Genomic DNA, 57388 nt, shown 5'->3' with positions numbered 1-57388 from the left:
CCTTGAGCAGGCCGGTCTTCTCCAGGTACTCGGTGACCACGAGCGAGCCGGGGCCGAGCGAGGGCTTGACCCACGGCTTGGCGGTGAGGCCGCGCGCGGCGGCCTTCTTGGCCACCAGGCCGGCGGCGAGCATCACGGCCGGGTTGGAGGTGTTGGTGCACGAGGTGATCGCGGCGATCACGACCGAGCCGTCGTTCAGGCGGAACGAGGCGCCGTCCTTCTCGACGAGCACGCCTTCGTCGGTGATGCGGTTGGCTTCGTTGCCGTTGGCCGTGCCACCGCCTTCGTTTTCGAGACGGGCGACGTCACCGTTGCGCGGCTTGCGGTTGGCGGTGAGCGGGCCGACGGCGTCGACGAAGCTCTGCTTCACGCCTTCGAGCAGCACGCGGTCCTGCGGGCGCTTCGGGCCGGCGAGCGACGGCTTGACCGTGGCGAGGTCGAGTTCGAGCACGGTGGTGAATTCCGGCTCGGGCGTGTTGGCGTCGTGCCACAGGCCCTGGGCCTTCGCGTAGGTTTCGACCAGGGCGATCTGGCCCTCGTCGCGGCCGGACAGGCGCAGGTAGTTCAGGGCTTCTTGGTCGATCGGGAAGATGCCGCAGGTGGCGCCGTATTCCGGGGCCATGTTGGCGATGGTCGCACGGTCGGCCAGCGGCAGGTTCTGCAGCCCGTTGCCGAAGAATTCCACGAACTTGCCCACGACGCCGAGCTTGCGCAGCATCTGGGTCACGGTGAGCACGAGGTCGGTGGCGGTCACGCCTTCGGGCAGCTTGCCGGTGAGGCGGAAGCCCACGACCTGCGGAATCAGCATCGACGAGGGCTGGCCGAGCATGGCCGCTTCAGCCTCGATGCCGCCCACGCCCCAGCCCAGTACGCCGATGCCGTTGATCATCGTGGTGTGCGAGTCGGTGCCGAACACGCTGTCCGGATAAGCGAAGGATTCGCCGTTTTCTTCGTTGACGAACACCACGCGGGCCAGGTTCTCGAGGTTCACCTGGTGCACGATGCCGGTGCGCGGCGGCACCACCTTGAAGTTGTTGAAGGCCTTCTGGCCCCAGCGCAGGAACGAGTAGCGCTCCTGGTTGCGCTCAAATTCGATCTCGACGTTCTGCTCGAGGGCCGATGCCGAGCCGAAGGCGTCGACCTGCACGGAGTGGTCGATGACCAGTTCGGCGGGCGCCAGCGGGTTGATGCGATTCGGGTCGCCGCCGAGCTTGGCGACGGCGTCGCGCATCGCGGCGAGGTCGACCACGCAAGGCACGCCGGTGAAATCCTGGAGGACCACGCGGGCGGGCATGAAGGAGATTTCGGTGTCCGGCTCCGCCTTGGCGTCCCACTTGGCGACGGCCTCGATTTCCTTCGAGGTGACGTTCACGCCGTCTTCCTGGCGAAGCAGGTTCTCCAGGAGGATCTTCATGGAGTAGGGCAGGCGCTGGATGTCGAACGTCTTGCCGAACTTGGCCAGGCTGGCGATGCTGTGGCGCTTGCCGTTGACTTCGATACTGTCTCGAACCGAGAACGAGTCTTTCATGCTGTACTCCTGGCGTGGCGTGCTTTAGCTGGGGAGGCCTGCGAACCCCGGACGGGGCTCGTCAAAGCGTCGATTATCGCGCAGTCGGGGGCCTGGAGGCGACTGCCGTGGGACCGGCGGGCGCTACAATGTCCGGCGCCGGGGCGCAGACCGTGCGATTCGGCGGCAAAAGGATGAAGGTGGCGGTGGATGGGCGCAAACGCATTTGATGGCACGCAGCGTTCGATGATTTCGATGGCCCTCTCGTCGGTGTCGCTGCGCGACCTCGCCCTGGTCCAGGCGGTGGCCCGCGAGGGCAGCTTCAACAGCGCCGCCCGGGCCATGTACATCAGTCCGTCGGGTCTCTCCCACCAGGTGCAGAAGGTGGAGCAGGCGCTCGGCATCCCACTGTTCGAGCGGGGCGGTCGTCGGGTCGTGGCCACGGCCAGCGGGCAGCGCCTGCTCGGTTACATCGACGCCGTGCTCGCCGCCGCCGAGCATCTCGAGCACGCGGCCAAGGCCGGCGACGTCGCCTTCGGCGGCGAGTTGCGCCTGGGCGTGCCGTCCACGTTGGGCCCGTACCTGCTTCCGCACGTCATCGAACCCTTTCCCCAGCGATTTCCCGGCACCCGCCTGACCATTTCCGAAGGCAAGCCGCGCGGACTGCTGCGCCGGCTGGGCGAGGGCGAACTCGACGCCGTGCTGGCGCCGCCCAGCACCGTGTCGACGGGACTGGACTCGGTCGCCCTGTTCTTCGAGCCTTACGAGCTATTGCTCCAGAAGGCGCACCCGCTGGCTGGCCGGCCGTCGATTTCGCTGGACGAGCTGGATGCCGCCGATGCCACGCTGATGGCGGAGAGCCACGGCAACGGGGTGTCCGACCTGGGCATGGCGGGCACCGCCCACCCGGAGCGCATCCAGGACCTCAGCATCGAAAGCCTCGCCACCCTCGTCGCCTTGCGCGGTGGCTATTCACTGGTGCCGATCCTCGCCCACGAGCGCCTGGGATCGATTCCCAACGTGGTGCTGGCGGCTGTCGACGGGGCGCGACCGGGTCGGCACATCGCGCTTTACTGGCGCAGCGCCACGCCCTGGCGCGACGACCTGCTGGGCTTCGCCGGGCTGCTGCGGCTGCTGGCGGGGACCATCCCGGGCCTGGACGCCGCGGCGGCGTGAATCGCCTCAGAGCCCGTTATCGAGCGTCGAGCCGGTCAGGAGGCCCCGCGCCAGCATCGCGCATTGCTTGCGGTAGAAGAGGATCTGCCACTGCCGTCCGCCGATCTGGTGCCACAGCACCGCCGAGCGCACGGCCGACAGCAGCGCGGCGCGCACTCGGTCGACGTTGGCCTTCTGCTGCAGGTGGGCCGGGTTGCCGGTGACCATCACCCGGGGCTTGAGCGTGGACAGCGTGGTGGCATAGAGCTCGGCCACGCGGGCCGCGACGTTGGGATGGTCGAGCCCGAAATGTTCCACCTGCCGCTGGCTGGACACGATGCCTTCGCGCAAGCGGTCGAGCAGGCCGCGATGGCGCGACAGCGAGCGTTCGAGGCGAAGCACGGTCACCGCCATGCGCATCACGGCGATATCGCGGGTGTTGTCCTCGAACTGGGCGACGAGCGTACGCAAGCCGCGACGTACGCCGCTCACGCCACCGTACACGGCGGCCACCGAGTCGGCATCGATGCGGAACACGCTGGCGAGGCTCGCCTCGTAGGCCACGTCGTCGCAGCGGCCTTCGGTGGCCATCTGCTGGGCAAGGGCGGCCCCCTGGAACACACCGGCGAGGGCGAGGACGCGTTCTTCGTTCATGCGTTGGGCTCAGACAAAACGTAAGGGTTCATGGTGTAAGCGTGCCGCCCGGCGGTCACGCCAGCCCCCCGTAAGGCGCGTCGGTCATGGCGATCACGGCGCCGCCCAGGCAGGCCTCGCCGTCGTAGAACACCACCGACTGGCCCGGCGTCACGGCGCGCTGGGGGGTATCGAAGACCACGTGCAGCCGATCGCCTCGGACCTCCACGCTGCAGGCCTGGTCGTCCTGCCGGTAGCGCGTCTTCGCCGTGCAGCGGAACGACTGACCCGGCGCCTCGCCCGCGACCCAGGTCGCTTCGGTGGCCTCAAGCCGGTGCGACTGCAGCCAACGGTTCTCGCCGCCCTGGGCGACGATGAGCGTGTTGGTGGGCACCTCTTTGCCCACGACGTACCAGGGCGCGTTCGACGCGCCCGCGCGACCACCGATGCCCAGCCCGTTGCGCTGTCCCAGGGTGTAATACATCACGCCCTGGTGCTCGCCGATGACCTTGCCTTCGGGATCGACCATCGCGCCCGCTTTCGCGGGCAGGTAGTGCGACAGGAACGTGCGGAAATCGCGCTCGCCGATGAAGCAGATGCCGGTGGAGTCTTTTTTCGCGTGAGTGGACAGACCGGCCTCCCGGGCCATCGTCCGCACCAGCGATTTTTCGATCTCGCCCACCGGAAACAACGTGGCGGCAAGCTGGCGCTGGCCCAGGGCGTGGAGGAAGTAGGTCTGGTCCTTGCCCGTATCCACCGCGCGCAGCAGGCGGTAGCGCCCGTCGCGCAGGTCGACGCGCGCGTAATGGCCCGTGGCGATCTTTTCCGCCCCGAGGGCCTGGGCGTGCTCGAGGAAGGTCTTGAATTTGATCTCGCGGTTGCAGAGGACGTCGGGGTTCGGCGTGCGTCCCGCCGCGTATTCGGCCAAGAAATAGGCGAACACGCCGTCCCAGTACTCGCTGGCGAAGTTCCGCGCATGGAACGGGATGCCGAGCCGGCCGCACACGGCCACGGCGTCCTTGCGGTCGTCGTCGGTGGTGCAGGGGCCTGAGCGGTCGTCTTCTTCCCAGTTCTGCATGAACATGCCTTCCACCTCGTGACCGGCCTGCTGGAGCAGGAGGGCGGCCACGGAGGAATCCACGCCGCCGGATACCCCGAGGATGACCTTCACGACCGCCCTCCCGGAAGCCGGCTGGAGACTGCGTCGAGCGGAAGCCGGCGGCCGTCGAGCCACGCGTCGAGCGTGTCGAGGATCAACGGGCTGCGCAGGCGCGGTCCCAGGTCGCGGATCTCGTCGCGGCGCAACCACAACGCCCGGCGGATGCCGGTATCCAGGGGGCGCGCGAGATCTTGCGACACGGAGGTGCCGCTGAAGGCGAAGCGCAGCACCTGTTCGCCGTGTTCGTGGCTCATCCACTGCCATACGCCGATGAAAGCGTCGAGGGCGACGGTGTGGCCGGTTTCCTCCAGCGCCTCGCGCACGGCCGCGGCCTGCAGCGTCTCGCCGGGATCGAGGTGGCCGGCGGGCTGGTTGTAGGCCAGTTCACCGGATACCTCCTCTTCCACCATGAGGAAGCGGTCGCCCTTCGCGACGACGCAGGCGACGGTCACGCGGGGGCACCAGACGGTTTCGGGCGGGGAGGCGGCGGGAGGCATCGTTCGGGCAGGGAAGTGGCTCTGGAAAACGGTCTATTGTGCCATCACCTGTGGTTATCCACCCCGGAGCCGGTCAGGAAACGGGTGTATATAATCGCATCGCGTACCCAAGGTTCTTCTTAAATGTCCCAGGAACACGAACACGATCGGGAAAGCGACCGCGGGCACGGGCTCGCCCTTGAGACGAGCCGTCCGGAAACCGCCCGTCCGCCGCTCTTCCAGGTCGTCCTGCTGAACGACGATTTCACCCCGATGGACTTCGTGATAGAGGTGTTGCGCAGCTTCTTCGGCATGGATCAGGAGAAAGCCGTCCAGGTGATGCTCCACGTCCATACCCGCGGAAAAGGCGTGTGCGGCGTCTTCACCCGGGAAGTGGCAGAAACCAAGGTGACTCAGGTCAACGAATACTCACGATCTCATCAGCACCCGCTGTTGTGCACTATGGAAAAGATGTAGCCAGCCCCCCATCTGGAGCACATGCGGCACTCACAAAGGGCTTGACCCAGCCGCCCACAGCTATCGGAGACGGTCCGTATGTTCAGCAAGGATCTCGAAGTCACCATCGGGCACTGCTACAAGCAGGCCCGCGAGCAGCGCCACGAATTCATGACCGTGGAGCATCTTCTGCTCGCCCTTACCGAAAACACGTCCGCCCTGGCCGCCCTGCGTGCCTGCGGCGTCGACCTGCCGCGCCTTGCGGCCGACCTGCAACGGATCATCGCCGAAACCGTTCCCGTCCTCCCCGCCGGTGACGAACGCGACACACAGCCCACCCTGGGCTTCCAGCGCGTTCTCCAGCGCGCGGTATACCATGTGCAGTCGTCCGGCCGTAAGGAAGTCACCGGGGCCAACGTGCTGGTGGCCATCTTCGGCGAAAAAGACTCCCACGCCGTGTATTTCCTGCACCAGCAGGAGATCACCCGCCTCGACGTGGTCAATTACATCTCCCACGGCATCGCCAAGATCGGCGACGAGGCGGCTGCGGCCGCACCTGCCAGCGAGCGTGACGGCGACGAGGGCGGCGAGGGCAAGGGCAACCCGCTCAACGAATACGCGGCCAACCTCAACGAACTTGCCATACAGGGCAAGATCGACCCGCTCATCGGGCGCAACGACGAAGTCGAGCGCACCATCCAGGTGCTCTGCCGTCGCCGCAAGAACAACCCGCTCTACGTCGGCGAGGCCGGCGTGGGCAAGACGGCGCTCGCCGAGGGCCTGGCCAAGCGCATCGTCGAAGGACAGGTGCCCGAGGTGCTCGAGGATTGCACCATCTGGTCGCTCGACCTCGGCGCCCTGGTGGCGGGCACCAAGTATCGCGGCGACTTCGAAAAGCGCCTGAAGGCGGTGATCGGCCAGCTCAAGAAGCAGCCCAACGCCATCCTGTTTATCGACGAGATCCACACCATCATCGGTGCCGGATCGGCGTCCGGCGGCACCATGGATGCCTCGAACCTCATCAAGCCCATGCTCGCCTCCGGTGAGTTGCGCTGCATCGGTTCGACCACGTTCCAGGAGTTCCGTGGCGTGTTCGAAAAGGACCGTGCCCTGGCTCGCCGTTTCCAGAAGATCGACGTCGTCGAGCCCACCGTGGCCGATTCCATCGAGATCCTCCGGGGGCTGAAGAGCCGCTTCGAGGAACACCACGCGGTGGAGTACACAGGCGAGGCGCTCCGTGCGGCGGTCGATCTCTCGGTCAAGCACATCCCCGACCGCCTGTTGCCGGACAAGGCCATCGACGTCATCGACGAGGCCGGCGCCCGCCAGCGGCTGCTGCCGGAAGACGAGCGCACCGGCAGGATCGACGTGCCGGAGATCGAGTTCATCGTGGCGAAGATGGCGCGTATCCCGCCCAAGCAGGTGTCGGCGTCCGATCGTGACGTGCTGCGTAACCTCGAGCGCAACCTCAAGATGGTGGTGTTCGGCCAGGACGATGCGATCGAGGCCCTGGCGTCGTCGATCAAGATGGCCCGCTCGGGCCTGGGCGATCCGTCCAAGCCGATCGGCAGCTTCCTCCTGGCCGGTCCGACTGGCGTGGGCAAGACCGAGGTGACCCGTCAGCTTGCGATGCAACTGGGCATCGAGATGGTCCGTTTCGACATGTCCGAATACATGGAGGCGCACTCGGTCTCCCGCCTCGTCGGTGCCCCTCCGGGGTACGTCGGTTTCGACCAGGGCGGCCTGCTCACCGAGCAAATCGTCAAGCACCCGCATTGCGTGCTCCTGCTCGACGAGATCGAGAAGGCGCACCCGGACGTCTACAACATCCTGCTCCAGGTCATGGATCGCGGTGTGCTGACGGATACCAACGGGCGCGAGGCGAACTTCAAGAACGTGGTCATCGTGATGACGACCAACGCGGGCGCCCAATTGGCCTCGCGGCGGGGCATCGGCTTCGTCAAGCAGAACCACGCGCCGGACGCGATGGAGACCATCCGCCGGCTGTTCACGCCGGAGTTCCGCAACCGCCTGGACGCGATCATCCAGTTCAATTCGCTGGATTTCGATCACATCCTGCGCGTGGTGGACAAGTTCCTCATCGAGCTGGAAGCCCAGCTGGCCGAGAAGAAGGTCAGCGTGGACGTGAGCCCGGAGGCCCGGCGCTGGTTGGCCGAGCACGGCTTCGACCCGCAGATGGGCGCCCGCCCGATGGCCCGCGTCATCCAGGACAAGGTGAAGCGGGCGCTGGCCGACGAGCTGCTCTTCGGCAAGCTGGCCGAGGGCGGCAAGGTGACCCTGTCGGTAGAGGGCGACGACCTGCACGTGGAGACCGAGTCGGCGGAGCCGGCGACGGCCGAGGCCTGACGCTCCGGGCGGGTCGTGATGCGAAGGCGCGCGTTCGGGCGCCTTCGCAGCCGGCCCCTCTCAAGGCAACAAAAAAGCCGCGGCACGTGCCGCGGCTTTTTTGTTGCCACGAAGCAGCTTGCGCTTACTTCATGCGATAGGTGATGCGCCCCTTCGTGAGGTCGTAAGGGGTCATTTCGACCTTCACCTTATCGCCCGTGAGGATGCGGATGTAATGCTTGCGCATGCGACCGGAGATGTGGGCAGTAATGACGTGCCCGTTCTCGAGCTGCACGCGGAACATGGTGTTGGGCAGGGTTTCCTGAACCGTGCCTTCCATTTCGATGACGTCGTCTTTTGCCATGTGTTCCGAGTCGGATGAGTGGCCGCCGTGGCCTCATAAGTCCCCTATTATGGCACAGCCCCCGACGCCGGGGCCACCCGGCGGCCTCAGGCGAAGTGTTCGTCGAGCTTCTTGCGGATTTCGCTCTCGACCATGCCTCTTACGGCCGACAGCATCATCCCGAGCTCGACGGCCACGTGCACGTCGGTGTCCGACACGGTAATGGCGCCTTTGACCCCTGAACCTGAAAAGGTGTACGCGTCGCCCTGCCAACCGCCCGTGGTGCCCAGCTTCTCGCTCATGCGGGTCGCCACCTTCTCGACCACCGCGCGTGCCTCGGGGAGTGATTTTCCGTGCGGACGGCGGATGTCGATCTTGGCCATGGAGCGGCGCACCTGCGAATGGGAGGATCGCGCAGTGTAGCAGCCACGTTGGGCGACGATCACGACATCTTTACATTTCAAACAGATACCGCGACCTGCTAAAGTCGCGTCGTCAAGGTTCCGGTTCCCCCATGCGCATCGAATTCGTCAGTTCGGCCCGAGGTGATTTCCACTGGTCACGACCCGTGCTCACCATCGGTCGGTCGGAGGAAAACGATCTCGTGGTCGCCGACGGCCAGGTGGCACCGCGGCACGTCCAGGTCCAGCACGATCGCCGAGGCCTGGTGCTTGAGGTCATGCCCGACGCGGGGCGGGTCTACGTCAACGCGCGACCGGTGCGCGAGCGGGCCCTCCTGAGGCCTGGCGACAGCCTGTCGCTCGGCGAATGCCGCATGTTGATCCGGGACGACACGGATATCGACGCCCGCGTCGGCGCCCCTCCCAACGAGGCGCGCTGCACGGCCGCGTTGCGTCCGGTGGCCGGTCCCTTGTCGGGGCGGGTCGTGCCCGTCGGTGACCGCCTCGAACTCGGTGCCACTCACGGCGCCCTCCCGCTTGAATTGCCGGGCAACGATGCCGCGCTGCTCGGCCTCGCCTGGGACCAGGGCGAACTCGTGCTCGACGCGTCGCGCGTGCCGGCGCGGCATGCCGTGCGGGTCAACGGCGTCACCGTGGTGCGCGCGGCGCTCCAGCCCGGCGACCAGATCGGCATCGCGAACCATCGCTTCGTGCTCGATGCGCCCGGCTGGGCCGCCGAGCCCGTGCTCGCGCCGCCGCCCGAGGAGTCGCTCGATACCGCGCCTCCCGAGGAGGGCGGCGCCCGCGGCGAAATCTGGTGGCTGATCGGTACGGCCGCGTTGCTGGCGATCGGCATCGCAGCCGTTCTGTTCGTGAGACTCTGAGAGACGGCGCGTGGCCTGACGCGGTAGGGCTCGACCGCGGACGCCGCGGCCCTGAGGGTTCGCGGACACGGTCCGCTCCCATCCGACCAAGGCACGCGGGCGATCCACCGTACTTACTGACGGGGCAGGCGCCGATCGCATCGGCGATCCGGCGGTGGCCGGCACCCTACGAGCGATGCGGTCATCTTCCACCATCAGCCCATCGTGCGAACGACGCCGCGCCATGATCCCGCCCGATGTTGCCCTCATGACGCGCGCATAATGAGGGCTTCTCCTTCATGAGGGTAGCGAGCGTGACCAGAGCCTGGAACTTCAGCGCGGGACCGGCCGCGTTGCCCGAAGCGGTCTTGCGCCGCGCGCAGCAGGAACTGCTGGAATGGAACGGCTCCGGCGCATCGGTGATGGAACTGTCCCATCGCGGCAAGCGCTTCATGGCCCTGGCGGCCGATGCGGAAGCCCGCCTGCGGCGCCTGCTCGACGTGCCCGATGGCTACACGGTGCTGTTTCTCCAGGGCGGCGCCACGCAGCACTTCGCGCAGATTCCGATGAACCTAGCCGGGCCCGAAGACCACGCCGACTACATCGTCACCGGGCACTGGGGTGAGAAGGCCGTTCGCGAAGCCGCGCCCTACCTCGATGCCCGGGTGGCCGCCACCTCGGTCGACACCGACTACCTCAGGCTACCGCCGCGTGACGCATGGGTGCTCTCGCCCGGCGCGGCCTACGTGCACTACACGCCCAACGAAACGATCCACGGCGTGGCATTCCGTGACATCCCCGACGTAGGCGACGTCCCCCTCGTGGCCGACATGTCGTCGAACATCCTCAGCGAACCGATCGATGTTTCCCGCTTCGGCCTCATCTACGCCGGCGCACAGAAGAACATCGGCCCGTCCGGCCTCGTGGTGATGATCATGCGTGACGACCTGCTCGCGCGGGCAGGGCGCCCCATGGCGAACATCTTCCGATATGCGGAACATGCGGCCAACGACTCCATGCTCAACACACCCAATACGTGGGGCTGGTACCTCGCCGGGCTGACCTTCGAATGGCTGGAGGGGCAGGGCGGCCTCGCCGCGATGGGCCAGACCAACGCCCGCAAGGCTGGCACGCTCTACGGCGCCATCGACGGCTCGGGCGGGTTCTACCGCAGCCCGGTCGACGTACCTGCGCGCTCGCGGATGAACGTGCCTTTTACCCTGCATGATCCCGCACTCGACGCGGCGTTCCTCGCCGAGTCGGAAGATGCGGGCTTCCTCGCGCTCAAGGGGCACAAGGCCGTGGGTGGCATGCGCGCCTCGCTCTATAACGCGGTGCCGCTCGATGCCGTCAACGAACTCGTGAAATTTATGCGGGACTTTGCGACGCGCCACGGTTAAAGTCGGGAGCTCGCCGCATTGCAGCATCGCGTGCGGCGATATTCCTTTCAACTGCAACCATTTAGCCGTCCACATAGCCCATGAGCAAGTCTCCCGCCGATAAGCAAGCCACGTTGTCGGAAGCGCGCCAGCGCATCGACAGCATCGACCAGCAACTGCAATCGCTCATCAGCGAACGCGCCCGGTGGGCGCAGCAGGTCGGACGGGCCAAGGGCCCGCTCAAGGCGGCGGTGGACTACTACCGACCCGAGCGCGAGGCCCAGGTGCTGCGTGGCGTGATCGACCGTAACGACGGCCCGCTGCCCAACACCGAACTCGTGCGGTTGTTCCGCGAGATCATGTCGTCGTGCCTGTCGCAGCAGCAGCCGTTGAAGATCGGCTTCCTCGGGCCCGAGGGCACCTTCAGCGAGCAGGCCGTGCGCAAGCACTTCGGCCACGCCGCCTATGGACTTCCGCTGGGCAGCATCGAAGAAGTGTTTCAGGAGGTCACGGCGGGCAACGCCGATTTCGGCGTGGTGCCGGTGGAGAACTCCGGGCAGGGCATGATCCAGATGACGCTGGACATGTTCCTCGTGTCCAAGGCCACCATCTGCGGCGAAGTGGAACTGCGCGTCCACCAGAACCTCATCTCGCTCAGTGGTGAGCTGAAAGACGTCAAACGCATCTATTCGCATCCGCAGTCGTTGCAGCAGTGCCAGGCATGGCTGCGGGTGAACCTGCCCGATGCCGAGCGTATTCCCGTATCCAGTAACGCCGAGGCCGCCCGCATGGCCCGCCTGGCGCCGGACGCTGCCGCTATCGCAGGCGAAACGGCCGCGCGCGTCTATGGGCTGACGATCGTGGCCGGCCCCATCGAAGACCGCTCGGACAACACCACGCGCTTCCTCGTCATCGGCCGTTCGATCTTCCCCGCCTCGGGCAACGATCGCACTTCGCTGCTCGTCACCGTCAAGGACAAGCCCGGCGCGCTGTACGACGTGCTCAGCCCGCTCGCCCAGCACGGCGTCAGCATGAACCGCATCGAGTCGCGCCCGGCGCACACCGGCAAGTGGCAGTACGCGTTCTTCATCGACATCTCCGGACACGTGGACGACGCGCCGGTGCAAGCCGCGCTAAACGCCATGAAGCCGGCCGCCGCCGACGTGCGCGTGCTGGGCTCGTACCCGGTGGCGCTTCCGTGACAGATACGTTCGACGCCGCCGCGTTCGCCAACCGGGCGACCTCGGCGTTACGCGCCTACGATCCCGGTCACGACCTGCCCACCTTGCGCGCCCGGTTTGGCGACGTGCTGTGCGAGCTGGGGTCCAACGAAAACCCGCTGGGTCCCAGCACGCTTGCCATACGCGCCGCCGCCCGCGTGCTCGATGACGTCTTCCGCTACCCCGATCCGCTAGGCGCGTCGCTCAAGCGACGCCTGTCCGACGAGTGGGGCGTGCCGGTCGCGGCCATTACCCTGGGCAACGGCTCGCACGAACTGCTGATGCTGCTGGCGCAATGCTTCGCCGATGCCGAGCATCCGGTGGTGTTCTCGCGCTACAGCTTCGCGGTCTATCCCATCGCGGCCGCCGCCGCGGGCTCGCCGGGCATCGCGGTGCCAGCCCTGCCGCTGGACCATCCCGACGCGCCGCTCGGGCACGACCTCGATGCCATGGCCAAAGCGGTCACCGCGCAGACGCGGCTGGTGTATCTGGCCAATCCCAACAACCCGACCGGTACGTGGTTCACCGATGCCGCGCTGGAACGTTTTCTCGACGCGGTGCCCTCGACTACGCTGGTGGTGGTCGACGAGGCCTACAACGAATACGTCGACGCACCGGGGTTGAGCACGGCGCTGCACCTGCTGTCCCGCCACCCGAACCTCATCGTGACCCGCACCTTTTCCAAGGCCCACGCCCTGGCGGGCCTGCGCGTCGGTTACATGCTGAGCCATCCGTCGGTGGCGAGTGTGTGCGAGCGGCTGCGCGAGTCGTTCAATGTCAACGGCGTCGGCCTGGCCGCGGCCGAAGCGGCGCTCGGCGACCACGAGCACCGCGCCCGCGTGCGCGAGACCAACCGCCGCGACCGCGAGTGGCTGGCGGACGAACTCGTCGCGCGAGGCATGCGTGTGTTTCCGTCACAGACCAACTTCCTTCTCGTCGATGTCGGCCGCGACGCCGCCGAACTCGAATCCCGTCTCTACGACAGCGGCGTCATCGTGCGCCCCATGGTCGGCTATGGCCTGCTGAGCACGATACGCATCAGCGTGGGTAGCCGCGCCGAACTTCAACGCCTGCTGGAGCGTCTCCCATGAACCGTCTGGACTGGACGAGCCGCGCGGGCGGCCCCCTGTGCGGCGACATCGTCGTGCCCGGTGACAAATCCGTTTCCCATCGCGCCCTGATGTTCGGCGCGCTCGCCGAAGGCACGTCGCATATCCGCGGGTTTCTCGAAGGGGAAGACACCCGGGCCACCGCCGCGATCCTCGGCCGGCTCGGCGTGCGTTTCGACACCCCCGCGCCGGGCGAGCGCATCGTGCACGGCGTGGGCCTGCATGGTCTGCGCGGCGCCGACGGTCCGCTCGATTGCGGCAACGCTGGCACTGGCATGCGCCTCCTGGCCGGCCTGCTGGCGGGACAGGCCTTCGATGCCACGCTGGTGGGCGACGAATCGCTGTCGCGCCGCCCCATGCGGCGTGTGACCGATCCCCTGGGTGAGATGGGTGCGCTGATCGACACGCACGACGGCCGGCCGCCGCTGCACATCCACGGCGGTCGGCGCCTCAAGGGCATCACGTACCGCCCGCCGGTGGCGAGCGCGCAAATCAAGTCCGCGCTGCTGCTGGCGGGTCTGTATGCCGACGGCACCACCGAGGTGATCGAGCCGCATCCCACGCGCGACTACACCGAGAGCATGCTGAAAGCCTTCGGGTGGCCGATCGAGTATGCCCCGGGACGTGCGCAGCTCGAAGGTGGTCACATGCTGCATGCGGTGGATGTCGACGTGCCGGCCGATTTCTCGTCCGCCGCGTTCTTCATCGTCGCGGCGTGCATCGTGCCGGGATCGCTGTTGCGCCTGAAGGCGGTGGGTCTGAATCCTCGTCGTACGGGCCTGCTGGCGGCGCTGGAGTTGATGGGCGCCGACATCGCGGTCGAAAACGAGCGTACCAGTGGGGGCGAAGAGATCGCCGATCTGGTCGTTCGCCATAGACCGCTGCACGGCGTGGCCCTGCCGCTCGATATCGTGCCCGACATGATCGACGAGTTTCCCGCCTTGTTCGTCGCCGCCGCGGCCGCCGACGGCATGACCACCATCCGTGGCGCGGCCGAGCTGCGCGTGAAGGAGTCCGACCGTATCGCCAGCATGGCCAACGGCCTGAAGGCCTGCGGGGTGAAGATCGACGAACTCCCCGACGGCGCGATGATCCAGGGCGGCCCGATCGGCGGCGGCCATGTCGACAGCCATGGCGATCACCGCATCGCAATGAGTTTCGCCATCGCAGGGCTCGTTGCGACCGCGCCGATCACCATTGACGATTGCGCCAACGTCGCGACCTCGTTCCCCGGCTTCATGGACCTGGCCAACGGCGTCGGCTTCCGTCTCGACACGGCGGATTGAATCCACGGCATCGTTGGTCCGGGCCAGCCTCCCGCAGGGTGTCCCACGTCTCCCTCTAGGCGCCGACCCTGCGGGTGACCCGGCGCAGCCGACCCGATCGCCCTGCCACGTCGCGATGGCGAGGGATTCGGCCGCATCGGCGACGTCGATCTTCGCCCCCCCCTGCACGGCTTGCGCAGGCCCCCCTTTCCGGACACCCTTTGCGGTCTACCGCCCACGGACGCCTCCATGGCCAAGCCCATTCCTCCCTTTGTCGTCGTCGTGCCCGCGCGCTTTGCCTCCACGCGCCTGCCCGGCAAGCCTTTGCTAAGGATCGGCGGCCAGTCGATGATCCGCCGCGTGGCTAACCGTGCGATGAGCGCCGGGGCGGCCCAGGTCGTGGTCGCGATCGACGATCCGCGGGTGGGGCAGGAGCTTCGCGGCTGCGGCGACATCCTCGTCTGCATGACGCGCGAGGATCACGCCTCGGGCACCGACCGGATCGCCGAAACCGTCAGCCATTACGGCTGGCCCGAAGACACCATCGTGGTGAATCTCCAGGGCGACGAACCGTTTGCTCCCGCCGCCGGCATCCGCGCCGTGGTGGCGACGCTGGCGGCGGACGACGCCCCGATGGCGACCCTCGCCACACCGATCACCGACGCCCACGAGCTTTTCGACCCGAACGCGGTAAAGGTCGTGCGAGCCGCCAACGGCCGAGCCCTTTACTTCACGCGGTCGCCGGCGCCATGGGCCCGGGATGCCTTCGCATGCGATCGCGACACGCTGCCCCCGGCGGTGCCGTTCCTTCGTCATATCGGCATCTATGCCTACCGCGCCGGGTTCCTCCGCCGCCTCGCGGCGCTTCCGCGCACGCCGCTGGAGCAGGCCGAGTCGCTCGAGCAGCTCCGCGCGCTGGAACACGGCTACGCCATCTCGGTCAGCGACACGCCCGAGGCGTTTCCGCCGGGCATCGATACGGCCGAGGACCTGGCACGGGCCGAGCGCTGGCTGGCTGGGCAGGGCGGCGTGTAGGCGTACGCCCACACGTAAAGCAGTTGACCCCCGAGGTGTATCTGGTGGCGGGTCCGAGTGCCATGGAGCGGGCAGACCCGTAACCTATCCACGTCGCCAGATTACCTCCACGGACGGCGACATCCCACGGAAGGCCGACGCCGGCATGGCTTGCCCCATGCCGGCGTTTTCATGTCGATGAGCCCGCCTCGCGCTAACATGGCGCGATGGAGCACACCGAGTCGCATCCGTTCGACGGCAAGTCCTTCGTTCGCCACCTCACCACCTCGCCCGGCGTTTACCGCTATTTCGACGCGGACGACGAGTTGCTGTACGTGGGCAAGGCGGCCAACCTCAAGAAGCGCGTCGGCAATTACTTCCTGAAACCGCCGATGGATCCGCGCATCGCGTCGATGGTGTCGCAGATCGCCCGCGCCGAGGTGACGCTGACCCGCACCGCCGGTGAGGCCCTGCTGCTCGAGTCACAGCTCATCAAGTCGCTCAAGCCGCGATACAACATCGTGCTTCGCGACGACAAGAGCTACCCCTACATCTATCTCTCCGGCGGCGAAGACTACCCCCGGCTGGCATTCCATCGCGGTGCCAAGAGCGGGCCGGGGCGTTACTTCGGGCCCTATCCCAGCACCTTCGCCGTGCGCGAAAGCCTTGGCCTGATGCAGAAGCTGTTCAAGGTGCGCCAGTGCGAGGACAGCTACTTCCGTAACCGCTCGCGCCCCTGCCTGCAACACCAGATCGGCCGGTGCAGCGCCCCTTGCGTGAAGCTCATCGAGGTGGACGACTACCGCAACGACGTACGCCACGCCGAGATGTTCCTCGAAGGCCGCAGCAGCGCGGTCATCGATGAACTCGCCGCGTCGATGGAGAAGGCCAGCGTCGAACTCAAGTTCGAGCGTGCGGCGGCTTTGCGCGACCAGGTCGCCGCGTTACGCAAGCTCCAGGCCCAGCACTTCGTTCAGGGTGCCAGTGCCGACATGGACGTGATCGCCTGTTGTCTCGAGGGTGGCATGGCTTGCGTCAGCGTGTTGTTCTTTCGCAATGGCGTCAGCCTGGGATCGCGCGATTTCTTCCCGACCCTGCCCACCAACGCCTCGGTCGGCGACGTGCTCTCGCAGTTCATCGCGCAGTATTACCTGGAGCGCCAGGTGCCGCGCGAGCTGGTGTTGAGCGACCCGGTCGAAGACGGCGACGTGCTGGCCGGGGTGCTGTCCGAACACGCCGGCTACGCCGTCTCGCTCAAGCCCAGCGTGCGCGGCGAGCGTGCCCGCTTCCTCGAGATGGCCCAGCGCAATGCCAGCGCGGCGTTGACCTCGCGCCTCGCCAGCCGTCACACCCTGCTGGCCCGCTTCGACGATCTCCAGAAGGTGCTCGAACTGGAGGCCATCCCCCGCCGTATCGAGTGCTTCGACATCAGCCACACCCGCGGCGAAGCCACGGTGGCCTCCTGCGTGGTGTTCGGCCCGGAGGGGCCTGAAAAATCCCACTACCGCCGCTTCAACATCGCCGGTATCACCCCGGGCGACGACTACGCCGCCATGCACCAGGCGCTCACCCGTCGTTTCAGGAAAGTGGTGGAGGGCGGCGCGAGGCCCGACATCCTGCTTATCGACGGCGGCAGCGGCCAGGTGGCCCAGGCCATGGACGTGCTGCGCGAACTCGGTGTGGAAGGCATACGCGTGGTCGGCGTGGCGAAAGGTCCCGGCCGCCGCGCGGGTGAAGAAACCCTGGTGCTGGCCGACAGCGGTCGCACGCTGCATCCCGGCACCTCGTCGCCGGCCCTGCACCTGGTGGCCGCCGTGCGTGACGAAGCGCACCGTTTCGCCATCAGCGGGCACCGCCGGCGGCGCGAGGCGGCCCGCGAACGCAGTACGCTCGAGGACGTCGCCGGTGTCGGCGCCCGGCGTCGCGCGGCCCTGCTCAAGGCGTTCGGCGGCCTGTCGGGGGTGGAGGCTGCGGGCGTCGAGGAACTCATGAGCGTCAAGGGTATTGATCGCGGCCTCGCCGAACGCATCTATGCCATGCTGCATCCCTGATCGATCGGATGCGTCCCCGCTGCATCCCGTAACCGGCTGACCCCATGCGAATCAACCTGCCCACCTGGCTCACACTCTTCCGCGTCTTGCTGCTGCCGGTGATGGTGATCGTCTACTACCTGCCGTTCCGCGGCGCCAACCTGACGGCGGCGCTCGTCTTCGTGCTGGCCGGCGTTACCGACTGGCTTGACGGTTACCTTGCCCGTCGGCTGGACATGACCTCGGCCTTCGGGGCGTTCCTCGATCCGGTCGCCGACAAGCTGATGGTCGCCATCACGCTGTTCCTGCTCGTGCAGTCCAACCCCGGCGGTTGGCCAGGCATCCTGCTGGCGGTGACGGCAGCGGTGATCGTTGGACGGGAGATCAGTGTCTCGGCCCTGCGGGAGTGGATGGCCGAAATCGGTGAGCGATCGAAAGTGAAGGTCGCCTTCCTGGGCAAGCTCAAAACGGCCATGCAGATGATCGCCCTGGTGGTACTCCTGCTGCAGCACGACGCCGAGACCCTGCGCTATTACCACATCGGCGAGGCACTCCTCGTGGTAGCGGGCATCCTGACCATCTGGTCGGGCCTCGACTATCTGCGTGCCGCCTGGCCGGCGCTGCGCGGCAGGGACGACGAAGTGAAAAAAACGGAAAAAAAACCGGTGCAAGGTGGTTGACACATTCGCCAACTTCCCTAGAATAGCTGGACCACTACGCGGGAATAGCTCAGTTGGTAGAGCACGACCTTGCCAAGGTCGGGGTCGCGAGTTCGAGTCTCGTTTCCCGCTCCAGATTCCACAAAGCCTCGGGTGACCCGAGGTTTTGTTTTTTAAGCGCTATCGGATACTCTCCGCGTGCGCAGCGATGGCCGGGTGGCAGAGTGGTCATGCAGCGGACTGCAAATCCGCGTACGCCGGTTCGATTCCGACCTCGGCCTCCATCGCTTCCAAGGCGCACCGCTTCCGCGATGCGCCTTTTTTTCTTTCCGTGCCCGGATGGCGAAACCGGTAGACGCAAGGGATTTAAAATCCCTCATCCGAAAGGGTATGTGGGTTCGAGTCCCACTCCGGGCACCATCTCTCCCAACGGATTTAGCGCGTCGCAACGACCGCCGTACATCAAACCCGTAAAAATCACCGTAAAAATAACCCCTTACTCCCATCGAAGGCGGTTATCGAGGGAGACGTGGTCGGGAAGTGCGCTTAAGGCCTCCAGGAATTGAGTCAGGCCCTTCTTTCGGGCCGAGTAGCACCGCGAAAAATCCAAGCCTTGTCGGCGTAATCGGTTGGACGCTGACCGGGCCCTGTCTGCCCATTTCCCATCCAACAGAGCAAAGTCGCAATACACGAGTGCGGCCATGGCATGCTGGAAGTCAGCGCCATCGTTACACGTAACTGCCTCAGATCCGTTCAGAAAAATGGGGCGAAGTAGTTCGGCCATTATCAGGCGCGTCCGGGAGGCCGGGCGATCTACGCCCGCGTTTCTGGCCTGTCGCACGAAGTCGGCGGAGGCTCGTTGACGCCGTATGGTCGCAGCGACCTCCTCACATGACTCGTCGAAAGCCACTGCAACCTCTTCTCGCGCCGTGTCCCAGACGTGCTGAAACAAGCCATGGCCGCCGCTGGATTGTTGCTCGAGGATGGCACGCGCCATTTTTCCGTTCTCGGGCGGCTTGCTTACCGCCGGGAGGGGTCCGTAGCTCGGGTCAAGGAGAATATTCGCCAAGTCGATGCAGTAAATGGCGGGAAGCGCGCGAAAAATGAAGCGATCAATTTGAGCCGCGTGCCGTCTGTCAGATGCTCTGCATACCTCTGCCATGTTGGTGTCGCTGATACATATCACCCCATCCGTCCTGTGGATATGGGTGACCAGCGCACTGCCCAGCTCGTCGTTCTGAGAGAACTCGCTCATAGCCCAGTGATCGAGATAGATCGCAGGTCGGCTAAATACTTGGCTTACGATCCGCACACCTTCGCCGAAATCGAGTAGGTGAATCCCCACAGGATAGACTCCCTAGTTATGATCTTCGGGGGTACGCACGGTTGGAACTCCGAAGTCGTAGACGTCCATCATCTGCTGTGCCTTGTGTCCACTAGCCTGCTGCTTCTCTCCTCGGGTGCCCTTCGTGTTTGTGATGCCCTTGCGCTTCAGGTCATGCGGGCCGAAGCGCTGCTCGGCGGCCAGGACGCCCTCGGCAATCGCGAGCTTCATCAGCCTTTGAAAGGCGCTGTCGAAGCTGCTCTTCGCGAGCGGACCCCCGGTCTGGTTCACGAAAACCACACGGTCCTTGGCATGCATGGGCACCGGCATGCGCCGCGCGCCGACGATTTCGTCGCGCCTGGCCTTGGCCGCGTCCCATGCGGCGCGGAGCCGCCGCGTCCACTCCACGATGTTGTCGCGCGAGCCCTTGCGCCGGTTCGTCATGATTCCGTTGGGCAGCTCGGCGTCGTCGGCGAGGGTGATCACCTCGATGCCCCGCAAGCGGCACAGATACATGAGCTCGACGGCCGGCCACAGGTAGGGTGCCACGGCGCCCTCGCGGTGCGCCGTGTAGGCGCCCCGGGCCTTGGCAAACTCCAGCAGGCTGGCAAGCGCGCGGTCGTCGGGGAGGCGACGCTGCTTCCGTTCGGTCGCCTGCTCCAGGCCGGCGCAGGGGTTGATTTCGCAGTAACCGCGGTTCTTGGCCCACCGGAACATACGCCGGAGGTAGCGGAGTAGGGCGTTCGCCTTCGTCGGCGTGCCCTGGCCGGCGATCTTGTCGATGATCTTCTGCATAAGCGGCGTGGTCATGCCGCGCACCGCGAGTGTGCCGAGCTTGCCGGCCGCCGTGGGGAAGGTGCTGGCGATGCGTCGGCACTTCTCGTACCCGGCCTGGGTCGCTGGCGCGAGGCTCCGGAATTTCTCGCTGCCGGCGAACTGCTCCATTACGTAGTCCAGCGACCGGCGGTCGACGCCGGCCAGCTGCTCCATGACACGGTGCAGGTCGGACATAAGCGCGGCGGCGTCGGCCACCTTCCGGCGAGACGCCTTCGCTCCCGGCAGGATCGTGTACCAGACCCGGTCACGCCGATCCCAGTAGCAGCCCTTCGGCAGCTTCGCCTGGTCGATGTGGTCCGGAATGGTGGCGTCCGGCCGCCGGGGGCGTCCTCGGGGCATTTACACAATATCCGCTGAGTAGGTTCGGTCGTTGGCAGCCGAGGATACCCCCAGCGCCTTGTTGATCGCCTCGAGCGTCGTCCACGGTCCATCGGCGCCGTCGGCGAGCGGGATACCCTGGTTGCTGGCCCAGCGCTTCAGCGCCGCCGGCTGGGTCAGCCCAGATAGACGCCGGAGCTCTGCCGCATCGATGATGTGATGATTCACGGTTAGCCCCCGGCTAGCGCTGAGTTGCCGACGCTTGGCGAACGCGGCAGTATCGCAACAACCACACACGGAGGAGTAATGGAATGCCTGCAGAATCTTTTAGGCTGATCTCGGTGGACGAAGTCGATGTTCTTTACAAGGGTGGCTACTATCGATTGGTTGCTTCCGGCGAACTGAACGAAGAAGACATGACGGTCGAGCTTGCCAACGCGAAGCTGCTCGATGATCAGAACAACATTTTCAAGCAGCTTCCGCGCCAACGGTTGGAGGCTGTGTCGAATGAGCTTGGTAGTCAGCACGATTGGCTGAAAAAAAGAGTAATGGAGCTTTTCTGAAAGCATCGAGGAGCCTACGACAGCCACGCCTCTTACTCCTCGGTTGCGGTGAGAGCCGCCCGCAGTAAATAGATGGTCATATCCATCGACTCCTCCAGTGCGTGGCGTAGCCATTCTTGGTGGACGAGATCCGTTCGATCGACGGTGGTCCCGTACTTGGCCAAGCCGACCTGCTCGCGCTGGCGGAACATGGCAATCAGCTGGGTAAGGGTGGCGCTGTCAGCTGGCGGCACCACCGCACGGTTCAGCACCTCGCGCGCTGCTGCCATGTCGGCCTGATGTGACGGGCTGGCTTTTCGCGAGACATCGCGCCGATGCAACTCGGATGCACAGCGGTTCATCGGCTCGCCGTCGATCTCATTGAACACGGCACGTGCGCACAGCCAGGACTCCGGGAAGAAGCGAAGCATGCTCATACCAGACCCTCTTTGACCGCGCGGTCGAAGTCGCTCTTGCGGAAGCGCACATAGGGAAGTCCTAGATCATCGGCAAGCCGGATGGCAGCCAAGGCAGCCATTTGCCACGACCTGCCCATGGCGGAGCACATTCAGCCGGTAATCGCCATGGACTCGACACTTGCCACGGAGCGACAGAGCTCGCCTGCGCGATACCGCGGCGTCGAAGGGGGGGCGGGCCGATTCACTTTGCGCTGGCCGGAGGCGCTGAGGAAATAGCTCATGCGGCGATCTTCTAGCCCCATCTTCTCATGGGTTACGACGCCCTCAAGGCACGAAGCCTTGGCGTCTGACCACCCCGCAGCTATCGTGTGGGGCAGAAATCCTCTTGCTTCGGCCGCGTGCGATCCCGCTTTGGGGGCAGGGCACTTAAGTTGCTGACAGGTCCTGCCGATGAGCTACGGACCATTCGGAGGACATCGCAATGAACGGATCGATGAGAAGCGCCGCGCTCATAGTATTGCTGTGCTGCGCAGTAGCGGGTTGCGCGAGTCAGCCAAAAGGCAATGTCGTTTCGTCAGGCCGAGGGATTGTGGTCCAGGAGACGAAGCCAGCGGGGTATCCGACCACTCGGATCGAAAAAGATAGCCTGGGAAACTGCACGCGGATCGAGGAAGATTTTGTCCCCGGAGTGACGATCCAGGGCAATAGGACCTGGAATATGGTCTCCAAGATCATGAGTCTCGGCGTCAATTGTCCTAGCTCATGATATTGTGAGTACGCTTTGCAGTATCGCTACGGGAGGCCTTGTGCCCCACGGTTCGTAGTGAATCATTCGAGTCCCACTCCGCCCAGTCCCTTCAACGGGCTGACACTCGTCACCTCGCGCTCGCTCAGTCCGTCTCACCATTCGGGCATGTTGTCGTACGGCTGGGCGACTTGTGCCGCGACAGCACCTGGATGATCTGCGTAAGCACGCCAGCCGTCGCTACGAAGCATTGACGCACGGCATTGGACGATGAGACCAGGCACCACAGATGGCCTTTGTGGGTATGAGAGACGATAAATCTCCCTGGTTAGCCCAGCTTTCGATTGAGTACGCGGTGATGAGCGACGCGGCGCTCGAGGGAGACTTCGACGAAGCGCGCTTTCGGGCATCTCTCATAAGCAAAATTGCCGAAAATGCGAGGATGGCCGACATCGCCTCCATGTGTCATCTCGTAGAGGCGCTGCTCGGGCCGTCAGGAACTAGGCCCAGCGAGCGCTATGTCCATGCGGTGCTCGCCCTCGGGGAAGCGATCTATCCGGATCGCAGGAGAACGTGATCCCTCACACGCCGCAATATCGGTGTTACGAACCGATTCGACCTGTGGCACACCTTATCGGGTAGATACGATGGGATCGAAACCCGATTGATCCACGACCATGCGGGCCCTGTGATAGTGGTGCTTGGTTATCATGGGACACCGGGGAAAACGAAGCGCAACGATGATTTGCTGGCGCTTTCGCGACCGCATTTGATAATCGACGAAAGTGGCATCACACGACCAAGTCGCGTTTCTGGAGCCGTCCATGTCCAATCCCTCGTTATCGCATCACTCCGTTGCAGTCGTTGCCGACGAAGCGCCAGCCAGGCTCGCCCCGAGCAACTACCCTGAGCCCTTCGCGTCCATGATGGAAGGGCGGATCAAGCGACCGCTGGGAGATCTTTTCGGTCTGCAAGGGTTCGGCGTGAATCACGTGACGTTACCGCCGGGTGCGATCTCTGCGTTGCACTATCGCCATTCGGTGCAGGACGAGTTCGTTTTCGTGTTGACCGGCGAGCTGACGCTCGTACATGACGCAGGCGAAACCCTGCTGAGGGCAGGACATGGCGCCGGCTTTCCGAGTGGCGGCACGGCACACCACCTGGTCAATCGGTCGGATGCCGACGCGACCTATCTCGAAGTCGGTGATCGCCGACCCGGGGATAGCGTGTCGTATCCAAACGACGATCTCCAGGCGGTGCGATCGGCGTCCGGATGGCTGTTCGAGCACAAGGACGGTCAGCCTTATTGACACATCGACACGCCTTCACGGATCGAACGGCGTCCCCATAGGCGGGGCGGCGGCCCGTTGCACTCATCCCGCCTGGATCGCGGGCGCCTTGTTGAAGGGGGGGATGCGCCTCAATGAATCCCTCGTGTTCAATGGCGGAGTGAACCCGTGATGGCAGCCATCCGATGCCCCACGCCCCATCCTTTTTTGTCACTCGCAAAAGCCAGGCGCTAACTCAACCTGTGCAGACCAGTGTCATGGTCAACCGCCTTATCGTGGCCCGTTTCACCGTGTCGATGGTGCCCGTCGCCTCTATGCGGTAATCGGGGCAGTCGAGGTCTTCCTCGGGATTGCCCTTGATGGCGCACGTTGCCCGCATGTGGAAGGCTTTCTCGCCCGAGCGATCGACAGAGACGTCCCTGCAACGGTCAAGGGTGCGCGACATGACCAGATCGCTTCGCTGCAAAAAGGTCACTAAGCCCGCGTCCGATGTCATGTCAGGCTTATTCGCCTCCGTGGCATGGATGGACGAGATCAGAAAGATCGATACGAGTAAGACACCCGTCTGCCGCTTCATTTGCCGCCTCCCTGGTTGGTGAATCTACGTCATGTCTTTTACCCGAGGGTAGAGGCATGCTCGGGGAAGAACTCTGACGGGATGCAGGCGCAGGTACTTGCGTGTCTAGAGTCCGCTTCCGTACTCGATACGCGCGTCCAACGGATTGGCCCAGGCGGTTACCAACCTCATGGGCTCCTCCGCGCCGTCACCGGCCCCGTTGGCGCCGCCCGTCCGGCGGGCGGACATCATGAGTTCTTTCAAGTGGCTCACAGGCCTTGCCATAAAACGTCACGTCCCGATCGACCATACGCACGCGTTCGCAAGAAAGGGCGAATCGCGTCGAAAGATGACGCATTTTCGGCTATGAGAAAAATCTGAGCCTTTAAAGTCAATGGCTTAGGCTTGGCATGGCCCATGCTGTGGTCAGGGCAACGCCGCTCTCCGGGGGGAGGATTCGCTATGTCATTGCACGCGTCCGGAACGTATTCGGCACGACTACCGTCGTGCCCCAAGGGCTCGGCTGAAGTCGTACCCGTGCTGGAGGGTAAGGATCCGTGGGGTGTCCTCGCCGGTCGGTTGTCGCCCTCCGGACGGCACCATGCGATGTCGCACGAAGCGTTTCATCTGCTTCTGGCCTTGCGATCCTCGGATCTAGAGCGCGTCCGTGGGAGCGCTGCCGAGCTGCGGCGGCTGTCCGGCGATCGGGGGCTCCCCCAGACCTACGGGGCAGTCGAGGCGCTTGAGCAGGCGTTGGCATCCGCCCATGGATCCGCCGCGCCGGAGGTCCAGCACGCGTGCGTCCTGTTGATCCGGACGATGGTCCGCGACGGTCTCGTCAATAACGCCGTGGCGCCGGGCGTTCGTCGTCGCGACTGACGCATAAGGCCTCGGCCGCGCCAGCGAACGTTTTAATCACTCTCATGGCCGACAGCGGATGCTGGCCTGACAACCAGGGGGCTCATCATGCGATTTTCGGTCCGCGCAAAAATCTTTTCGGCCATGGGCATCGCCCTGGCCTTGATGCTTGTCCTCGGGGGCGTAGGCCTTCTGGGCGTAAAGAAAACCTACGCGCTCGCGGATGCGATGTACGAAGCGAACGTCGTGTCCATCATGAACGTCGCGGAAGCGAAACAATCCATCGTCAACCAGCGCCTCGCGCTGCTGCGTGCGATCGCGGACCCCAAGCTCGGCGGCACGGCGCAACGGGTGCACGAGGCGATGACGAAGGAGGCGGCGGCGTGGGCACGCTATTACCCGGCCAAGATCAGTTCGGCGGAAGAGCGCCAGGCGGCGGAGGCCTATATCGCCGAACGCCAGAAGGCGACGCCGCTGGTTGAGAAAGAGATCGCGCTGCTGGAGGCCGGCAAGATCGACGACGTGCGCCTGATGCAGGTCGGCGTCGTCGGTCCGGCACTGGGCCAACTGGTCGAACGGATGGATGCGCTGGCGGGCATGAACTCCATCAAGGCGAGCCAGGCGGCGACCGACGCGGAAGCGCGTTACGTCGCCACCCGCAATCTTTCCGTCGGTTCGCTGGCGGCCGCCGTGATCGCGCTCCTCGTGGTCGCGACGTTGCTTGCGCGGGCCGTGCTGGTTCCCTTGGGCAAGGCCAGGACACTGGCGCAAGCGATCGAAGGTGGCCACCTCAACAACGCCACGGTGGTTTCGGGCAACGATGAGTTCACCGATACGCTGCGTGCCCTGGACACCATGGACAGGCGCCTGGCCGACATCGTCACCGACGTGCGCTACATCTCCCAGCAGGTCTCGTCGTCGGCAGGGGACATCGCGCAAGGCAACGATGATCTTTCCCAACGTACCCAGGAGCAGGCCAGTTCACTCGAAGAAACCGCTGCCTCGATGGAAGAACTGGCGTCGGCCGTGAAGCAGAATGCGGACGGTGCCGAACAGGCGCGTCAGCTGACGCAGCGGGTACGGGGCGACGCGGAGATCGGTAGCCAGGTGTCGGCCGAGGCCACCGAGGCCATGGCGGCGATCACCCAGGCGAGCAAGCAGATCGGCGAGATCGTGACGCTGATCGACGAGATCGCGTTCCAGACCAACCTGCTCGCGTTGAACGCCGCCGTGGAGGCCGCACGGGCGGGCGATCAGGGCAGGGGCTTCGCGGTGGTCGCGGCGGAAGTGCGCAACCTGGCACAGCGCAGCGCGGCCGCGGCGAAAGACATCAAGACGTTGGTGGCGTCCACCGTCGAACGGGTCGACGTGGGCGCGGCCCTCGTCGGCCGCACGGGAACCGCACTCAGCGAAATCGCCACCGGCGTGCGCTCCGTCAACGCCATCGTGGACGAGATCGCAGCGGCTTGCCAGGAGCAGGCCGCCGGCATCAACCAGGTCAACAACGCCGTGGTGACCCTGGACGACGTCACCCAGCAGAACGCCGCCCTGGTCGAGCAGGCCAGTGCAGCCAGCAAGAACGCGTCGGACCTGTCCCAGGAACTGCTGCGCAAGGTCGCTTTCTTCGCCGTCGAGGAGGGCACGGCCAAGGCCACGGCGGCGGAGCCCGTCCGTGCGCCCGTCGGGAAAACGGTCGTCGATGCCGCGCCGGCGCCCACGCCAGCGCCGGTATACCGACCCGTTGCCGCCATGGCTATGGCCGGTGACGACACGGCGTGGCGAGAGTTTTGACAGTATGTTCTGGCGTCTCGTCGTCTTCCATTAAACTAAACGCCACGAGATTCCCGAACGAAAAAGGGCTCGGACGTGCCGAGCCCTTTTCGTTCGGGACGTGATTAATCCTCTGCCGTCACCAAGGGAACGTCCAATTGTATTCACTACCGCTTCCCGTGCAGGACGGCGCAGTGGGGTCGCCGATGCAATGTGGACCGGTGGCCGGGGGTACATTGGACGCAGGAGGGTCATAGGTGGAAGCACCCCACTTACGGGCCGCTACCCAGATAGCGGCATTGCCATCCGCTTGGATATTAAATAGTGCGCTATCCGCGTGGAGAACCGGCGGGCTTTCGTTGGACTGATACGTGAAACCTGCCGGATAGGACTGGTTGCTCGTGCCTTGCCACACGTAGCCGGAGTCATTCCACGTCGTCAAGTGTCCCTCAAAGACGGCATAGAGTGCTGGTCCGCCGTTGGCTCGCGTCACGTTACTTGCCCATACGGGCTTACCGTTATGGTAGAGAACGAGATTACCGTCGGTCTGAAAAATCCACTGATTACCATTGGGGCCGTTGTAGACAACGCCCCGCTGAAATTGGAAGCCGTACTGAAACACGAGGGGCTCAGCCGCAGGAGCGCCGCCGGGAGTTACGGTGTTGGTCACCCAAACCGGCGCGTAAGCCATGACCACCGCTCGACCGACATCGTCTACCGTAAATTCGTTTGCCAGCCCCGCGTCCGCGGTCGTACCGGTCCACCAGATGGCTCGATTGTCAGCGGTGTAGAGTACGAAATTGCCGTCACCCTGCATAACGGCGTGGGTGGCTCCGGAACCGCCTGTTTGGGTATTCCAAATGGCTACCCCGTCCGAAAGGCGATAGACGACAAAATTTCCGTCACCCTGCATGACGGCGGTATAGCGACCGTCGTGGCTAGCCAGGCTCTGATTGACATTGAGTTGTTCACCCGCCTTGAGCCAGGCGGCTGCGGCGGGCATCGAGATGGAGCCGCAGAGGGTGAGTCCTGCGGCAGCAATGTATTTCATTGACGTTTTCAAGTTTCATCCCCTAATTTCCCGAAATTCCGTCGGGATCACATGAAGCATGCAGCACGAATTCGGTGAGGTATGTAGGTGAATTCTTCTTGACATGTAGGGGAAGTCCTACAAGATTGAGGTCTGAAGGGCATGTAGCATGTCGGCGAGCAGCGCATGATCGTTCGACGGCGAGAATTGCCCACCTTAGACTTGCCGTGCCTTCCTATCGAGCGAGTACGCGAAAACCTTGATTAAGTGGATTCGGCAGAGGAAAGGGCCGCGCACATGACGACCGGAACCTGGCTCAAAACGGGCATCGACCTGGCCTGGAAGTGCGTCGCCGTCTATTGGCTGTGGCATGCGTGGGGCAATAAGGCGACCCTCCGTACCGAGGGCTGGCCAACCCAGGCGCTGCTCTACTGGGCCCCGCTGGTCGTCGCGTTTGTGTTGCTTGGGCCGGGCGAGTGGTTCGGCCACAGTTGGCTTCGCGAGGGCATCGTGCCGCATGTCGTGCCCGTCTTTGCCGTGGCGCTGCTCCTCGTGGTGGCGGGCGCGACGCTGGCATGCTGGTCGCGCCACCTGCTGGGCCGCAACTGGAGCAGCGTGGTGCAGGTCAAGCGTGAGCACGAACTGGTCGAATCGGGTCCTTACCGATGGATCCGCCATCCCATTTATACCGGGCTGCTACTCATGTTCGCTGGCTCTGCGCTCGATGTCGGCGATGTCCGCGGCATCCTGGCGGTAGGTATCGTGCTGGTGTCGTTCGGGTGGAAGCTCCGCGCCGAAGAGCGCATGATGCAGGCGACATTCGGCGACCGATACCTGCGCTACCGCCAACGCACGGCGGCGCTTATTCCCGGGGTGTGGTGATGCCCGCGGCGGCCTTCGCTCGTCGTGACAACCAGAGGGTGGACAGACCCACCACGGCGGCGAAAGCCGCGCTCAGGGACAGGCAGCGTCCCTGCCAGGTGGCGTAAGCCATGGCGCTGGTAACGGCGCCGACGACGAAGCTGGTGATGACGGTCAGGCAGACGGCCACGCGGCGTGCATCGACGGGAGCGCCGCGCGCTTTCTGGCCCAGGGCGATGCCCAGGTCCGTGAACATACCGGTGAGGTGCGAGGTTCGCAGCAGCGCCCCCGATAACGCCGACGTGAGGCCGTTCTGGATGCCCATCGCGCCCGCGCACAGCATGACGCCGAGCCACGGTCGTTCCGGCAGCAGAAGGCTTGCCACCGACAACAGTAGGGCCACTCCGAAGAGGAGACCCGCCGCAGCGATGGAGGGCGTCCACCGCGGCCCCCGCGCCACCGTCGCGCTCATGGCGCATCCGAGGGTGAATGAGGCGATGACCCCGGCGGCGTGCGCGAGCAGGTCGACGTCACCGGCGCCCAGGCCGATACCGGCCTCGGTCGAGATGCCGGTGAGATGGGTGACGCCGACATGCCTCAGGGAGAGCAGGGCGGTCGCGTTGACGCTCCCGGCGACAGCGGGGAGCAGGGCGGCCCAGGACCATATCCAGCGGGGGAAGTGCGGAACCATGGAAATGTTTGGAGGCGAGGTGGGCATAGCATAAATCGACTCGGCCCTCGTGCGCTGGTCTGGCGTATCCTTATGGCGGACACTTGCCTCGTTCGCTCCGTGTTCGCTGCCATGGTGACAGCACGCGAGGATGCCGTTTTGCGTGAGTTGCGACGAGGCATCGGGGTATCGCTGTTGCTCCCCGATACCGAATGCACCAGTCGCTTTTTCAACATCGAGGCGGCTTACATTCGTACGTTTATCAGGGCATTTTGCGGCTGTATTCGCTACCGCTCACCGTGCAAGACGGCACGGTGGCCTCGCCAATGCGCTAGGGTGTGGCGACCGCGGACAGCTTGGTACAGGACAAGATCCCGTCGGTTTGAACGGTCCCCTGGTTCGAAGAATACCAAGCCGCCCTGGCCCGTATTGGCGTGAGCGACCGTGCCTCCGGCGTAATATCCAACGTACTTCTGCGTGGCCGATTGCGCAGCGGTAGCTGCATTAAAAAGCAGTAGACCCACTAACGCGCCGATAAGCTTTTCAGTTTAATGCGGTCGACTCTTAGAAGAAAGTCCGAGGCGGCAAGGGACTATTCCAAGAGGAGATTCATCCAGGAACTGACATCGGACGTACCCGCGCAGAAAGACTGATCCACGGCAGAGCTGCTGCATTGAAGGGCCCTGATTTTCAAGCCCTCCGAGGTGTAGTCCGATCTCAACGAGGGAAGGTCTCGGACGCCTTTGCATGCCGAGCCGCTTAAGCCGGAAAACCATGCAAAAGGCGCCAGCCAAGTCACGTCGGGGTCATTTTCAATGGCCGAAAAGAAGCGGCCGGTCGGATCGGTCTCGACGTCGCTGCAACCCTGCATGGCCCCGGGAACGACGATATATTTCTTGCCGGGTGCATACTGCTTCAGGGCCGCGAATGTGTGGGACCACTTGCTGTCGCTATCGCCATACTCATCGAAGCCCACCCAGTCGAGCAATTTCATACCCGCGAAGAACTTGTCGAAACCCTTTCCTGTGAGGATAGACGCAATGGGAAGGGACGCGGTTCGGCTGTCCTGCCTCACCGCATTCATCGCGTTGACGAACGAAGGGTTGGCCTGGCCGTTCACGTCGTTGAGACACACGTCTCCATTGGGCTCGTCCACGATGTAGACCGCGACCACGGTACTGCGCGCAGGGTCACCGGGGATCAGATAGCCCTGGTCGACCATGGCCTGCGAAAACGACGACCAGGAGGCCGCGGCGGTCGGGTCGTTCTGCCAGCAGCTTATCCGACCATCACTTTCGCGGACCGCCTGGAACACAAATGGAAAGGCGGGAACCATGGCGTGAACATGCGCAGCTTTCGCCGCGGCAAGCTTGTCCAGCACCTGGGACATCGTGACCTGCTTGCCGGACGGCGACGTATCGCCGGGCCAGGCGAGTATGGAATAAAGGTTGATGTGATCCTTCATTTCGAAGAATCCCAAGCCACCTTGGCCCGTATCGGCATGAGCGACCGTGTCTCCGGCGAAGTATCCGAAGTATTTTTGCGTGGCTGCCTGGACGGACATAGCCGAACTGCAAAGGAGCAGACCGGTTAATGCTGGGAGGAGGCGTTCGAATTTCATGTGGTTGACTCTATGAGTCGGCCTTCATTTCCGTATACATCGGTGCGCCTCGCAGATTTACCTGCGCGGCGCGACTCTGCCTTTTTCTGTCGCTGAGGGCCAAGCGATGCCTAAGGCGCATTCGACTACTGCATGATCAGCGCCATGCAAACCCGTTATTGAACGGAGTCGACGCCGAACGAACGGAAGTAACACGACGAGCCAACCACTTCGTACTCGATCAGTACCTTGAGGTTGGACGCTTTGGCCGCGAGCACGGTCGCGTAGAAAGCCTTGCCTCGATCGGTGGTATCCGCTGGATCCATGACGATGCTGCCCGATACGCAAGGCGAGCCGGTGTAGTAGACAGCCGGGCCGTTGTACATCTGCAACCGCCACGAACTAGGGTTGCCGATAATGACCGATGTGTTCGCCGATGCGGCACCACTGGCGCTGAGGCATAGAACCAGCGCGACGAGAAGCCTGGAGTTCAGGTTTTTGGAAAGCATTGAATTTTCCCCTTTTTTTAACGACGACCGATTATCGTCTCGCTGCTAGGAGATTCTAAGTCGGCCACGGGGGATGTTATGTAGGGTATAGCTGATGCTGATGTAGGGGAAATCCTACATCGGTGCGTACCATCCAGCCGAGTGTCACCGCCCGCTGACTATTGGCAGTGGGATGCGTCGATGAAGCGCTCCCAGGTCCTTGGGCTTGCCCGTTAAGGGGAGGGGCGTGAACGCCAGTTGAGTAAGTTCAGCGCGCCGAGGCAGCCCTGGCCCTGCTTTAACACGGCATCTTGGCCCTTCTGGGACGCCACGTGCATCGTAAGACAACTCCCCAACGAATCCTTGAACGACAACGTCTGCACCGCATGCTGATCACGCGGATGGGTGATGGCGCTCCCCATGCGGTTAAAGTCGGCTTCGTCGTGACTGTGCATGGCGATGTCGAGATGGCTGTCAAAGACGTCGTGACCGTCACGCTGTCGCTGCCGAACGGACACCAGACCCTGCGACATGTCGATCTCGCCACGGAAGCTGCCGTCGTCAGCCACGTGTTTGATGACATCGAGTCGCAGGGGGTACGTCAACGTTCGCCGCTGTCGCGTTTCAGGGCCATCACCCACGTGCGTCGTGGTGGTGTCGTCCACCTGAGTGGATTGATCGATGAGCTGGTGCCATGTCGGCGCGTCGGGCCGCGTAAAGGTCTGGCGGTTTGCGAATGACGCCGTCTGGCTGACCTCGCTGCGGATCGTGCCGCGCGACGTCGTGATCTCGCCGAGGATGCGATAGTGGTCGTGACGTGTGGTGTCGACGTGGCCCTCGACGCGATGGTCTCGCGTCTCACGCAGTGCACTGTCCACACGCGGCGTGCCCAGGTCGGTCTGGGTCGCGAGGCTATTGGCGAGTACCTTGCCGGTGACGACTCGCGCGTCGTGGTCCTGGTAGATGAGCAGGCTGGCCGCGAGGTTGAAGAAGCGGTTTGCGCCGAGCACGCGCACCGAGACGTCGTGCGGACGCCCGTCGTCGAGCACGCCGGCGAAGGGTGTCAGGTCGACGCGGTAGGGTGTGAAGTTGAGGGTCTGGATGTCGGGGATCGGACGCCAAAGGTTCGGGTCGACGCCTCCGGTGTAGGTCCAGGGATAGACCGGCGCGAGCCCGGCCGACTGGCCGTCGATGGCGACCAGCACCTGCCGCAGGTTGCCGCCGCCACACTCTTGTAACGGGGCGCCGTCGTAAGGCGATTCCAGCGCGAAATGCTGCGTGCGCGTCACGTCGGCGTCGTCGATGCAGGTGTACCAGGGCTCGTCGTTGCCCTGGCTTTGGGCGATCACGTCGAGATAGGCGCGGGTCACGTTGCGCGGCAGGGTTAGCGAGCCATGCAGTCGCTGCGCGCCGTCCTGCACGACGGTGGCGGCGCCGCGCGGATCGTCGCTGAGCGGATACACGGCATCCGCGGGTGCCACGGCGGGTGCCACGGCACCCGCGGGATAGAACACGAGCCGGGCGCTGGCGGTGATGGCGCTGGTGTAGCGGTCACTGAGCCAGTTGTTGACGATCGCCTGGCCCGGACGGGCGCCACGGAAAAGTGCGGCGTAATCGGTCAGGTCACGCTCCACGTGCCACCGGGCGCCCACGTCGGCGCTCGGCTCCTGGGTGGTGCCGAAGTAGATCGCGGTGCCGCCCAGCCAGATCGACGCGGTCCGGTCGTACTGCTTGCCCGCGGGCACCGAAACATCCATTTCCAGCACAACTTTCGCCCACGGGCCGTCGCATGCCTTGGGTGGCTGGTAGTCGAAAGTCAGTGGGGTGGCCGTCATGGCCTTGGGATCGCCGGTCTCGCCGAACGCATGGTCGGTGAAGAGCGGCACCGCGCACGACGGCCCGGGCGGTCGCGTCAGTCGGGGTTCCGTGGAGTACGCCTCGCGGAACGGCGCGGCCGGCCCGGCCCAGGCAACGACACTGGCGAGGGATAGCCCCGCCAGCGCCATGAACGACACTCGTTGGATCGACGGCATGATGGCCTCAGAAATCGTAGTTCACGCCGAATCGCACGTAGCGCGGCGGCTCGAGTACCGTAGCGGTGCCGTACAGGTCGTTCAATCGGGACGGCGTGGCGCTGGAGTTGTAGCGCGAGTAAATCGCCAGCGGCCGCTGCTCGTTGATGACGTTGAAGACGCTGAGGTTGAACGAGAGCCGGTGGTCGGCGAACGCCGGCGCGTAGGTGAGGTTGAGGTCCACCTGGCGCGTCCACGGCAGGTCGCCCTGCTTGCCGGGTGGCGAGGGCTGGCCGTTACACCAGTGGTAGAGGCTGCCGTAACCATCGGGGTTGTTGGTGGCCGGATCGTTCGGTGTCGGTCCGTAGAAGCCCAGGCAGTAGCGCGGGGCGCCGGAGGCCACGCGTACCACGCCGGACACCATCCACTCTGGCGAGAACCGGTACACGCCGTTGAGCTTGATCTGGTGCGTGTGGTTGTTGCTGGCCAGGCCGTTCGCGTTCTCCATCACATACGCGTTGTCCCAGTCCTGGGTGACGCCGACGGAGTCGTCGCCGCGGCTGGCCGTGAGCAGGCCCGACGAGTTGCCGTAGCTGCGCGAGAACACGTAATCGAGCCGACCGCCCCACGGGCCATTGGCGAGGGGATGCTCCAGGAACATCTCCAGCGCGTAGTAGTTGCGCTTGGGTCCCTGGGTGAAGCCCCAGTCGGCGTCGCTCATGCGCGTGGTCACGTAGCCGTTGGTGGTCGCGACGCGGAAGTCGTTGCTCTTGCCCGGGTTGAAGATGTAACAGGCGCCGCGGTTGGCTGTGATCTGGTCGTCGGTCAGCCCGTAGAGGGTCTTCGTCTTCGCGATGAGCAGGTCGTCGCTGTCGCAGACGTCGTCGGAAATCTGCCGCAGCTTGCGGAACGTGCCCTTTATCCCGGCAATCCATGCGTCGCCGAGCGCCTTGGTCGCACCCAGGATGAATTCGTCCTGGTACTCCGCGCCGAGGTTCTTCGATGCGACCGTGGCGGGGTCCGGCGCCTGGCCCGTGTGGCCGTTGACGTCGTAAGCGCCGAACTCGCCCAGGCCGGTCGGCATGCCGTTGGCGGCGATGCCGGTGTAGGTGTAGTAGTTGCGCTGCCACAGGTAACCGGTGGCACCGTCATAGGCCGTATTGTTGTTGATGGCGAGGTAGTAGCGGCCGAGGTTACCGAACACTTTCAGCGTCGCGTCCCCGAACACGTCCCAGCTGAAACCCGCGCGGGGGGACCAGTTGTGGTTCTGCGAGGTGAATTTGACGCTGCTGTTGTTGTAGTTGGCGAAAGCGTCGTTGCGCACGCCCACCGTCAGGAGGAAGCGATCGGTGATCTGCCAGTTGTCTTCGACATACTGGGCCTTTTCCACCGTCTTCACGCCGGATGCGCCGTTGGTGATCTCGTTGACCACGTAGTAGCCTCGGCCACCCGGCGCGCCGATGCCGTTGGCCAGGTCGATCGCGCCAGTGCTCTGGCCGTAGGTCCAGGTGGACTGGTTGTTGCCCTGGTCGATGGTCTCCGGCTTATCGTTGTCGATGCCGACATTCACGGTGTGATCGCCGAGTTTCCATTCGAGGTTGAGCTGGAGACTGGTGTTCTGCGACCCCTGGTCCGGCGCCGAGAGCGACGAGATGGTCTGTGCGTTGCTGACGGAGCGTCCGCCGGTGATGAGCGGATCCTGGTCGGTGATGTTCTGCAGGTAGGGCAGGGTGGGATCGTAGCCGGCCGGTGCGCTGTAATCGTGCAGGCGCATCCGTCCCCATAGCGCGGTGAAGGTCAGGGTGTCGGTGAGATAGCTGGTGAACTTGCCGATGTAGGCCGTGCCGCCGGACTTCGTGAGCACGTTGGGCACCGTGGTGCCGTTGGTGCCGAGGCTGGCGTAGCTGAAGTTCGTGTTGGTTCCCGAGCTGGATTGCTCGCTGTGGATACCCGTCAGCTCGAGGATATTGTTGTCGGTGATGTTCCAATTGATCTTGCCGTACCACTTCGGCGTGGTGTTCTTGTAGTGCAGGCGCGACGCCTGGGCGTCCGGGTTGGTCGGATCGGCGTTGGTCGAGGTGGTGTAGCCGCGCGTGGTGTCCTCCTCGGCCGCGGCGAAGAGATACAGCCGATTCGCGATCAGCGGACCGCCGATGTAGCCGCTGTAGGTCGAGGTCCAGTTCGTGTCGCGCTGGCGGTAGGTGTACAGGTCGCCGGCGAAGCGGTTGTTCGCGTAGCGAATGTTATCGGGCGCCGCTTCGAGCGACGCGGGGCTCCACTGCGCCTGGAATCCGTAATGCCACGTGTTGGTGCCGCTCTTGCCGACCTGGTTGATCACGCCGCCGTCCGAGCGGCCGTACTTGGCGCTGTAGCCTCCGGTGAGCACCTCCTGCTGATCGATGGCGCCGTAGGGCAACTGCAGCGCGCCCTCGCCCTTGTAGGGGTCGGTCGTGTTGAAGCCGTTGATGTAATAGGCGTTCTCCGCGCCACTCGAACCGCCGAAGGAAACGAGGTTGCCCCCTCCACCGATGCGACTGCCGTAGAGCGCGCCGGAGGATGCCGTGCCGGGCGCGAGCAGGGCGATATCCTCCGCCGTGCGTGCCAGCGGAAGCTGGGCAAGCTGTTGCGCGGTAATCACGGTGCGCGAGTCGACGGTGGACACGTCGATCGGTGGTTGTGTCGTCGCCGACACGCTGACGCCGCCCAGATCGGTGGCCGCCGTGGCACCCGGCCCAGCGTCGGCCGCGAAGTCGATCTGAGCCGAACCCCCGACGCGGAGCGCGACGCCCTCATGCGTCGAGATGGGCTGGCCACCCCGGATCAGGCTGACCCGGTAGGTGCCGACGGGCAGCGAGGTGGCCTGGTAGCGGCCGGCGGTGTCCACGGGCACGTCGCGACGTACGCCACTGGCACCCTCGATCCTTATGCTTTCTCCGGGTTGGGCATCGCCGACGGTACCCACGACGGAGCCCGTGGTCGACTGGGCGGCGACGTGACCGGCAAAGGCGAGGCTCATGCAGAGGACCAGGCGCTTGATCGCATGCGTATCGGGAAGGGCGCGCGAACGGTCGGACATCGTGACTCACCTTCTTGGCGGAAAAATCGTGGTGCGCCGGCAGATCGGATCGGCGACGAGGTCGCGCGGGGTGCGGAGTGGTCGGACGCTGCGCGAAGCGGGCGCGTCGCTTGCCCCTGATATCCCCTGGCGTCACGCGACGTCGCATGTGGCTTTCATGCTTTTGTAACAGGATAGGCGCCGATTGCCAACCGATGGACGGCTAGACGTCCGAACGATGAAATGACAAAGGGTGTCGCAAGAACTTGCGACACCCTTTGTTTGCACGCTGGCATCTGTCGGCAACGGAGCGCCGCTATCGATGCGAGTTCAAGGTCAGAACTCCTTCCAGACCGCCTCCTGCATGGCGTCGGCGACGATCGCGCGGCCGACCTCGGCGTCCGGGCGGGACGACGGCTTGGGCGTGACGGCGGCCGCCGGGGCAACGGGTGCCTGGCGCGGGGGAGGCATCGGTTCGGCCTCGGCTTTGACGGCGTGTCCGGCGATCCTGAAAAAAGCGACCTGTCGCATCAGCGCTTCGGCCAGTTCGAGCGAGTGACGGCTCGCCGCACTGGCTTCTTCGACCAGCGCCGCATTTTGCTGGGTCACGTCGTCGAGGGTCACGACGGCGTTGTTTACCTGCTCGATGCCCGCCGACTGCTGCTGCGAGGCGGCGGCGATTTCGCTCACGATGTCCGACATCCGCGATGCGCCGTTGCGGATCTGGGTCAGCGCTTCGCCGGTCTGCCCGACGAGGACTACGCCGGCCTCCACGCGCGCCGTAGTGTTGCCGATCAAGGCCTTGATGTCTTTCGCGGCGCTGGCGCTGCGCTGGGCGAGCGCGCGCACTTCGGCAGCCACCACCGCGAACCCGCGACCTTGTTCGCCGGCGCGTGCCGCTTCCACGGCGGCGTTGAGCGAAAGCAGGTTGGTCTGGAAGGCGATTTCGTCGATCAGCACCGCGATCTCACCCACCTGCCGGCTCGCCTCGCTGATATGCGTCATCGCCTCGACCGCGTCCCCGGCGATGCGGCTGCCCGCGACGGCATCGTCGCGCAGGGTCGTGGAGATATGGCGGGCGACATCGGCGCTTTCCGCGTTTTGTTTCACGGTAGCGGCCATCTCTTCCATGGAGGCGGCGGTTTCTTCCAGCGACGAGGCCTGCTCCTGGGTGCGTGCCGAAAGGTCTTCGTTGCCCGATGAGATGTCACGGGCGGCGTGGGTGACCTGGGACGCGTTTTCACGGACGCCCGCGACGATGGACGACAGCTTGCTGTCCATTTGCGCGAGGGCGCGCAGCGTGTCGCTCAGTTCGTCCTTGCCGTCCACCTGGAGGCGGTGGTCGAGTTCGCCGTCGCTGATCCGCGTGGCCAGTTCACGGGCACGCAGCAGGGGACGCATGATGGAGCGGGCGAGCACCACGCCGGTCACGGCGACGATCACGACACCGAGGAGAGCCACGATCATCATCACTTCACCGGTCGTCTTGACGGCGGTGGCGGAGGCTTCGAAGTTGGCCTTTGCCTCGAGTTTCTGGGCGGCGACGATGCCGATGATGTCACCGATCTCCGCGTCGAAGGCCGGGCTCACGACGTCGATGAGCATGCGCTTGCCTTCATCCATCTTGCCGTCCTTGAAAAGCTGGATGCTTTGCGCAAGCAACGCGCGCTCCTTGGCCTGGTGCGCGATGAACTGCTTGGCCATGCCGGCCTCTTCCGGCGAGGAGATGTGCGCGGGGTAATAGTCGCGCCACTGGAGGTCCATCGCGGCCTGGTTGGCGGCGATCTTCTTTTCCGCTTCGGCCATTGCTTGTGGGGTCATGCGCACATAGGCCCGGTTGACCGCGGTGCGATTCTCCAGCGAGAGCGCGCGCACGAGGGAGACATCCATCACCGACACCATGGAGTCGTTATAGAGCGTGCCCATGCGTTCCTGCACGCGCCACAACGAGGTGAGCCCGGTGCCACCCAGCACGAGGGCCACGAGCAGCGCGAGGCTCATCGCGGCGATGATTTTCATTTTCACGGTCATGTAGCGATTCCGGGGTCTGTGGGTGGAACCATTACATTCGACACGTCGCGTCCATCCTGAAGCGCTCTCGCACGATGGCGCGGCGCCGCAGTCAGAGCGCGTTTGGCAAGGTGAGCGAGGATTCACGCATCATATTGCGATTGTCGTTGCGGCCTTCAAGCATGGCAATGTCGTGTCTATGCCGGTCTCGGTTTTGCAAGGTGTTATCACGCCGCCCGGAGCGAGTCGTAAAGGCACGGCACGCAGGGCATCATGCTGCGGCGCAGCTTGCGGAACGATAATCATAAAATACTACAATTGACTTCGTCGTCACGGGGCATGTTTCCAGGTGCGTTCGATAGGCCTGGGCGACGGGAGGGGGCGGCCGTCTTGAGGGACTGCCGCGAGGGGTGTCGGATCGTGAGGGGTTCGTACTGACGTGATCGCGTTGAGTAACGGTCGTCTGCGCCTCCAACTGGTGCCCGAGGTGGGTGGTGGCGTCGCGCGCTTGGATTGGTGGACGGACGACGGTCTCGTGCCGCTGATGCGCCCTCGTGTCGAGGCATCTGGCGCACCTGCTCACCCCGGTGACCCCAATCACCTGGCGTGTTATCCGCTCGTGCCTTGGAGTAATCGTATCGGCGGCCGGGGTTTCACTCATGCCGGATGCCGGGTCGACCTCGCGCCCAATCGCCACGACGATCCCTACCCGATCCACGGCACCGCCTGGCAACGATCGTGGTCGGTGGAGAATCACGATGCCCATATGGCACGCATGACCCTCGAAGATGCATCGCCCGGTGGCTATGCCTACCACGCGACGCTTCGTTACGCGCTGTCCGAAGACACGCTCGATGTGCGCTTGCGTGTCATCAATACCGGCAGCCGGGCGTTGCCGTTCGGCATCGGTCTGCACCCCTTCTTTGCCCGACGACCGGGCGTACGCCTGCGGGCACCCGCTACCGGCGTATGGCTCAATGACGGCCAAAGCCCGATACCGACCGAGCTCGCGTCCGTACCGTCGTGCTGGGACTTCGGCCGAAGCGCGCCGCTTCCCGCGGGCGGAGTCAACCACGCCTTCACCGGTTGGACCGGGGACGCGACCATCGAATGGCCAACCGAGCGGCTTGCGCTGCATGTCGCCGCCGAGGATCACGTTTACGTTCTCTACGTCCCGGAGGGCGAGGACTTTTTTTGCTTCGAACCGGTGGACCATCCCATCGATGCCGTTCACCTTCCTGGGGGGTCCGTCGAGAACGGCATGACCGAGCTTGCCCGTGGAACCTCCATGGAGCGGAGGTTCCTTTTTCGCGTGGACGCATCCGGACGTTGACCCCGCACGGCCCATGGCGGATCGCGCCACGGCTTATGATCGAAGAGGACGCCTCGCTGATGTTCCTGTCTCCTGCTCACCGTCTCTTGCTCGTTCTGATGGGCGGTATGGCCGCCTCGTCGGCGTTCGCGGCGTCGCACGATACGACGACGCGCTACGACGCCGCGCGCCGTGTTTTTCGGCTCGACGCCGCCGGCGTCACCTATGCCATGGGCGTGAATGCCGACGGTGGTTTGCAGGCACTGTACTGGGGCGCGCAACTGGCGCCTGACGACCCACTGGGACCGGCCGAGCCGGCCCCCGAGCGTTCGTCGTTCGATCCGAAAGGCGCGCTCACCCGTCAGGAGTACGCCGGGTGGGGCGGAGGCATCACCGCCACGCCTGCGCTGAAGGTGCGCTTCGACGACGGCAACCGCGATCTCGTGCTGCGCTACGACAGCTACCGGATAGAGGGAGACGGACTCGCGATTCGCCTCAACGACGCCCAGGCGGGTGTCGCGGTCACCTTGCGTTATACGATGGATGCGACGACAGGCATCGTGGGGCGTTCGGCGCACATCGAGAACCACGGCGGCCAGTCGTTGACGGTCGATGAAGCGGCGGCAGCGACCTGGAGCCTGCCTTCGGGCGAGTATTCGCTGCGTTACCTCACCGGTACATGGGCTGGCGAATGGCACCTGCAGACGCGGGCCATCACGCCCGGCGCGACCGTGCTTGAAAGCCGCCGCGGTAGTACGGGCGATGAGAACAACCCCTGGTTCGCGATCGGTCGCGGCGACGCGTGGAGCGAGCAGCATGGCGACGTCTGGTTCGGCGCCCTGGCCTGGAGCGGGTCGTGGCGCATCCGCGTGGATGAGGACATCCTTGGCCAGGTGCGCGTGACCGGCGGCTTCAACACGTTCGACTTCGGCTACCGCCTGGCGCCGGGGCAGTCGCTGGACACGCCAGTGTTCTATGCGGGGTATACGGCCAACGGCGCCGGCGAGGCGTCGCGACTGCTGCATCGGTTCGAGCGCCATGACCTCCTGCCGGGAGGCGCGTCGGCCCGGTTGAGGCCGGTGCTCTACAACTCGTGGGAAGCCACCGAATTCAAGGTCGATGCCGAGGGCCAGGAGACGCTCGCCGAAAAGGCGGCCGCGCTAGGCGTGGAACGTTTCGTCGTCGACGACGGCTGGTTCGGCGCGCGTAACAACGACCATGCGGGGCTCGGCGACTGGGTGGTCAATCGCAGCAAGTTTCCGCAAGGCCTGAAGCCTCTCATCGACAAGGTTCATGGCCTGGGCATGAGCTTCGGCTTGTGGGTGGAGCCGGAGATGGTCAATCCCGACAGCGACCTGTATCGCGCGCATCCGGACTGGGTGCTGAGCTTTCCCGGGCGGGAGCGCACGCTGGGGCGCAACCAGCTGGTGCTCAACCTGGCGCGAGATGACGTGAAGGCGCACGTGTTCGAGGTGTTGGATACCCTGCTCTCGAACAACGATATCCAGTTCCTCAAGTGGGATTACAACCGCAACTGGGCCGAGCCGGGCTGGTCGCAGGTGCCGGCGAACGAGCAACAAAAGGTCTACGTGACCTACGTGCGGAATCTCTACGACATCCTTCGCCGGCTGCGTGAACGGCATCCCGGCGTGGAGATCGAATCCTGTTCCGGCGGCGGCGCGCGCGTCGACCTCGGCATCATGGCGCTCACCGACGAGGTGTGGCCGTCGGACAACACCGATCCCTCCGATCGCCTCTCGATCCAGGATGGCTTTACCCAGGCGTACGCCCCGGCGACGATGATGGCCTGGGTCACCGGCTCTCCCAACTGGGTGAACCATCGCACGAGTTCGCTCGACTTCCGTTTTCTGTCGGCGATGCAGGGTGGCCTGGGCATCGGTGCGAACCTGCTGGAGTGGACGCCATCCGACGAGGCGACGGCCCGGCGCTACATCGCCGACTACAAGGCCATCCGCGCCACCGTGCAGCGCGGGGACCTGTATCGCCTGCTGTCGCCGCAGGGCCGGGCGCCCTGGTCGGCCACCGAATCGGTAGCGAGCGACGGCCATCAGGCCGTGCTGTTCGCGTTCCAGCGACAGGGTGAGGAGGCGCGCCCCTATCCCACGTTGCGACTGCGTGGACTCGAGCCGAAGGCGCGCTACCGCATCCGCTTCATCCACGGCGAGTCGATGCCCGGCACGCCCGAGGTGGCGAGCGGCGCTTACTGGATGCAGCGCGGTATCGACCTTTCCTTGCGGGGCGATCTGGTGGCCGCGGGTGCGGTGTTCACCCGCGAACCCTGACGTCCCGGTTTCCGGCGTTCTTTCCCTGAGGGAGTCGTGCCATGCCCGATCGCCACGTCGTGTTACGCCCGATGCTCGTCGTCGCCTGCGGCCTTCTCATGGGCGCCATGCCTGCCCACGCACAGGTGAACGGCGTCGCGCGGAGGCCTTACCTGGGCTGGAGCAGTTTCAGCCAGCAGACCATCGAACCGGCCTTCCTTACCCAGGCCAACATGATCCGGCAGTCCGACGCCCTCAAGGCATCGGGCTTGCAGAAGCATGGCTACGATCACATCAACCTCGATTCGGGGTGGATGGGTGGATTCGACGGCAACGGCCGGCCCATGCCCGATCCCGCCACCTTTCCCGATATCAAGGCGATGATCGACCACATCCATGCCAACGGTCAGAAGGCGGGTATTTACTGGATACCCGGCGTGGAGGAGCCGGCGGTGCAGGCGAACGACCCCATCCTCGGCACGTCGTATCACATCGACGACATCCTCGCGGTGCCGCATCGCGCGGGCAACGCGTTCGGCGGCCCAGGCGAATCGCCTTACCATTACAAGATCGATTTCTCGCGGCCCGGCGCGCAGGCATACATCGACTCCGTCGTGGCGTTGTTCGCGTCCTGGGGCGTCGATTTCATCAAGCTCGATGGCGTGACGCCCGGTTCGTACAGCGACGACCTGCACATCGATAATCGCGATGACGTGGCCGCCTGGTCGAAAGCCATCGCGCGCAGCGGCCGGCCGATCTGGTTAACCGTGTCGTGGCAGGTCGATAAGGATGCTATCGACGTCTGGCGCACGTGGTCGAATGCCCGGCGCATCGACGACGACGTGGAGTGCGAAGGGCGTTGCGCCACGCTCACCAACTGGCCGCGGATCGAGAAGCGCTTCCGTGACCTCCCTGGTTGGCAGGATGTCGCCGGTCCCTCGCAAGGATGGAACGATCTCGATTCGCTCGATATCGGCGATGGCGCGCTCGATGGGCTGAGCCTCGACGAAAAGCGCTCGGCGTTCACGCTATGGTCGATGGCCAACGCCCCGCTGTACCTCGGTGGCGACCTGACGCGACTGGACAGGGAGGGCAAAGCGCTGGCCTCGAATGACGAGGTGATCGCGGTGGACCAGTCGGGTAGGCCGGCGACGTCGCTGCGGGCAGGCGATCTGCCGGTGTGGGTCAGTGACCTCGGGGGTGGCCGATATTACGTCGCGTTGTTCAACATGAACGCGACGAAAGCCGTGGCCGAGCTGGCCTGGAACGAGATGGGGCTGACGGGTGCGCTGCGGGTCCGCGACCTGTGGAGCCACCGGGAGCTCGGTCCGTCGTTCGGCCGTTATGTCACGGTCCTGCCGGGGCATGGAGCGCAGCTGTTGCTGGTACAGGCCATGCCCGGGAACGTGGCCGAGGCGCCGTGGGCGAGTCACGAAGCCGAAGCCGCGACGCTGTCGGGTACGGCGGCGGTGTATGACTGCGTGGCCTGCTCGGGTGGCCGGAAGGTGGGCGGGCTTGGCCTGGGGGCGGACAACGCGGTGACGTTTGGCGACATCGTCGCGCCTCGCGACGGTGCGTACCTCATGCGTATCGATGCGATGACGCAGGGGCTGCGTTCGTATCTATTCCAGGTCAATGACGGGCCGCAGCAGACGTTCAACGCGGGCGGCGGCAGCTTTGAGCTTCCGTCGGGTGGCGTTGTGCCGGTTTGCCTGCGCAAGGGGACGAACCGCATCCGTTTCGGTAACGCCGTGAGTTACCCGCCCGACCTCGATCGCATCGCGATCGGTGGGCGGGGCGACGCGCCGCTGCCGGACGCCCGCACGTACGAAGCCGAGTCGGCGACGCTGGGCGGAACAGCGTCGGCGGGTTTCGGCAACTACTTCTCGGGTCTGGCTAAAGTGGGCAACCTCGGGGGAGGGGTCGCGAACGCTGTGACGTTCGCGAACGTCGACGTGCCCACGGCAGGTGTCTATCAACTCGAGATCGACTACGCGACGAAGGGTGCGCGCGTGCTGCAGATGTCACTCAACGGGGCGATGGCGCAGGATCTGGTGCTGGACGGCAGCAGCTTCGACGACCCGGTGGCGACAGTGCTCGAGGTGCGCTTGCTGAAGGGGCGCAACACCCTTCGCTTCGGCAACGCCATCGGATTCGCGCCCGACCTTGATCGCGTCGTGGTGGCGCCGCGGCCGGTGCTGGCGCGGCTGGGAGCGACCTCGCGTGCCTGTCCCGCCGAACCGGTGCGTTAGTCGGGGCGCGCCCGATCGGTGGCGACGCCGGGCGGGCTTGCGGAGATCGAAAATTTACCTATAATGGGCGGCTCACCAAGCGGGAATAGCTCAGTTGGTAGAGCACGACCTTGCCAAGGTCGGGGTCGCGAGTTCGAGTCTCGTTTCCCGCTCCAGATTCAGACAAAGCCTCGGCTCGCGCCGGGGCTTTTTCGTTGGCGTGCGGTCATGGGCTGGGCGCTTCGCCTGCGGATTCCCTGGGCTTATTCGCGCAGATCGACCGGTTCAAGGAGCGATCGGCATCGCCCTCGTTGGTGGCGGTGAGACGCGCCATGCAACTCTCGTAGGTTTCCGGCTTGAGCGTGCTCTTCGAGCGTGTGTCGAGGTACACCGCCGTCACGATGACCGCGAGAACGATGGCGATCCAGGGCAGGTAGTCGGAGAGGCTGCTTCGCATGGTCGATGGACACGGAACCGATGTCCCATCATACGACGATGTACGACGTGCAGGCGTCCTAGCCCTGGCGTTCACGCCGCTCCCATCCGGTCCGGTGGAGCCTCTGCCTACCGTGCAGGAGTAAGACCATGACGAGCCAACGAACCCATACCCTCGGGACCATGGCCGCGGGACGGCTGTTGATCCGCGCGGCCGGCGGCCGGTGGGGGCCGGCACTGCTGGTGTTGGCGGGCATCGTCCTGCTCAGGCGCATGTCCGCCGCCAGGGCGGAGCGAAGGCTCCGCCACGAAACGTTCTAGTCGGGCTTTTTCCGCTGGTTATCCTCGCCCGTGTCATCAAGGGGATCGCCGGACGCATCGGTCTCCGGCTGGCGAGTGGACGGTGAATCGTTCGGTGGCAGGTCGTTCTGACCGGGATGTTGCGGCGGACGATTTTTTTCGTTGGCCATGCGCGTTCTCCGTCGAAAGGAGAAATCACCTTGCAAGCGATCGGTTGACGAGCGTGTGTCTGTCACGTGATCGCAGGTGAACACGCGTATATGGCGAAATAACGCAAAACCCCCGGAATGCGCTCGACATTGCCGTGGGCATTCGTTGACACCGTTTACAGGGTTTTTCCCCACGCTATGCGAGCCTGGGACTGCTACAGCGCATCGCGGGCAGTTCCGATCATGGCCTGCGCTGGTTGTCTTGCCTGCACATCTGGCATTGTATGCGCTCGCAGGCTCTGCGCTTTCGATGGAACGCGCTCAGAAGTACAGTCGGCCCAGGGAGGGCACCACATGATTAACGTAGTACTGGTCGACGACCATGAATTGGTTCGCACGGGTTTCCGGATGATCCTCCAGCAGCAGGCGGATATCCGGATCCGAGGAGAGGCGGGGTCCGCGGAAGAGGGGCTGCGTCTCATCCGGTCGCAGTCCCCCGACATCGCGCTGGTCGACGTGCACATGCCGGGCATGAGTGGCGTCGAGTTGACCGAGCGAGTCATTCGCGCCAAGTTGCGCACGAATATCGTCATCCTTACCGTCGTCGACGATGCCCGTTTTCCCAAACGGCTGCTCGACGCGGGCGCGCTGGGCTATCTCACCAAGGGCTGTGCCGCCGACGAACTGCTGAGCGCCGTGCGCCAGGTCGCGTCGGGGCGTCGTTATCTGGCGCCGACGGTAGCACAGCAGTTGGCGCTCGCGACGCTCGACGGTTCCGATTCGCCCTTCGACGCGCTCTCCACCCGAGAGATGGAGGTCGCGATGATGCTGGTGCGAGGCATGCCGCTAACGTCCATCGGCGAGCGGCTCAACCTCAGCCCCAAGACGGTGTCGACGTATAAGCAGCGGCTGATGGAAAAGCTCCACGTCGACCATGTGGTAGGGCTCGCCCACCTGATGACGGTTCATGGGATGCTCGACACGCACAATCACCAGGTCGGGAAAAAAACCGACGCCACCGATTCATAAAAAAAACGCCGGGCATGCCCGGCGTTTTTTTAGGGTGGCTCCAGGCGCACGGCCCCTGCACTTGGTGGCCCGGGGCGTGGAGCACGAGGCTTTCAGCCCTCGTGCTTAGGCTCGTCACCGGTCGGCGGTTCGTGACGCGGTCGCGTGAGCAGATCGCCCTGGGCCGGCGGTGTCGAGCGATGCTCGTCGGCTGGCGTCGTCGGTGCCGGCGCCCCACGAGACGCTGGGGGCTGCGGCGACATCGGCCTGTCGGCAGTCGTGACATCCGACGCAGGCTTGCGGCCTGCCTTGTCGTCTTCTTCGTCCGCGGCTACACCGGGAATAACGTCGCCCGGACGCACCTCCGGCGTGGCCGGCGTCGTCGTGGCTTTTACGGTTTTGGGCCGTTCGGGCGTCGCCACGTCGGTGGTGTCCGGCACGGCGTCGACGATCGACGGCTCGGAGTGGGTCACGACATCCGCCTGGACCGCCGGGGTGGGGGCCGGGACCGTAGCCGGGGCGGGAGCGGGAGCCGGCGTGGTAGGTGTGGTCACGGGCGTGGGTGCGTCCGCCGCGCGTTCTGCCGGCGTCGATGCCGCAGGCGCATCGTCGAGCAGGCCTCGGGCCGGCGCGTCGAGATCCGACGACGGCATGCCATCGTCGGACGCCACCGTTGGCGCCGCGCCGATGACGGGCATGTCGATCGGAGGCTGCACCGCATCGGCGGAGGTCGGCTCGTGCGTCAGCGGCGCATCGGATGCCGTCTGGCGACGCTCGGTGGCGCGGACATCGGCGGCGTCGGCCGGCGTGGCGACCGGCTCGGCCGCGGCGACCGGCTCGGCCGCGGCGACCGGTTCGGCGGCCGTCATGCCACCGGGGATCGGCGGCAGCTTGGGCAGCGACGGCAGGGTGAGCGCCGAAGGCACCTTCTCACCATCGTCGTCGGCCAGACCCGGACGGGTCGCCGTTTCGCGCGGGGCGTCGACCGGGAACGCGTTCTGCGCGGCCTGGGCTGTGTCGAGCATCGGCGGGACGCTGTGGCTGTCGCGCGCGACATCGTCACCGTCGTCGTCTTCGAGATCGTCGGCGGAGAGGGTCCCGTCGGCGGCGCCGGCCGGCGTACCGTCGTCCTGGCGACGACGGCGACGACCGCCGCGGCGACCGCGGCGACGGCGCTGACCGCCTTCGCCCGCTTCACGCGTGGTGTCGCCAGGCGCAGCCGTGTTGCCTTCGACGGTATCGCCGTTGGCATCGGCGGCACCGGCGTCGGCCTGGTTCAGCGTCTCGTCGGTGACGTTCGCCGATACGGTCGGCTTCTCGATGGAAGGGCGAGGCGCCGGGGTGGCCGCGGCCGTTACCACGGCCGCCGATGTCGCCGCGGCGGCGGTCGTCGCCGCGATGTTCACGGCCTTGTCGAGCTTCTCGGTCTTCTCGGGCTTTTCGGCCTGGGGGGCACGCTCACCGCGCGGCGGCTGGCGGCGGCCCTGGCCTTCACCCTGCGGCGGCCGGTCCTGCTTGTCCTGCTCGGCGCGAGGGCCCTTCGGCTGACGCTGGGGCTTGTCCTCGGCCGTGCGCTGCGGCTTGCCGATCTTGGCCTGCTGCGGCTGCTGCGGCGATTTGTTCTGGGAGCCGTCCTTGCGCTGGCCCTGTGCCTGACCCTGACGCGATTCGCCGCCCTTGCGGCCATCGCGACGCTCGTCGCGGCGGCCGTTGCGGTCGTTGCGGCCGCCCTGGCGGCTATCTTCACGCTTGGCGGGTGCCGGGGCCGGCGCGGCCGGGGCGGGCTGGGCGCTACCGCCGAACAGGCTGCCGAACAGGCGGGAGAAGAAACCGCCGCTTGGCGCGGCGGGCGCGACCGGTCGCGAGGGCGCGGCCGCGGCGACCGGCTCGGGCTGCTCGTCGCGGATCGGGGCAGGGGAGGATGGAACCACGCCAGTGACGAGCGGCTGCTCGCCGCTGCCCAGCATCTGGCCCATCTTGGGCAGCGCCGTCGCCACGACGGGCGTGGTGCGCTCGTAGCTCGGCTTGCTGTGTTCGCCCATGTCCGCTTCGCGGATGCGGGTGATCTCCAGGTGCGGTGTCTCCAGCTTGTCGTCGGCCACCACCACCACGTGCACGCTGTGGCGGAGTTCGATCTCGACGATGCTGGCGCGCTTTTCATTGAGGAGGAAGTTGGCGACCGACGGCGGCGCCTGCACCAGGACCTGCCCGGTGTTCTCCTTCATCGCGTGTTCTTCGATGAGGCGCAGGGTGGACAGCGCCAGCGATTCGACACTGCGGATGTGGCCGTGGCCCTCGCAGCGGGGGCAAACGATCTGGGTGGCTTCGCCCAGGCTCGGGCGCAGGCGCTGGCGCGACATCTCGAGCAGGCCGAAGCGCGAGATGCGGCCGATCTGCACGCGGGCACGGTCGGCCTTGAGGGCGTCCTTGAGGCGCTCCTCAACCTCGCGCTGGTGGCGCGGGCTGTCCATGTCGATGAAGTCGATGACGATCAGGCCGCCGGCATCGCGGATGCGCAGCTGGCGGGCGATCTCCGTCGCCGCCTCGAGGTTGGTGTTGAACGCGGTTTCTTCGATGTCGCTGCCCTTGGTGGCCTTCGACGAGTTGATGTCGATGGCCGTCAGCGCTTCGGTCTGGTCGATGACGATCGAGCCGCCGGAGGGCAGGCGCACGTTGCGCTCGAAGATGCTCTCGATCTGGGTCTCGATCTGGTAGCGCGAGAACAGCGGCGTGGGATCCTGGTAGAGCTTGAGCTTGCGCAGGTTGTTGGGCATCACCTGCTGGACGAAATCGCGGGCGTCCTTGTAGAGGGACTCCTCGTCGATAAGGATCTCGCCGATGTCGTTGCGCAGGTAGTCGCGCAGGGCGCGGATGAAGAGCTTGGACTCCTGGTAAATCAGGAACGGCGCCTTTTGCGAGGTGGCGGCGGCCGAGATCGATTTCCACAGCTGGAGCAGGTAGTCGAGGTCCCACTGGAGCTCTTCGGCGTCGCGGCCCATGCCGGCGGTGCGCACGATGAGGCCCATCTCGTCGGGAACCGAAAGATGCTCCATGGCCTCCTTGAGGGCCTGCCGGTCTTCACCCTCGATACGGCGCGAGACGCCGCCGGCACGGGGGTTGTTGGGCATGAGCACCATGTAGCGGCCGGCCAGGCTGATGAACGTGGTCAGGGCGGCGCCCTTGTTGCCGCGTTCTTCCTTCTCGACCTGGACGATGATCTCCTGGCCTTCCTTCAGGAGCTCGCGGATGTTGGATTTGCCTTCCGCGTTCGGGTTGAAGTAGTCGCGGGAGATTTCCTTCAGCGGAAGGAAGCCGTGGCGCTCGGCGCCGTAGTCGACGAAACAGGCTTCGAGGGAGGGCTCGACGCGGGTGATGCGGCCCTTGTAGATGTTGGCTTTTTTCTGTTCCCGCGAGGGGATTTCGATGTCGAGGTCGTAGAGATTCTGTCCGTCGACGATGGCCACACGCAACTCTTCGCGCTGAGTCGCGTTGATCAACATTCGCTTCATTGTAGTTTTCCTCGGCCTTGCCGCGCGGCCGCGCGCCGCGGTGGCGCCCATGAGGCGGCCTGCCGGGGATCGCGCCGCTGCGATGAGGCCTCACAAGCGGCATAAGATCCGGGACCGATACCTGGACCCGGCGTGATTCGTGAATATGCGCCTTGCAACCGGACCGCATCCCTTCGGACTGACCGGACAACCGCAACCCGAACCGTTACGATGTAGGGTGCCTTCGCCCGCCGCCCCCTCGGACGGCCTGACGCGACATTCACCTTGCGTAACGGAACCGGCACCCCGCGAGAGATGAGTCTTCAGCGGAGCCTGGCGCCCCCCGAGTATCCTATCAATTTCGAGTTTTATCAATGCAGACGGTAACTTCCCTCGACGGGGGCCAAGGTGTGCGGGTGGTCGAGATCGGCCCCGAACGCGATGGACAGCGCGTCGACAATGCCCTGATGACCCTGCTCAAAGGCGTGCCCCGCAGCCTGGTCTACCGCATCCTGCGCACCGGGCAGGTGCGCATCAACGGTAAGCGCGCCAAGCCTGAAACCCGCCTGGCGGTCGGCGACATGTTGCGGATTCCGCCGGTGCGCGTGGCCGAACGCGAAGAGGGCGTGGCGCCTTCTGGCATGGTCAAGGCGGTTGCGGACGCGATCATTTTCGAAGACAAGCATTTCCTCGTCATCGACAAGCCGGTCGGCATCGCCGCCCACGGCGGCAGCGGCGTCAGCCACGGGGCCATCGAGCTGCTGCGTGCCGCGCGGCCCCAGGAACACCTCGAACTGGTCCATCGCCTCGACCGCGATACGAGCGGCGTGCTGGTGCTGGCCCGGTCACGGTCGGGCCTGACCGGGTTACAGGCGCTGATCCGTGACAACGCGGTGACCAAGCAATACCTCTGCCTGATGACGGGCACGCCGCGCCGGGCGAAGTTCGACGTGAACGCCCCGTTGCTCAAGTCGGTGCTTCACGGGGGCGAACGCCTGGTGCGGGTGGACGACGCGGGCAAGCCCTCGCTCACCTTCTTCCAGGAAGTCGAGCAGTACCCGGGGTGCCGCCTCATGCAGGCCACGCTGGGTACGGGGCGCACCCACCAGATCCGCGTGCACGCCCAGTATGTCGGTCATCCGCTGGCGGGCGACCCCAAGTACGGCGACGAAGACGACAACAAGCGCTGGCGCACGCGAGGGCTGAGGCGGATGTTCCTGCATGCCTCGCGCATGAGCTTCGACCTGGACGGCAGGAACTATGACTTTTCGGCCCCGTTGCCGGACGATTTGAAGACGTTCCTGAATAACCTGCGCGGGTGAGTCACTGCAGGTAGCGGGCGCTGACCTCGAGGGAACGCAGGATTCCCCCGGCCAGGCCGGCCTGGAGCACGAGGGCAGCGGCCGAATGGGCCAGCGCGACCGGCAAGAGGGTGCGTCGTTGCACGAACCACCAGGCCCAGCCCAGTTCCGCGACGAAGCACAGCTGCATCAGCAGCCCGTTGGGCAGGTGCAGCAGGGCGAACACGAGCGCGGTGAGTAACACGGCCAGCGGGCGCGGCAGCGTCTGGGCCAGGATGCCGCCGGCCACTACCAGCAGCAGCCACTGCTGGAACAGGGCCCAGGCCAGGTATAGGCCCATCCGCCCCGGCGATGGCCACACCGGCGTATGTCCCGCCACGGCGACAAGCCCCACGGCGACCGGGATCGCCAGCAGCGGCCAGCCCGCCATGCGCCAGTCGCCCCACCATCGCCACGCTGGCACCACGCGGCGCCATGCGAGGAAGGCCGCGTAGGCCACGCCCGCGCCGAAGACCGCGACGTCCACGGCAGAGGGATGGGGCGAGAGCCGCATCCCGGCGATGAGCCATAGGGGACCGAACACGACCAGCGCGGCATCACGGGCGCGCGCGGTCGCGGCGCGGCGAAATCGCGAGGCGCCCGCCAGAAGCAATACGCCATACCCGGCGGCCACCGGCCACCCCAGGTCGGGGAAGGTTGCAGAGGGCGGCGTGTCGCCAAAGGTCGCCAGGGGACGAATCGCGTGCTGCCGGTCGCGCCAGCGCAGCAGGGCTTCGGCCGACAGGCTACCGGGAATCCGCAGGCCGGACGTCTCCGCCAGCGCGTGGCTTGGGACGAGCGAGGCGCCGCTGAGCCGAACGGCGTCCCCCGGATGCAAGTCCAGTTCGAGACGGATCATGGCCGCCCGGGTTGGGGCGGCGTGGGGTCGGCCCGTCTCGTCGACCCAAGGCAGCGCCGTCAGCCTGACCGGCGAACCGGGCGCGAACGGCGCACGAAGCAGCGGGCCCGCCAGCGCCTGGCGCACGAGCAGCGCGTACCGCGCGGTCGCGGGGCCGCTCATGTCTAGCTGAAGGCAGTCGAGGCCGGTCAGGTCGACCTCGCGGGCGATCGGCAGACCGACCTGCAACGGCCTGTCGCCGTGCGCGACGATCATCAGGCCTTCCGGGCCGGCGCGCAGCGATCCGTCACCGAACACGCGGCTCGCGACCACGTCATCGGCCCGCGCGAGGTGCCATGCCCAGGGTGACGCACCCCGGGCGTACGCGGCGCGGTCGGCGGCGCCCTCTGCCGCCAGGCGGCTGGCGACCACGCGCGACGCCAACCCGGGGAGGGCGATCCACGCGAGCGCCGCCAGGGCGACGGCGGCGGCGATAGGGAGCGACGGGCGCAGGCGCACGTCAGCGATCAAGCAGTGCCTCGACGCGGGCGGCGCAGATGAAGTCGTTGAGCGACAGCCCGCCCACGTCGTGGGTGGACCACAGCAACTGGCAGTGGCCGTAGCCGGCTTCAAGGTCCGGGTGGTGGTCCTGGCGGTTCGCCATGAAGCCCACCGCGTTGATGAAGCCGAGGGTGTGGTGGAAGTCCTTGAAGTTGAAGTCCTTCACGATGCCCTTTCCGTCTTCGGTCAGCGTCCATCCCGGCAGGGTGGCGAGGTGGCCGTCGATCGCCGGACGGTCGAGCGCATGGTCGGCGCCCTTGCGGGGCTGGCAGTGCTGGGAGGCGAGGGGGGAGAACGGCATGGCGGACGCATCCTTGGGAGGAAAGCGCGAAGCGTGGCGCGGGGTCGGTTGAAATGTCAAAAGGCGGCGCGCACGTTGAAAGCGTACTAAAATGGTGCTGTTTCGGCGCGACGCCGCCAGCCCCCATCCCCGGAGCCCCCATGATCGATATGTCGGAGCGCGCCCAGGCGCATTTCCAGCGACTGCTGGCCCAGCAGGGTGAAGACGGCCTCGGCGTCCGCTTGCGCGTGGTAGCCGCAGGTACCCCCGCGGCGCAGTGCGAGCTCGAATTCTGCAGTCCGTCCGAACTTACCGGCGACGAATGGACCATCGAGTGCCAGGGCTTCAACCTGTACGTCGACGGCGAGAGCATGCGCTGGCTCGACCCGGCCAGCATCGATTACGAGATGACGCCCACCGGCAGCCAGCTCAACATCCGCGCGCCCCGCATCAAGGGCGACGCGCCGGGGGAGGATGCGGGTCTGGTCGAGCGGGTGCGCTACGTGCTGGAAACGGAGATCTCGCCGCAGATCGCTTCGCATGGCGGACGCATCTCGCTGGTGGAGGTCACGTCCGATGGCGTGGTCGTGCTGCGCTTCGGCGGTGGGTGCCACGGCTGCGGCATGGTCGACGTCACGCTGAAGCATGGCGTGGAGAAGACCCTGCGCGAGCGCATTCCGGAAGTGACCCAGGTGCGCGACGCGACCGACCACGAGACCGGCGAACAGCCTTATTTCTCCCGCCAGGCCGGCTGACGATCCGACTCGCGTCGCCGTGTGCCCTGGGGCGATGCCTTAGTTATCGCCCTGCACGTGGCCTTCCAGACCCGAGAGCTTGCTCGGCATGCTGGAGAAGTAGGCGGAGATATCGTCGATGTCCTGGTCGGACAGCGTGGCGGCGAAGCCCTTCATGATCGCGTTGCCTCGGCGGCCGTCCTTATATTCGTGCAGCGACTGCGCGAGGTAGTCGGCGTACTGGCCGGCGAGACGGGGATATTGCGGATCGACGGCATTGCCGTCCTGGCCGTGGCAGGCCACGCAGGTCGCCACCTTGGTCTTGCCGCGGGCGGGGTCGCCGGCGGCCGATGCGGTGGTGGTCAGGAGCGCCAGCAGGGCGGCGACGGCAATCAGGGTGAACCCACGGGTCATCGTGTTCGTCCTCGGCGGCTTACTTGGCGAGACTGGAGAGATAGGCGGCGATGTCGGCGATGTCCTGGTCCGACAGGCTCTGTGCCTGGGCATCCATGGTCGGATGCTTGCGCTCCCCGCTCTTGTAGGACTTCAGCGCGTTGACGAGGTATTGCTCGTTCTGCCCGGCGATGTGCGGAACGTGGTAATCGGGATAGGCGTTCGCGTAGCCGGGGATGCCGTGGCACCCGTGGCAGGTGTAAACCAGCTCGCGCCCCTTGGCTTTGTCCCCTTCGGCGTGCGCGGCGGACGCGGCGCACAGGGCTACGACGATCAGACCAATCAGATACGAACGCTTCATCAAGGGTTCCCTGGGTGCCGGGCGGGGCCGGGGTCGAGTATCCGCTGGAGTATAGAAGCGGCACGCGACGACCGACAACTCACCCCCGGCAGGCTCAGAGCACGCTCTTGAGGATGTGGATGCCGGCGATGTACTCCCCGGCGATGGTACCGATGCAGACCAGGAAGAAGTTGAGCAGCGTCCGCGCCACGCGATTTCGCCACCAGCCGGTCCAGTGGGTGATGTCGTCGCGCAGCCGCTCGAAGTCGCCCACGCGGGGCTTGCGCACCCAGGCCTCGGCCATCGCGCTGATGGCGCCGGAGGGTATGCCCGGGCGAAACGGCTTGATCGGACCCGCGATGAAGGCGGCGGCGATGCTCAAGGGATGCGCCCCGGCGATGATCGCGCCCAGCGCCGACAGGCCCCCGGTCAGCAACACCCAATTGAGCAGGGCGTCCTTGCCGAGGCTGGGATTGCGATAGAACGCGTAGCCGATCAGGGCGAAGATCGCCAGCACCAGGCCCACCGCGGCGTACTTGGGCCACCTCGACGGCGGGGGCGTCACGGCGAGTTCGTCCGCGAGCGCACGCGGATCGCCCGACTGCTCGGCGAGTTGGGCGCTCATGCCCTTGAGGTGGCCGGCGCCGATAACCACCAGTACCTTGCGGCTCGGGGCGTCGGGGTCCATCCGCCGTCCGTCTTCGCGCAGGCGGGCCGCCATGAACTCGTCGCGCTCGGCAATGAGCGCGCGGTACAACGGCGCGGAGCCTTTGGCGAAGTCGCTGAACGCGCTTTCCAGCAGGTCGGACTGCTTGAGCTTTTCGATGTCTTCCTCGGCGATGTCCTCGCGCTCGAACACGCTTCCGAGCATGCCCGCGAGCAGGCCGAATCGCTGGAAGAAGCCCACGCTTCGCCATGCGCGCTTGAGGGTGGTACCCACTTCGCGGTCGACGAGCCAGACCGGGATGCCCCGCGCCTCGGCGCCGTCCATCGCGGCCTTCATCTCCGCGCCCGGCTCGATGCCGTACTGCGCGGCGAGCCGTTTCTGGAACGAGCCGAGCACCAGGCTGGCGGCCACCATGCCGGCCTTGCCCTGGCGGATCACCTGGAACAGATCCATCTGCTTGAACGCCTCTGGATCGCGAATGCCGTGGGCGCGACTGGCGCACAATTCCACGGCCACGGCGTCGAAAGGCTCCTGCTCGAGCAGGGCTTCCACTGCCTGCACGCTGGCGCGCGAGACGTGCGCGGTGCCGAGGATCACGTAATGGACGCCGTCGCGTTCGACACGCACCACCGGTTGGCCGTCCAGGGCATCGGTGGAGTGGAGGGGAGTCTCGTCCGGGAGCATGCGGTTTCCTGCGCGTGGGTGGGGCGTGGGGATGGCGCGTCAGCCTGGGATCGGCGTCGCCGCGTCGTCAGTCGCGGAAGCGGCGGGTGAGGTCGCCGTACGCGTCGATGCGGCGATCGCGCAGGAACGGCCAGATGCGCCGTACGTGTTCGCTGCGCTGCATGTCGACCTCGCATACGAGCAGTTCGGGCGTGTCGGTGGCGGCCTGGGCGAGGAACTCGCCCTGAGGACCGGCGACGAAACTGGAGCCCCAGAACTGGATCCCCGCGCCGACGTTCGTGGGGTCGGCCTCGTAGCCGGTGCGGTTGCACGACAGCAGCGGTAGGCCATTGGCCACGGCGTGGCCGCGCTGCACGGTGATCCATGCTTCGCGTTGGCGGGCCTTTTCTTCGTCGGCATCGTTCGGGTCCCAGCCGATCGCGGTGGGGTAGAACAGCAGGTCGGCGCCGGCGAGCGCCATCAGGCGCGCGGCTTCCGGATACCACTGGTCCCAGCACACGAGTACGCCGAGCTTGCCTACCGAGGTGCGGATCGGCTCGAAGCCAAGGTCGCCCGGCGTGAAGTAGAACTTCTCATAGAACGCCGGATCGTCGGGGATATGCATCTTGCGGTACCTGCCGGCGATCTCGCGCGAGCGGTCGAAGACCACGGCGGTGTTGTGATAAAGGCCCGTGGCGCGCTTTTCGAAGATCGAGGCGACCACGACGAGCCGCAGTTCTTCGGCGAGGGCGCCGATGCGGTCGGTACCCGGGCCGGGAATCGTCTCGGCCAGGTCGAACACGTCGACGTTCTCGTGCTGGCAAAAATATGGGCCGTTGTGCAACTCCTGCAGCAGCACCAGTTCGGCACCGGCGCCGGCCGCCTTGCGTAGCCCGGCCTCGATCGCGTCGAGGTTGGCGTCGCGGCTGCCGTGGTCGGTTTCCTGGAGGAGGGCGACCGTGAGGGTCTTGCGGGTCATGTCGTTCTGCCTCGCGCGTAAGACCGCGCCTTGGGGGTTACTTTGCGATGTCGGCCGGCAACTGCATGGTGATGCAGTGCAGGCTCCCGTTCTGCCAGATCAGCGGACGGCAGGGCACCTGGACCACCTCGCGGCCGGGATGCGCCTGTCCGATGATCCGGGCGGCCTCGGCATCCACCCGGGCGCCATAGGCGGGCACCAGCACCGCGCCGTTGACGATCAGGTAATTGGCATAGGACGCCGCGAGACGACGGCCCTCGTCGAGAATCGGTTCCGCCCAAGGCAAGGGGTGCAAGGTATAGGGCCGGCCGTCGGTGGTGCGCAGGGCGGCCAGTTCGGCGGCCATGCGACCGAGTTCGTCGAAATGCGGATCGCTCGCGTCGTCGCAGGCCTGGTAGACGATGCCGCCGTCCGGGCTGAAACGTGCGAGCGTGTCGATATGGGCGTCGGTGTCGTCGCCTTCAAGGTAGCCGTGGTCGAGCCACAGCACGCGATCGGCGTGCAGGGTGGTCGCCAGCGTGTCCGTCATGGCCTCGCGGCTGAGCGACGGATGGCGCTGGTTGAGGCACTTCCACGTGGTGAGCACGGTGCCCTTGCCGTCGCTCTCGATGCCGCCGCCTTCCAGCGCCCAGTCGATGCGCCGATGCGGCAGGCCCGACAGCACGCCGTGCTGGAGAAGGCCGGCGATGATCGCGTCGTCCTGCGCGGCGCCGAACTTGCCGCCCCAGCCGGTGAAACGGTAATCGTTGAGCAGCACGCCGTCCGGGCCGGTGAGGGTGATCGGACCGGAGTCGCGCAGCCAGGTGTCGTCGTAGGGCAGTTCGATGAAGTGCAGGCGCGACATGTCGGCGCCAGCCGCTTCGGCGAGTCCGCGCGCCCGCTCGCGCAACGCGGCGTCGGCCACGATCACGTGAAGCGGTTCGAAACGGGTGACGGCCGCGGCGAGGGCGACGTAGGTGGTCTCGACCTCGGCCAGGCGGTCGGCCCAG

51 protein-coding genes and 4 tRNA genes (2 of these 55 only partly in view) are annotated in these 57388 nt (G+C 65.5%); 28 read left to right on the top strand and 27 right to left on the bottom strand.

The window, feature by feature from the left end:
* Positions 1 to 1528 carry the 5' portion of an aconitate hydratase AcnA gene (gene acnA, locus PI246_RS06625; RefSeq protein WP_320550507.1) on the bottom strand. Its footprint begins 1217 nt before the window's first position, so the window shows 1528 of its 2745 coding nt (coding positions 1–1528); it begins with the start codon at positions 1526 to 1528; its stop codon lies off the left edge, out of view.
* Between the two features lie 225 nt (positions 1529 to 1753).
* Between acnA and PI246_RS06620 the strand changes: the two genes are divergently transcribed.
* Positions 1754 to 2683: a LysR family transcriptional regulator gene (locus PI246_RS06620; RefSeq protein ID WP_320550506.1), complete on the top strand. Its 930-nt coding sequence runs from the start codon at positions 1754 to 1756 to the stop codon at positions 2681 to 2683.
* Between the two features lie 6 nt (positions 2684 to 2689).
* Here PI246_RS06620 and hflD read toward each other — a convergent pair whose 3' ends face one another.
* Genes hflD through PI246_RS06605 form a run of 3 tightly spaced genes read right to left on the bottom strand, consistent with a single transcriptional unit; the run spans position 2690 to position 4951 of the window.
* Positions 2690 to 3316, bottom strand: a complete 627-nt coding sequence (gene hflD / locus PI246_RS06615; protein ID WP_320550505.1) for a high frequency lysogenization protein HflD — start codon at positions 3314 to 3316, stop codon at positions 2690 to 2692.
* A 55-nt stretch (positions 3317 to 3371) separates the two neighbouring features.
* Positions 3372 to 4466, bottom strand: a complete 1095-nt coding sequence (gene mnmA / locus PI246_RS06610; protein ID WP_320550504.1) for a tRNA 2-thiouridine(34) synthase MnmA — start codon at positions 4464 to 4466, stop codon at positions 3372 to 3374.
* Complete coding sequence (locus tag PI246_RS06605) at positions 4463 to 4951, bottom strand: NUDIX hydrolase (RefSeq protein ID WP_320550503.1); 489 nt, start codon at positions 4949 to 4951, stop codon at positions 4463 to 4465. Before PI246_RS06605 ends, mnmA begins: the two co-directional genes overlap by 4 nt.
* A 123-nt stretch (positions 4952 to 5074) precedes the next feature.
* On the opposite strand from PI246_RS06605, the gene clpS reads away from it, so the two are divergent.
* Together clpS and clpA are read left to right on the top strand one after the other, a co-directional pair.
* Positions 5075 to 5407: an ATP-dependent Clp protease adapter ClpS gene (gene clpS / locus PI246_RS06600; RefSeq protein ID WP_320550502.1), complete on the top strand. Its 333-nt coding sequence runs from the start codon at positions 5075 to 5077 to the stop codon at positions 5405 to 5407.
* 78 nt (positions 5408 to 5485) lie between these two features.
* Positions 5486 to 7753, top strand: a complete 2268-nt coding sequence (gene clpA / locus PI246_RS06595) for an ATP-dependent Clp protease ATP-binding subunit ClpA (RefSeq protein ID WP_320550501.1) — start codon at positions 5486 to 5488, stop codon at positions 7751 to 7753.
* Positions 7754 to 7877: 124 nt separating this feature from the next.
* On the opposite strand, the gene infA is transcribed toward clpA, so the two are convergent.
* Both infA and PI246_RS06585 read right to left on the bottom strand, forming a co-directional pair.
* Positions 7878 to 8096 carry a translation initiation factor IF-1 gene (gene infA / locus PI246_RS06590; RefSeq protein ID WP_019466733.1) on the bottom strand — a complete coding sequence of 73 codons (219 nt, stop codon included), beginning with the start codon at positions 8094 to 8096 and terminating at the stop codon, positions 7878 to 7880.
* A gap of 86 nt (positions 8097 to 8182) precedes the next feature.
* The gene (locus PI246_RS06585) at positions 8183 to 8458 is read right to left on the bottom strand and encodes a polyhydroxyalkanoic acid system family protein (RefSeq protein WP_320550500.1); all 276 of its coding nucleotides are present in this window, start codon (positions 8456 to 8458) and stop codon (positions 8183 to 8185) included.
* Between the two features lie 131 nt (positions 8459 to 8589).
* On the opposite strand from PI246_RS06585, the gene PI246_RS06580 reads away from it, so the two are divergent.
* From PI246_RS06580 to PI246_RS06525, 12 genes are all read left to right on the top strand, one after another.
* Positions 8590 to 9360, top strand: a complete 771-nt coding sequence (locus PI246_RS06580) for an FHA domain-containing protein (protein WP_320550499.1) — start codon at positions 8590 to 8592, stop codon at positions 9358 to 9360.
* 293 nt (positions 9361 to 9653) lie between these two features.
* Entirely contained in the window at positions 9654 to 10739 is a 1086-nt protein-coding gene (serC, locus tag PI246_RS06575) for a 3-phosphoserine/phosphohydroxythreonine transaminase (protein WP_320550498.1), read from the top strand.
* Positions 10740 to 10819: 80 nt separating this feature from the next.
* On the top strand, positions 10820 to 11920 hold the full coding sequence (pheA, locus tag PI246_RS06570) for a prephenate dehydratase (protein WP_320550497.1): 1101 nt from the start codon (positions 10820 to 10822) through the stop codon (positions 11918 to 11920).
* The gene (hisC, locus tag PI246_RS06565) at positions 11917 to 13029 is read left to right on the top strand and encodes a histidinol-phosphate transaminase (protein WP_320550496.1); all 1113 of its coding nucleotides are present in this window, start codon (positions 11917 to 11919) and stop codon (positions 13027 to 13029) included. The genes pheA and hisC overlap by 4 nt, the downstream gene beginning before the upstream one ends.
* Positions 13026 to 14333, top strand: a complete 1308-nt coding sequence (aroA, locus tag PI246_RS06560; RefSeq protein ID WP_320550495.1) for a 3-phosphoshikimate 1-carboxyvinyltransferase — start codon at positions 13026 to 13028, stop codon at positions 14331 to 14333. The genes hisC and aroA overlap by 4 nt, the downstream gene beginning before the upstream one ends.
* 228 nt (positions 14334 to 14561) lie before the next feature.
* On the top strand, positions 14562 to 15347 hold the full coding sequence (kdsB, locus tag PI246_RS06555; protein ID WP_320550494.1) for a 3-deoxy-manno-octulosonate cytidylyltransferase: 786 nt from the start codon (positions 14562 to 14564) through the stop codon (positions 15345 to 15347).
* Between the two features lie 206 nt (positions 15348 to 15553).
* Positions 15554 to 17377 carry an excinuclease ABC subunit UvrC gene (gene uvrC, locus PI246_RS06550; protein ID WP_320550493.1) on the top strand — a complete coding sequence of 608 codons (1824 nt, stop codon included), beginning with the start codon at positions 15554 to 15556 and terminating at the stop codon, positions 17375 to 17377.
* A gap of 44 nt (positions 17378 to 17421) precedes the next feature.
* On the top strand, positions 17422 to 18036 hold the full coding sequence (gene pgsA / locus PI246_RS06545) for a CDP-diacylglycerol--glycerol-3-phosphate 3-phosphatidyltransferase (RefSeq protein ID WP_320550492.1): 615 nt from the start codon (positions 17422 to 17424) through the stop codon (positions 18034 to 18036).
* A 38-nt stretch (positions 18037 to 18074) separates the two neighbouring features.
* Positions 18075 to 18150 (top strand) — tRNA-Gly (locus PI246_RS06540).
* A gap of 75 nt (positions 18151 to 18225) precedes the next feature.
* A tRNA-Cys gene (locus tag PI246_RS06535) sits at positions 18226 to 18299 on the top strand.
* Between the two features lie 49 nt (positions 18300 to 18348).
* A tRNA-Leu gene (locus PI246_RS06530) sits at positions 18349 to 18435 on the top strand.
* Positions 18436 to 18955: 520 nt separating this feature from the next.
* Positions 18956 to 19348 carry a hypothetical protein gene (locus PI246_RS06525; protein ID WP_320550491.1) on the top strand — a complete coding sequence of 131 codons (393 nt, stop codon included), beginning with the start codon at positions 18956 to 18958 and terminating at the stop codon, positions 19346 to 19348.
* 24 nt (positions 19349 to 19372) lie between these two features.
* Here PI246_RS06525 and PI246_RS06520 read toward each other — a convergent pair whose 3' ends face one another.
* Positions 19373 to 20515: a site-specific integrase gene (locus tag PI246_RS06520; protein WP_320550490.1), complete on the bottom strand. Its 1143-nt coding sequence runs from the start codon at positions 20513 to 20515 to the stop codon at positions 19373 to 19375.
* Positions 20516 to 20722, bottom strand: a complete 207-nt coding sequence (locus PI246_RS06515; protein ID WP_320550489.1) for a hypothetical protein — start codon at positions 20720 to 20722, stop codon at positions 20516 to 20518.
* Positions 20723 to 20805: 83 nt separating this feature from the next.
* Between PI246_RS06515 and PI246_RS06510 the strand changes: the two genes are divergently transcribed.
* Positions 20806 to 21057 (top strand): hypothetical protein, encoded by a 252-nt coding sequence (locus PI246_RS06510; protein ID WP_320550488.1) that lies wholly within the window; start codon positions 20806 to 20808, stop codon positions 21055 to 21057.
* Positions 21058 to 21089: 32 nt separating this feature from the next.
* On the opposite strand, the gene PI246_RS06505 is transcribed toward PI246_RS06510, so the two are convergent.
* Entirely contained in the window at positions 21090 to 21473 is a 384-nt protein-coding gene (locus PI246_RS06505; RefSeq protein ID WP_320550487.1) for a hypothetical protein, read from the bottom strand.
* 1016 nt (positions 21474 to 22489) lie between these two features.
* On the opposite strand from PI246_RS06505, the gene PI246_RS06500 reads away from it, so the two are divergent.
* On the top strand, positions 22490 to 22777 hold the full coding sequence (locus tag PI246_RS06500; RefSeq protein WP_320550486.1) for a hypothetical protein: 288 nt from the start codon (positions 22490 to 22492) through the stop codon (positions 22775 to 22777).
* A gap of 247 nt (positions 22778 to 23024) precedes the next feature.
* A complete protein-coding gene (locus PI246_RS06495) occupies positions 23025 to 23510 on the top strand; it encodes a cupin domain-containing protein (protein ID WP_320550485.1) in 486 nt (161 codons plus the stop codon).
* Positions 23511 to 23724: 214 nt separating this feature from the next.
* On the opposite strand, the gene PI246_RS06490 is transcribed toward PI246_RS06495, so the two are convergent.
* Positions 23725 to 24066, bottom strand: coding sequence for a hypothetical protein (locus tag PI246_RS06490; RefSeq protein WP_320550484.1), 342 nt, complete (start codon positions 24064 to 24066; stop codon positions 23725 to 23727).
* A 945-nt stretch (positions 24067 to 25011) separates the two neighbouring features.
* On the opposite strand from PI246_RS06490, the gene PI246_RS06485 reads away from it, so the two are divergent.
* Positions 25012 to 26694, top strand: a complete 1683-nt coding sequence (locus PI246_RS06485) for a methyl-accepting chemotaxis protein (protein ID WP_320550483.1) — start codon at positions 25012 to 25014, stop codon at positions 26692 to 26694.
* A gap of 118 nt (positions 26695 to 26812) precedes the next feature.
* Here the strand turns inward: PI246_RS06485 and PI246_RS06480 are convergent, their stop codons facing one another.
* Positions 26813 to 27736: a hypothetical protein gene (locus PI246_RS06480; RefSeq protein ID WP_320550482.1), complete on the bottom strand. Its 924-nt coding sequence runs from the start codon at positions 27734 to 27736 to the stop codon at positions 26813 to 26815.
* A gap of 264 nt (positions 27737 to 28000) precedes the next feature.
* Between PI246_RS06480 and PI246_RS06475 the strand changes: the two genes are divergently transcribed.
* The gene (locus PI246_RS06475; protein WP_320550481.1) at positions 28001 to 28585 is read left to right on the top strand and encodes a methyltransferase family protein; all 585 of its coding nucleotides are present in this window, start codon (positions 28001 to 28003) and stop codon (positions 28583 to 28585) included.
* Here PI246_RS06475 and PI246_RS06470 read toward each other — a convergent pair.
* From PI246_RS06470 to PI246_RS06445, 6 genes are all read right to left on the bottom strand, one after another.
* Positions 28566 to 29255, bottom strand: coding sequence for a YoaK family protein (locus PI246_RS06470; RefSeq protein WP_320550480.1), 690 nt, complete (start codon positions 29253 to 29255; stop codon positions 28566 to 28568). The genes PI246_RS06475 and PI246_RS06470 overlap by 20 nt on opposite strands.
* 571 nt (positions 29256 to 29826) lie before the next feature.
* The gene (locus tag PI246_RS06465; protein ID WP_320550479.1) at positions 29827 to 30855 is read right to left on the bottom strand and encodes a hypothetical protein; all 1029 of its coding nucleotides are present in this window, start codon (positions 30853 to 30855) and stop codon (positions 29827 to 29829) included.
* Positions 30856 to 31010: 155 nt separating this feature from the next.
* Positions 31011 to 31343 (bottom strand): hypothetical protein, encoded by a 333-nt coding sequence (locus tag PI246_RS06460; protein WP_320550478.1) that lies wholly within the window; start codon positions 31341 to 31343, stop codon positions 31011 to 31013.
* Positions 31344 to 31555: 212 nt separating this feature from the next.
* A complete protein-coding gene (locus PI246_RS06455; protein ID WP_320550477.1) occupies positions 31556 to 33355 on the bottom strand; it encodes a peptide-N4-asparagine amidase in 1800 nt (599 codons plus the stop codon).
* 7 nt (positions 33356 to 33362) lie between these two features.
* Positions 33363 to 36410, bottom strand: a complete 3048-nt coding sequence (locus tag PI246_RS06450; protein WP_320550476.1) for a TonB-dependent receptor — start codon at positions 36408 to 36410, stop codon at positions 33363 to 33365.
* A gap of 315 nt (positions 36411 to 36725) precedes the next feature.
* Positions 36726 to 38420, bottom strand: a complete 1695-nt coding sequence (locus PI246_RS06445) for a methyl-accepting chemotaxis protein (protein ID WP_320550475.1) — start codon at positions 38418 to 38420, stop codon at positions 36726 to 36728.
* A gap of 418 nt (positions 38421 to 38838) precedes the next feature.
* Between PI246_RS06445 and PI246_RS06440 the strand changes: the two genes are divergently transcribed.
* From PI246_RS06440 to PI246_RS06425, 4 genes are all read left to right on the top strand, one after another.
* Positions 38839 to 39732, top strand: a complete 894-nt coding sequence (locus PI246_RS06440) for an aldose 1-epimerase (protein WP_320550474.1) — start codon at positions 38839 to 38841, stop codon at positions 39730 to 39732.
* Between the two features lie 35 nt (positions 39733 to 39767).
* On the top strand, positions 39768 to 42014 hold the full coding sequence (locus tag PI246_RS06435; protein WP_320550473.1) for an alpha-galactosidase: 2247 nt from the start codon (positions 39768 to 39770) through the stop codon (positions 42012 to 42014).
* Positions 42015 to 42055: 41 nt separating this feature from the next.
* Positions 42056 to 44245: an alpha-galactosidase D gene (locus PI246_RS06430; RefSeq protein ID WP_320550472.1), complete on the top strand. Its 2190-nt coding sequence runs from the start codon at positions 42056 to 42058 to the stop codon at positions 44243 to 44245.
* Between the two features lie 79 nt (positions 44246 to 44324).
* Positions 44325 to 44400, top strand: a tRNA-Gly gene (locus tag PI246_RS06425).
* 50 nt (positions 44401 to 44450) lie between these two features.
* Here PI246_RS06425 and PI246_RS06420 read toward each other — a convergent pair.
* Positions 44451 to 44681: a hypothetical protein gene (locus tag PI246_RS06420; RefSeq protein ID WP_320550471.1), complete on the bottom strand. Its 231-nt coding sequence runs from the start codon at positions 44679 to 44681 to the stop codon at positions 44451 to 44453.
* A 128-nt stretch (positions 44682 to 44809) separates the two neighbouring features.
* Between PI246_RS06420 and PI246_RS06415 the strand changes: the two genes are divergently transcribed.
* Positions 44810 to 44980, top strand: coding sequence for a hypothetical protein (locus tag PI246_RS06415; RefSeq protein ID WP_320550470.1), 171 nt, complete (start codon positions 44810 to 44812; stop codon positions 44978 to 44980).
* Here the strand turns inward: PI246_RS06415 and PI246_RS06410 are convergent.
* On the bottom strand, positions 44977 to 45129 hold the full coding sequence (locus PI246_RS06410; protein ID WP_320550469.1) for a hypothetical protein: 153 nt from the start codon (positions 45127 to 45129) through the stop codon (positions 44977 to 44979). The genes PI246_RS06415 and PI246_RS06410 overlap by 4 nt on opposite strands.
* A gap of 333 nt (positions 45130 to 45462) precedes the next feature.
* Between PI246_RS06410 and PI246_RS06405 the strand changes: the two genes are divergently transcribed.
* Positions 45463 to 46137, top strand: a complete 675-nt coding sequence (locus PI246_RS06405) for a response regulator (RefSeq protein ID WP_320550468.1) — start codon at positions 45463 to 45465, stop codon at positions 46135 to 46137.
* Positions 46138 to 46229: 92 nt separating this feature from the next.
* Here PI246_RS06405 and rne read toward each other — a convergent pair whose 3' ends face one another.
* Entirely contained in the window at positions 46230 to 49625 is a 3396-nt protein-coding gene (rne, locus tag PI246_RS06400) for a ribonuclease E (protein ID WP_320550467.1), read from the bottom strand.
* 353 nt (positions 49626 to 49978) lie between these two features.
* Between rne and PI246_RS06395 the strand changes: the two genes are divergently transcribed.
* On the top strand, positions 49979 to 50926 hold the full coding sequence (locus PI246_RS06395) for an RluA family pseudouridine synthase (RefSeq protein WP_320550466.1): 948 nt from the start codon (positions 49979 to 49981) through the stop codon (positions 50924 to 50926).
* A 1-nt stretch (position 50927) separates the two neighbouring features.
* Here the strand turns inward: PI246_RS06395 and PI246_RS06390 are convergent, their stop codons facing one another.
* Together PI246_RS06390 and PI246_RS06385 are read right to left on the bottom strand one after the other, a co-directional pair.
* A complete protein-coding gene (locus tag PI246_RS06390; RefSeq protein ID WP_320550465.1) occupies positions 50928 to 52313 on the bottom strand; it encodes a CPBP family intramembrane glutamic endopeptidase in 1386 nt (461 codons plus the stop codon).
* Positions 52303 to 52644, bottom strand: a complete 342-nt coding sequence (locus PI246_RS06385) for a 4a-hydroxytetrahydrobiopterin dehydratase (protein ID WP_320550464.1) — start codon at positions 52642 to 52644, stop codon at positions 52303 to 52305. Before PI246_RS06385 ends, PI246_RS06390 begins: the two co-directional genes overlap by 11 nt.
* Positions 52645 to 52784: 140 nt before the next feature.
* Between PI246_RS06385 and PI246_RS06380 the strand changes: the two genes are divergently transcribed.
* Positions 52785 to 53378: an NfuA family Fe-S biogenesis protein gene (locus PI246_RS06380; RefSeq protein WP_320550463.1), complete on the top strand. Its 594-nt coding sequence runs from the start codon at positions 52785 to 52787 to the stop codon at positions 53376 to 53378.
* A gap of 39 nt (positions 53379 to 53417) precedes the next feature.
* Here the strand turns inward: PI246_RS06380 and PI246_RS06375 are convergent, their stop codons facing one another.
* The 5 genes from PI246_RS06375 to PI246_RS06355 form a co-directional block, all read right to left on the bottom strand.
* Entirely contained in the window at positions 53418 to 53771 is a 354-nt protein-coding gene (locus tag PI246_RS06375) for a c-type cytochrome (protein WP_320550462.1), read from the bottom strand.
* Between the two features lie 19 nt (positions 53772 to 53790).
* Positions 53791 to 54111, bottom strand: coding sequence for a c-type cytochrome (locus PI246_RS06370; protein ID WP_320550461.1), 321 nt, complete (start codon positions 54109 to 54111; stop codon positions 53791 to 53793).
* A 94-nt stretch (positions 54112 to 54205) separates the two neighbouring features.
* The gene (locus PI246_RS06365; protein ID WP_320550460.1) at positions 54206 to 55441 is read right to left on the bottom strand and encodes a TraB/GumN family protein; all 1236 of its coding nucleotides are present in this window, start codon (positions 55439 to 55441) and stop codon (positions 54206 to 54208) included.
* A gap of 67 nt (positions 55442 to 55508) precedes the next feature.
* Positions 55509 to 56399, bottom strand: coding sequence for a carbon-nitrogen hydrolase (locus PI246_RS06360; RefSeq protein ID WP_320550459.1), 891 nt, complete (start codon positions 56397 to 56399; stop codon positions 55509 to 55511).
* 37 nt (positions 56400 to 56436) lie between these two features.
* A protein-coding gene (locus PI246_RS06355) for an agmatine deiminase family protein (protein ID WP_320550458.1) crosses the window boundary here: on the bottom strand, positions 56437 to 57388 show its 3' portion. Its footprint extends 86 nt past the window's final position; 952 of the gene's 1038 nt are visible here — the last part of the coding sequence; the start codon falls outside the window, past its right edge; its stop codon occupies positions 56437 to 56439.

The sequence above is a fragment of the Luteibacter sahnii genome (assembly GCF_034063545.1).
Lineage (GTDB): Bacteria > Pseudomonadota > Gammaproteobacteria > Xanthomonadales > Rhodanobacteraceae > Luteibacter > Luteibacter sahnii.
The sequence above is the reverse complement of the archived record's forward strand: the minus strand, read 5'-3'. Positions and strand labels throughout refer to the sequence as shown.

Coding starts and splice junctions, on each gene's coding strand:
- PI246_RS06620 (WP_320550506.1), top strand. CDS start 1,754: ATGATTTCGATGGCCCTCTCGTCGGTGTCGCTGCGCGACCTCGCCCTG.
- hflD (WP_320550505.1), bottom strand. CDS start 3,316: ATGAACGAAGAACGCGTCCTCGCCCTCGCCGGTGTGTTCCAGGGGGCC.
- PI246_RS06605 (WP_320550503.1), bottom strand. CDS start 4,951: ATGCCTCCCGCCGCCTCCCCGCCCGAAACCGTCTGGTGCCCCCGCGTG.
- clpS (WP_320550502.1), top strand. CDS start 5,075: ATGTCCCAGGAACACGAACACGATCGGGAAAGCGACCGCGGGCACGGG.
- clpA (WP_320550501.1), top strand. CDS start 5,486: ATGTTCAGCAAGGATCTCGAAGTCACCATCGGGCACTGCTACAAGCAG.
- infA (WP_019466733.1), bottom strand. CDS start 8,096: ATGGCAAAAGACGACGTCATCGAAATGGAAGGCACGGTTCAGGAAACC.
- PI246_RS06585 (WP_320550500.1), bottom strand. CDS start 8,458: ATGGCCAAGATCGACATCCGCCGTCCGCACGGAAAATCACTCCCCGAG.
- PI246_RS06580 (WP_320550499.1), top strand. CDS start 8,590: ATGCGCATCGAATTCGTCAGTTCGGCCCGAGGTGATTTCCACTGGTCA.
- pheA (WP_320550497.1), top strand. CDS start 10,820: ATGAGCAAGTCTCCCGCCGATAAGCAAGCCACGTTGTCGGAAGCGCGC.
- aroA (WP_320550495.1), top strand. CDS start 13,026: ATGAACCGTCTGGACTGGACGAGCCGCGCGGGCGGCCCCCTGTGCGGC.
- kdsB (WP_320550494.1), top strand. CDS start 14,562: ATGGCCAAGCCCATTCCTCCCTTTGTCGTCGTCGTGCCCGCGCGCTTT.
- uvrC (WP_320550493.1), top strand. CDS start 15,554: ATGGAGCACACCGAGTCGCATCCGTTCGACGGCAAGTCCTTCGTTCGC.
- pgsA (WP_320550492.1), top strand. CDS start 17,422: ATGCGAATCAACCTGCCCACCTGGCTCACACTCTTCCGCGTCTTGCTG.
- PI246_RS06520 (WP_320550490.1), bottom strand. CDS start 20,515: ATGCCCCGAGGACGCCCCCGGCGGCCGGACGCCACCATTCCGGACCAC.
- PI246_RS06510 (WP_320550488.1), top strand. CDS start 20,806: ATGCCTGCAGAATCTTTTAGGCTGATCTCGGTGGACGAAGTCGATGTT.
- PI246_RS06505 (WP_320550487.1), bottom strand. CDS start 21,473: ATGAGCATGCTTCGCTTCTTCCCGGAGTCCTGGCTGTGCGCACGTGCC.
- PI246_RS06500 (WP_320550486.1), top strand. CDS start 22,490: ATGGCCTTTGTGGGTATGAGAGACGATAAATCTCCCTGGTTAGCCCAG.
- PI246_RS06495 (WP_320550485.1), top strand. CDS start 23,025: ATGTCCAATCCCTCGTTATCGCATCACTCCGTTGCAGTCGTTGCCGAC.
- PI246_RS06490 (WP_320550484.1), bottom strand. CDS start 24,066: ATGAAGCGGCAGACGGGTGTCTTACTCGTATCGATCTTTCTGATCTCG.
- PI246_RS06485 (WP_320550483.1), top strand. CDS start 25,012: ATGCGATTTTCGGTCCGCGCAAAAATCTTTTCGGCCATGGGCATCGCC.
- PI246_RS06475 (WP_320550481.1), top strand. CDS start 28,001: ATGACGACCGGAACCTGGCTCAAAACGGGCATCGACCTGGCCTGGAAG.
- PI246_RS06470 (WP_320550480.1), bottom strand. CDS start 29,255: ATGGTTCCGCACTTCCCCCGCTGGATATGGTCCTGGGCCGCCCTGCTC.
- PI246_RS06465 (WP_320550479.1), bottom strand. CDS start 30,855: ATGAAATTCGAACGCCTCCTCCCAGCATTAACCGGTCTGCTCCTTTGC.
- PI246_RS06460 (WP_320550478.1), bottom strand. CDS start 31,343: ATGCTTTCCAAAAACCTGAACTCCAGGCTTCTCGTCGCGCTGGTTCTA.
- PI246_RS06455 (WP_320550477.1), bottom strand. CDS start 33,355: ATGCCGTCGATCCAACGAGTGTCGTTCATGGCGCTGGCGGGGCTATCC.
- PI246_RS06450 (WP_320550476.1), bottom strand. CDS start 36,410: ATGTCCGACCGTTCGCGCGCCCTTCCCGATACGCATGCGATCAAGCGC.
- PI246_RS06445 (WP_320550475.1), bottom strand. CDS start 38,420: ATGACCGTGAAAATGAAAATCATCGCCGCGATGAGCCTCGCGCTGCTC.
- PI246_RS06435 (WP_320550473.1), top strand. CDS start 39,768: ATGATCGAAGAGGACGCCTCGCTGATGTTCCTGTCTCCTGCTCACCGT.
- PI246_RS06430 (WP_320550472.1), top strand. CDS start 42,056: ATGCCCGATCGCCACGTCGTGTTACGCCCGATGCTCGTCGTCGCCTGC.
- PI246_RS06420 (WP_320550471.1), bottom strand. CDS start 44,681: ATGCGAAGCAGCCTCTCCGACTACCTGCCCTGGATCGCCATCGTTCTC.
- PI246_RS06415 (WP_320550470.1), top strand. CDS start 44,810: ATGACGAGCCAACGAACCCATACCCTCGGGACCATGGCCGCGGGACGG.
- PI246_RS06410 (WP_320550469.1), bottom strand. CDS start 45,129: ATGGCCAACGAAAAAAATCGTCCGCCGCAACATCCCGGTCAGAACGAC.
- PI246_RS06405 (WP_320550468.1), top strand. CDS start 45,463: ATGATTAACGTAGTACTGGTCGACGACCATGAATTGGTTCGCACGGGT.
- rne (WP_320550467.1), bottom strand. CDS start 49,625: ATGAAGCGAATGTTGATCAACGCGACTCAGCGCGAAGAGTTGCGTGTG.
- PI246_RS06395 (WP_320550466.1), top strand. CDS start 49,979: ATGCAGACGGTAACTTCCCTCGACGGGGGCCAAGGTGTGCGGGTGGTC.
- PI246_RS06385 (WP_320550464.1), bottom strand. CDS start 52,644: ATGCCGTTCTCCCCCCTCGCCTCCCAGCACTGCCAGCCCCGCAAGGGC.
- PI246_RS06380 (WP_320550463.1), top strand. CDS start 52,785: ATGATCGATATGTCGGAGCGCGCCCAGGCGCATTTCCAGCGACTGCTG.
- PI246_RS06375 (WP_320550462.1), bottom strand. CDS start 53,771: ATGACCCGTGGGTTCACCCTGATTGCCGTCGCCGCCCTGCTGGCGCTC.
- PI246_RS06370 (WP_320550461.1), bottom strand. CDS start 54,111: ATGAAGCGTTCGTATCTGATTGGTCTGATCGTCGTAGCCCTGTGCGCC.
- PI246_RS06365 (WP_320550460.1), bottom strand. CDS start 55,441: ATGCTCCCGGACGAGACTCCCCTCCACTCCACCGATGCCCTGGACGGC.
- PI246_RS06360 (WP_320550459.1), bottom strand. CDS start 56,399: ATGACCCGCAAGACCCTCACGGTCGCCCTCCTCCAGGAAACCGACCAC.